Origin of the sequence: Pseudomonas sp. NPDC077186 (assembly GCF_044543505.1) — a bacterium.
Taxonomy (GTDB): Bacteria; Pseudomonadota; Gammaproteobacteria; order Pseudomonadales; family Pseudomonadaceae; genus Aquipseudomonas.
In genome coordinates this window covers 447,046-497,961 of the sequence record NZ_JBITWE010000005.1, presented here as the reverse complement: position 1 = coordinate 497,961, position 50,916 = coordinate 447,046, and the positions used below count along the sequence as shown (strand labels likewise).

Here is a 50,916-nt window from a genome sequence, read left to right as displayed (position 1 = left end):
CCACCCCATCTCGATAGCTACCCGACTTCTTCAAAAAAGTGCGACGAGGGCTGAGGGACGAGATGTTTTTGGGGTTTTTCTACAGCTTCGTTAGGGTTGAAACATAAATCGGAGTACAACCACACATGGAAGCCAAATGCAGATCAATCAGTGAAGTTCGCGAAAATATCGACCAGATAGATCGTAAAATCGTGGCTTTACTCGCAGAGCGTGGGACGTTTGTAACTCAAGCTGCTGCGTTTAAGAAAACAACAGACGAAGTAAAAGCACCAGCCCGGGTTGAGCAAGTAATTTCAAAGGTTAAATCGCTTGCTCAAGAACATGGCGCAGATCCGGTCGTAGTAGAAAAAGTCTATCGCGCCATGATCTCGGCGTTTATTGGAGCTGAGTTAAAAGAACATTCTCTGCTTAACGAAAATGGCGCAAAGCCCTAACATGCGGTTCAAGGCCGCTCGCTTCGCTCACTGGGACGGGCTGAAGCCCGCCCCTTAACCAAACGTTATGTACCTCAAGTAGTACAGCGGAGTCATCAATGAGAGAAGATAAACCATTCCCAGCTTTATCGATCACCAATCCAAATAAAGCTTGGGTATCCGAGCAAATTGATGCGCTAACCAAAGAGTGGATCGAGTGGAATGCTTTTTGCCAAAACATTGAAGATAGCCCTGACTTCAATCCAGAAACATGCTCTGAAGCAATCAAAGACGGCTACGAAAATATTAGGAAGCATGAGATTCTTAGAGAGAAAACGCTGGTGCTATTACGCAATCATTTTTCCGGTGCAGAGTTTGTATTAAATAACTGGAAACCACACCCGCACGAAGACAACTGCTCTCGCCTAAAAGACAAAGTACCGTACTGGATTCACCGTTTAGAAATTATAAAAGCATCCATGAATTATGTCTTGGTTCCAGAAAGCTACTGGAAAGAACAAGGTAAAGAGTTCTTAAAGGCTCTTTCAAAAAGCACAGCCGAAGGGGCAGTCGATGTTGCTGCGTCGTTTTTAAAAAACCCATTAGGCAAGTAATCAGTGTAGGCACATAACTAGTGGTTCAAGCCGCTCGCTTCGCTCACTCGGGACCGGCTAAAGCCGGCCCCTTAACCAAACGTTAGAGGCCTATATGAATAACCTCGTATCCCTCAAACGCTGCTTTAGAGAGCCAATACCGGAAATATTCGATGCAGCTCGTTATCTTGACGCAGCAGTATCAGCTCACTTAAATGGCCACAGCACTGTGGCCGCTGAGCTATTTTCACTAGCTAACGATCCAAAAGTATGGGCTTGGACAGATTCGATTTGGGGTAAAAACAGCCCCTACGTCGTAGTAAAAAAACAGCCAAATAAAGAAGCAATCGAAAAAACCGTATCCCGCATGCCAACCACGGCACAAAAAGCCGAATTACACAAAAGAGATGGATTCCACTGTAGGTTCTGCGGAATACCTGTAATTCGTGCAGAGATAAGAAAGATAATTCATAAAATATATCCAACCGCTGTTCAGTGGGGCAGTACAAATGCATCTCAGCATGCAGCATTCCAGTGCATGTGGGCTCAGTACGATCATGTCACTCCTCACTCCCACGGCGGAACAAACGACCTTGATAACCTTGTTATCACATGCGCGGCATGTAATTTCGGGAAAATGGAATACACACTTGAAGAGCTAAATTTAATAGACCCTAGAACCATCCCACCAAAAGAATCTTTATGGGATGGTCTAGAACGGGTAAACGGCCTCTAACAACTGGTATATGGACTCTCCCCACAAGTAGTGAGCAAAGCTTTGCTTTTGCACCTGTCGTCAGCGCGGTTGCATTCGTATATCCGGCCTGTTTTGGGCTTTTCCGCCCTGGCCATTCTGTAGTTCGCACAGCGGGGGCCAAGCGTTCAATCGATCCCTGGGATCATCATTGTTATCGGCCTTGCTCCGCTGCAGGACTCGCCTGTTCCGACAGTGTTGCTGCTCACCACAACCACAAGAAAACCATCACACCTTTCTGATTACCCCCGCCGTCAGGCGGGCTTTACGCTCTGCCAATTGCCATTGAAACGCCGCTCGTGGCACCACACCGCCCAGCAGATCCGCACCAGTTTGTTGGCTAGCGCCACAGCAGCCTTGTTGTGACCGATCCGCTCTGCCGTCTCCACGGCCCAGCGCTGCAGTTGGGTCAGTTTTTCCGGTGTGCGGGTTTGGCAGCGTTGCGCGGCGAGCAATGCCGCTCGTGAACCATGGATTAACAGAGTGCGCACATAGACATTGCCCTGTCGGCTGATATGGCTGAGCTTGCGGCGATTACCGCTACTGAACTCGCGTGGCGTCATGCCCAGCCAGGCGCTGAGATGGCGACCACTGGCAAAGCGTTCGGGCTTACCAACAGCGGCGGTCAGGGCACTGGCGGTCAGCAGCCCGATGCCACTGACCTCATCCAGCTTGCGCACGATGTCGTCATCGGCATGCCATCGCTTGAGCTGCTGCTCGCATTCGATCATGCACTGTTCGTACAGGTTGATCTCAGCCAGGACGATATGCAGCAGACGGCTCAGGGGCGCGAGTTCAGGCTGGTCAACCAGCTCACTGGCAGCCCGGATGAAGTCAGCGGTCGAGGCTGGCGCTTCGATACCCGCTTCACGCAGCATGCCGCGCAGCAGGTTGATACGCTGAGTTCGGCTCTTCTTCCAGGTTTCCCGCAGCCCGTGCAATTGCTGGAGCTGTTGCTGATCGTGGCTCTTCACTGGTACAGGATGAATGTCGGTGCAGCGCGACGCTTCCAGCATGGCGTCGCAGTCATTGCGGTCGGTCTTGTTGCGACGGCGGTATGGCCGCACGTAACGCGGATGCAGCAGCTTCACCTGATGACCGAGCGATTGCGCCAACCGCCCCCAATAGTGCGCTGTGCCACAGGCCTCCATCACCCACTCGACCGGCTCGGCCTGCTCCTGTATATATCGCCGGAACGCCTCTCGGTTCAGCCGCTTGCGCTGCACCACCTGGCCGAAACGGACACTCTCGGCAACTTGGTAAACGGACTTGGCCAGATCAACTGCGATTCGTTTCATTACGGCTCTCCCAATCTCAGTCACCACCGTTCTCGGTATAGAACGGTGGCGCGGGGAGAGTCCATTACAGCATTCAAACCATTCGCTTCGCTCATTGGGACGGGCTAAAGCCCGCCCCTTAACCAAACGTTATGCATTAAGGGCTACCAATGCGTGCACCTGTAGTACAAGAAGAAACCAGCGGTTGCGGAATTGCATCGGTTGCGAACATCCTCGGCAAAACTTATTCAGAAATGAAGGCCATCGCCAACGGCATGGATATTTATGCGTCGGATGAAGCCTTGTGGTCCGATACACAGTATGTTCGTCGCATGTTGGCGAACGCAGACCTTCAAACATCAAAGAGCGAAATTCCTTTTGTATCCTGGGAGGCATTGCCTGATCTGGCACTGCTGTCCATCAAGCACCATCAAGAAAATGGTGTTAATTTCTGGCACTGGGTCGTGTTCAAGCGCGTGGATGGCCAGCCTTTCGTGCTGGACTCAGCTAGCTACCTGCCCTCCAATATTCGTCAGGACTTCGAAGCCATGCAGCCCAAATGGTGTATCGAGGTGCTTAATGCATAACAACAGGTTCAAATCGCTCGCTCCGCTCGCTGGGACGGGCTAAAGCCCGCCCCTTAACCAAACGTTATACACACCAGCAAATGAGCGCCGAATGGAAACTCAGCAACTACTAGAAGCAGCGCAGACAATTCAAGTAATCCAATCGTTGCTTAATGACGAGCAAAATGAATGGCTGCCTGTAATAGCTGCCATTGGCGGTGCTTTTATCGGCGGCATATCTACCTTTTTTCCGTCTTATATTCTTGAGACGAGGAAACATCGACTAGAGCGGCAGGCAATAACTACTGCGCTCATATCTGAAATATCCGCTCTTTTAAAAATAATGGATCACCGCGATTATCTTGGCGGCCTCATAGAAGCAGTAAATTACTTAAAAGAAAATCCAGAACACAAATACACTCTGACGATCAAAGTTCCCGATCACTACTCTAGAGTTTATCAATCGCATATCGACCGCATTGGGCTTGTAAAGCCAGAGTTAGCATCAGAGATAATTGAGTTTCACCAACTAATCGACGCAGTCGTTCAAGACGTGATGCCGGGTAGCCCAGTCCAAGAAGAAGGCGGAGACATAGAAACATTTGAGGAGCTGGTAAAAATTCTTGAGTCCGCCATACGCATCGGCCACAAGATATCGAGTGGGCGCGTATAACAATGCATATATGGACTCTCCCCACAAGTAGTGAGCAAAGCTTTGCTTTTGCACCTGTCGGCAGCGCGGTTGCATTCGTATATCCGGCCTGTAGTGGGCGCGAGCGCCCTGGCCATTCTGTAGTTCGCGCAGCGGGGGCCAAGCGTTCAATCGATCCCTGGGATCATCATTGTTATCGGCCTCGTTCCGCGGCTGGTCTCGCCTGCTCACTGGACGGGCTTAAGCTCGCACTTTAGAAATAGCCGCCATGCCCGCGCAGGCGGGACTGCAGTTTTACCGCCGAACCGCGCTTGCGCTGGCCCGAAGGGGAATAATCCAGCACCTCCGTAGCACCTGGGCTCCCGCCTTCGCGGGAGTGACGGGAAAAGGCCTTTGCAGAACCTCCTTAGCTCAATCGCCGAGTTGGCCAGCCCCGGCTCGCTCGACCACCAACAACGAGGCCCAGTCGATGCCAGACAACACCGCCAAGCAGCCGCGCCGCGTCAATTGGGGCATGTTGCTCTTCGGCCTGCCGTTCAGCGCTTTCGCGCTGTATATCGGCTACGCCATCCTGTGGAGCGAGCAGAAGCAGAGCGATGCCGCCGCGCGCTTCGAGCCGGTGCTGGCGACCATCCTCGAGGCCAAGGTGGCGCAGACCAGTCAGCGCGCCAGCAATAGCGGCAGCCCCTCCCACAGCTACCAACCGCATATCCGCTATGAGTACCAGATCGACGGCCAGACCTACCGCTCGACCACTTTCAGCTACCTGGGGCCCGCCTCCGCCGATCGGGACGATATCCGGCGCATCGTCGAGCGCTATACGCCCGGCTCGCGCCAGACGGTCTACGTCAACCCGGACAATCCCGCCGAAGCGGTGCTGCAGCGGGGGCTGGAGTCCTCGCCCGGGCCGCTGTGGCTGCCGGCGCTGTTCCTGCTGGTGGGGCTGCTGTGCGTGATCGGCGGTTGGCGTGGCTGGCTGCAGGACCAGCGCGCATGAGGTATCTGCTGTGGCTCGACGGCGCTGCCGCCGCACTGGCCGGCGCCCTGCTGCTGACCTGCCGCCACTGGCTGAGCGAGCTGCAGGCGCTGCCCCTGGCGCTGCTGACCCTGATCGGCCTGGTCAATCTGCTCTACGCGGCCTATTCCCTGAGCCTGGCGCGCCGCCGGTGGCGGCCGAGAACGCTGATCGTGTTGCTGGTGCTGGGCAATCTGGCCTGGGCGGCGGCGTGCCTGGGGCTGGCAGCAAGCTTTGTCGGCTCGGCGAGCCCCTGGGGCCTGGCTTATCTGGTTGGCGAAGCGCTGTTCGTCGCACTGCTGGCCGGCCTCGAATGGCGCTGGCGCGAACGCCTGTCAGGAGCCGCTTGAGTGCTCGCCTGGCCCGCCGCGGATGACCCGGCCCAGGCGCCGCGCATGGCCTGCAGCGCGAGAGTTTTTTGCCCGCTAAGCGCCCTTGCGGCACACTAGCGCCCTTCCCGAGCAATCGCTCGTTTTGTCACGCAAGCAGAGTCCGTATGACCCGTTCCCCCTTCCGCCGCCTCGCCTTCGGGGCGCTGCGCCGCCTGCTGTACCTCTGGGTACGCTCGGAAACCATCAACCAGTCCGCCTTCACCCTCAAGCTCGACCGCAGCAAGCCGGTGTTCTACGTGCTGCAGCAGCCCTCGGTAAGCGACCTGGCGGTGGTCGACCGCGAGTGCAGCAAGGCCGGCCTGCCGCGCCCGGTGTTGCCGGTGGCGGTCGGGGAACACATCGAGCCGGCGGCCTTCTTCTACCTGACGCCGGAACCGGACTGGTTCGGCCGCCAGGACAAGCGCGGCATCTCGCCGACCCTGGATCGGGTGGTCGCCGCCCTCTCCCGCCAGGCGGTGGACGATGCGCAGATCGTGCCGGTCAGCGTGTTCTGGGGGCAGTCGCCGGACCGCGAGACCAGCGCCTGGAAGCTGCTGTTCGCCGACAGCTGGGCGGTGACCGGGCGCCTGCGCCGGCTGGTCAGCATCCTGATCCTGGGGCGCAAGACCCGCGTGCAGTTCTCCACGCCGATCCACCTGCGCGAACTGGTCGAGCAGGACAAGGGCCAGGAACGCACCCTGCGCATGGTGCATCGCATCCTGCGCGTGCATTTTCGCAACCAGAAGGCGGCGGTGATCGGCCCGGATGTCTCGCACCGGCGCAACCTGGTCAAGGGCCTGGTGCACGACCCGCTGGTGCGCCAGGCGATTGCCGAGGAAGCCGAACGCGAGAACATCAGCCTGGAACGCGCCGAGGCGCAGGCGCTGCGCTACGGCAACGAGATCGCCTCGGACTACACCTACACGGTGATCCGCTTCCTCGAGCTGGTGCTGTCCTGGTTCTGGAACAAGATCTACGACGGCATCAAGGTGCACAACGTCGAAGGCGTGCGCGACATCGCCCAGGGCCACGAAGTGATCTACGTACCCTGCCACCGCAGCCACATCGACTACCTGCTGCTGTCCTACCTGCTGTTCCGCAACGGCCTGACGCCACCGCACATCGCCGCCGGCATCAACCTCAATATGCCGGTGATCGGCGGCTTGTTGAGACGAGGGGGGGCCTTCTTTATGCGCCGCACCTTCAAGGGCAACCCGCTGTACACCGCGGTGTTCAACGAATACCTGCACACCCTGTTCAGCAAGGGCTTCCCGGTCGAGTACTTCGTCGAGGGCGGGCGCTCGCGTACCGGGCGCATGCTGCGGCCGAAGACCGGCATGCTGGCCATCACCCTGCGCAGCTTTTTGCGCAGCCACCGCCTGCCCATCGTCTTCGTACCGGTATACATCGGCTACGAGCGCGTGCTGGAGGGGCGCACCTACCTGGGCGAACTGCGCGGCGCGAGCAAGAAGAAGGAGTCGATCTTCGACCTGTTCAAGGTGCTCGGCGCGCTCAAGCAGCGCTTTGGCCAGGTGTCGGTGAACTTCGGCGAGCCGATCAAGCTGGCCGAGTTCCTCGACCAGCAGCAGCCCGGCTGGCGCAGCCAGGAGCTGGCGCCGCAGTTCCGCCCGAGCTGGCTGAACGAGGCGACCAATCGCCTCGGCGAGCGGGTGGCGCGCCATCTCAATGAGGCGGCCTCGATCAACCCGGTCAACCTGGTGGCGTTGGCGCTGCTGTCCACCAGCAAGCTGGCGCTGGACGACCGCGCCCTGGCGCGGGTGCTCGACCTCTACCTGGCGCTGCTGCGCGCGGTGCCCTACTCGCCGCACACCACCCTGCCGGAAGGCGACGGCGCGGCGCTGATCGAGCACGTCAAGGGCATGGACCTGCTGGCCGAGCAGAAGGACGCGCTGGGCAAGATTCTGTATCTGGACGAGCAGAACGCCGTCCTGATGACCTACTACCGCAACAACGTGCTGCACATCTTCGCCCTGCCGGCGCTGCTGGCGAGCTTCTTCCAGAGCAGCGCGCGGATCAGCCGCGAGCAGATCCTGCGCTTCACCGGCGCGCTCTATCCCTACCTGCAGGCCGAGCTGTTTATCCGCTGGGAACAGGACGAGCTGGAAGGCGTGGTGGATCAGTGGCTGGCGGCCTTCGTCGAGCAGGGCCTGCTGAAAGTCGAGGGCGACGTGTACCTGCGCCCGGCGCCCAGTTCGCGCCAGTTCGTGCTGCTGACCCTGCTGTCGCGCTCGGTGGCGCAGACCCTGCAGCGCTTCTACATGGCCATCGCCCTGCTGCTCAATGCCGGGCAGAACGCGATCAGCGCCGAGGAGCTGGAGGACCTGTGCACGGTCATGGCCCAGCGCCTGTCGATCCTGCATGGCCTCAACGCGCCGGAGTTCTTCGACAAGAGCCTGTTCCGCCACTTCATCCAGAGCCTGCTGGACCAGGGCGTGCTGCGCCAGGACGAGGCCGGCAAGCTCAGCCATCACCCGCTGCTCAGCGAGCTGGCCGAAGGCGCCGCCAAGCGCGTACTGCCGGCGGAGATTCGCCTGTCGATCCGCCAGGTGGCGCTGGATCGCAACGAGGATGAGCCGGCAGCGCCCTAGGACGCGCCGTCCAGATGATCGCGGCTAAAGCCCCTCCCACAGGAGGATTTCGCGTTTTACCTCCACCAGGGTGGTGGATCGGTGAAGCGTAATCCACCCTACGCGCCGACCGGCAATCGCGGCTAAAGCCCCTCCCACGGCGTCCACCCCACCTGTGCGAGGGGCTTTAGCCACGACAGGTTCGCAGGCCAAACAAAACCCGCCGTGCGCGAGACGCAGGGCGGGTTCTCTTTACCGCGTGAAAGGCCTTACAGGGTCACCGCCGCCGGCTTCGGCTCGGCGGCCACTTGCACGTCCGGCGCCACTTCGATGTGCTGCAGCTCGAGACGCTCGCTGCTCCACTGGCGAATGCGGTTGGTCAGTGCCAGGTCGTCGTTCAGCTTCTGACCGTAAGACGGGATGATCTCCTTCAGGCGCGCCTGCCACTCAGGGGTGGCGACCTGGTCGGCGAAGGCCTTCTCGATCAGGTGCAGCATGATCGGTGCAGCGGTGGAAGCACCCGGCGAGGCGCCCAGCAGTGCGCTGATGCTGCCGTCGGCCGAGGTCACCACTTCGGTGCCGAACTGCAGCACGCCGCCCTTCTCGGCATCCTTCTTGATGATCTGCACGCGCTGGCCGGCATTGATCAGCTCCCAATCGGCGTCCTGCGCCTCGGGGAAGTACTCGCGCAGCGAGGCCATGCGGTCTTCCTGGCTGAGCATCAGCTGGCCCATCAGGTAGGTGCTCAACGACCAGTTGTCCATGCCGGCGTTGATCATCGGCATGAAGTTGTCAGTGGTCATGCTGCCGAACATGTCGAGCAGCGAGCCGTTCTTCAGGTACTTGGTGGAGAAGGTGGCGAACGGGCCGAACAGCAGCACGTTCTCGCCGTCGATCACGCGAGTGTCCAGGTGCGGCACGGACATGGGCGGCGAGCCGACCGAAGCCTTGCCATAGACCTTGGCTAGGTGCTGGGCAACCACGTCCTGGTTACGCGTCATCAGGAACTGGCCACCGACCGGGAAGCCGGCGTAGCCCTTGGCTTCTTCGATGCCGGATTTCTGCAGCAGCTTGAGCGCGCCACCACCGGCGCCGATGAACACGAAGCGGGCATTGACGGTTTGCTCGGCGCCGTCCTTGGCCAGGTCGGCTACAGTCACGCGCCAGGTGCCGTCATCGTTGCGCTTGAGGTCACGAACTTCATGCTCCAGGTGCAAGCTGGCCTGGTCCTTGCCGATCAGCGAGTCGATCAGCTGACGGGTGATCTCGCCGAAATTGACGTCGGTGCCGATGGCCATGCGGGTGGCGGCGACCTTCTGCTGCGGGTCACGACCTTGCATGACCAGCGGTACCCACTGGGCGATCTGTGCATGGTCTTCGGTGAACTCCATGCCACGGAACAGATTGCTGTGCTGCAGGGCGGCGTGGCGCTTGCGCAGGTATTCGACGTTATCGTCACCCCAGACGAAGCTCATGTGCGGGGTGATGTTGATGAAGCTCTTGGGCTTGCTCAGCACCTCGCGCTCGACCTGGGTGGCCCAGAACTGCTTGGAGATCTCGAACGACTCGTTGATCGCGATCGCCTTGCTGATGTCGATGCCACCGTCGGCGGTTTCCGGGGTGTAGTTCAGCTCGCAGAAGGCCGAGTGGCCGGTGCCGGCATTGTTCCAGCCATTGGAGCTTTCGGCGGCCACCTGGTCGAGGCGCTCGTAGATTTCGATGCTCCAGTCCGGCTGCAGCTCGTGGAGGTAGGTGCCGAGGGTGGCGCTCATCACGCCAGCGCCGATCAGCAGCACGTCGACGGTTTTCTCGGGCTCGCGGGGCTTGGAGCAACCGATCACGCTGAGACAAAGCAGCGTCAGCAGGATTTTCTTCATGGGGCAGTCCAGTTCATCGCACGACGACAACAGCCGTGCAGGCAAGGTTTCGGGCAGCGGCCGTTTGGGCCGCACATGGGCGATAGCCGCAGATCGGCGGCGCGGCGGGAGGAAGGGTGTTTCCAGGCCTCTTGGCGGGCGTATTCCGCTCGCGCCGCGTGCAGGAGCAATATGCGTGCCGCTGAAAGGATTCAGCGCTAGGGAAGTTCTGAAAAAGCCATTTACCGTCACTCCCGCGAAGGCGGGAGCCCAGGTGCTATGGCGGTTCTGGATTCCCGCCCGCGCGGGAATGACGATTATTTCGGCGTTTCCTTAGGTCGGGCCTCGCCGCGCGCCGGGGGCACGACGCGGTGGCGAGTTCTCGCCAAAGGCAGCGGATCGGCGCGGGGCGGATGGCGGGATTCCGCCCCGGGCCACGCCTCAGCTGGACAGCAGCAGGGGCAGCAACAGCGCCGTGGCGATGCCCAGCAGGCTCATCGCCAGGGCGGCGAAGGCGCCGCACTCCTCGCCTTCCTGCAAGGCGTGCGCGGTGCCGATGGCATGGGCGTTGATGCCGTAGCTCAGGCCACGGGCCGCGGGATGATCGACACCCGCCCAGCGCAGCAGCAGCGGCCCCATGGCCGTACCGATCACGCCGGTGAGCATCACCATCACCGCCGCCAGCGAGGCCACGCCGCCGATCTGCTCGGCCACCGGCATGGCAATCGGCATGGTCACGAATTTCGGTGCCAGGCTCATCACCACGCTCCAGTCGGCGCCCAGCGCCCAGCCGATGGCCAGGGTCAGCGCTACCGACAGGACGCCGCCGGCCGTCAGGGTGATCAGCACCGGCCAGAACAACTGGCGGATGCGCTTGATGTTGTGCTGCAGCGGCACCGCCAGGGCTACGGTGGCCGGCCCCAGCAGCCAGGCAACGGGCTCGGCGCCAGCGCGGTAGGTGGCGTAATCCACGCCGCACAGCAGCAAGGTGGCGACGATCAGCGCCACCGATACCAGCACCGGCTGTAGCAACAGCCAGCCGCTGCGGCGATAGAGCCAGGCGGCGATCAGAAAAGCGGCCAGGGTCAGGGCGATGGCGAATAGCGGGTGATGAGTCAACAGGGTCATCCCTTGCGCTCCTGACGGCGGATCAGCGTCTGCAACAGCCAGCCGCAGAACGGCACGGTGACCAGCAGCGACAGCACCAGCGCCGTGGCGATCACCGGCAGTTCACCGAGCAGCAGGTCACTGCTGGTCATGATCCCCGAGGCCGGCACGGCCAGCAGCAGCGGCAGATACGGCAGCAAACCACCGGCGGCCTGCTGCAGCGGCTCGGGCACGGCGCCGCGCCACATCAGCCAGACCGAGAGCAGCAGCAGGCCAATGATCGAGGCCGGCAGCATCGGCAACAGCCAGTGATTGAGCGCCACGCCGAACAACTGCAGCAATACCAGCCAGAACAGGCCACGCACCATCATGATCTCGACTCCTCCTTATGGCGCCCCCGACGAAACAGCGGACGCGGCTCGATAACCGAGCGACCATACAACACACTGAGCCCTTGCAGGCCCTTGAGTGCATCTTCCAGCGATTTGTCGGCGCGCACGGCGAAGGCATCGAAGCCGCACTGGCGCATGTGCGCCAACTGGTCGCGCAGCACATCGCCCACCGCGCGCAACTCGCCGCGCCAGCCTAGTCGGGTACGTAGCAGGTAGGCCTGGCTGTAGCCACGGCCATCGCGAAAACTGGGGAAGTCGATGGCGATCAACGGCAGACTGGTGAGAAAAGGCTGCAGCGCCTCCGGCTCGTCATCCACCTGCAGCAGCAGGCCATCGGCGCTCATCGCCCTACCCTCCAGCACCTCCACAGACTGCCGCTCACGCCAGGCCGCCAGCGGCAGGATCAACGGCGCGTCAGCCTCCACATCGAGCTGCCAGGGATCGCCGTCGACGATGCAGGCCTGGCCCTCGACCAGGCGAATCAGGTTGTTCATGCCACCTCCTCGCGGCTGTAGACGTTCGCCTTGAATGGCTCCAGGCCGATGCGCTGGAAGGTGTCGAGAAAGCCTTCGTTCACCTGCCGCTGATCGACATAGGTGCGCACGATGCGCTCGATCACCTCGGGCACCTGCTCGGCGGCGAACGAGGGGCCGATCACCTTGCCCAGCGCCGCCTGCTGGCCCTGGCTACCACCGAGGGTGAGCTGGTACCACTCGCTACCGTTCTTGTCGACGCCGAGGATACCGATGTTGCCGATATGGTGATGGCCGCAGGCGTTCATGCAGCCGGAGATGTTCAGGCTCAGCTCGCCCAGATCATGCAGGTAGTCGAGATCGTCGAAACGCTGCTGGATGGCCTGGGCAATGGGGATCGACTTGGCGTTGGCCAGCGAGCAGAAATCACCACCGGGGCAGGCGATGATGTCGGTGAGCAACCCGGCGTTGGCCGTGCCCAGCCCGGCCGCCTGCGCCTCGCGCCAGAGCGCATGGAGATCGCTCTTGCGCACGTCGGGTAGCACCAGGTTCTGTTCGTGGGCGACGCGAATCTCGCCGAAGCCGTAGCGCTCGCTCCAGTCGGCCAGCGCCTCCATCTGCTCGGCGCTGACGTCGCCGGGCGGTGCACTGATGCCCGGCTTGGTCGACAGCACCACGCTCAGGTAGCCGGGCACCTGATGCGCCATGACGTTGCGCGAGACCCAGCGGGCGAAGGCCTCATCGCGCGCCAGGTGGGTGCCGAAGTCGAGGTCGAGGGCGTCCTGCGGCACGTAGGCCGGCTTGTGGAAGGAGGCGGCGACGCGCTGGTACTCGTCCTCGGTCAGTTGCGCCGGGCCGTCCTTGATCGGCTGCCACTCGCGCTCCACCTCAGCGGCGAAGGCCTCGATGCCGAGGGCCTTGACCAGGATCTTGATGCGCGCCTTGTACTTGTTGTCGCGCCGACCATGGCGGTTGTACACGCGCAGGATGGCCTCGACGTAGGACAGACAGTCCTGCCAATGCAGGCCCTCGCGCAGGGTCTGGGCGATGATCGGCGTGCGCCCCAGGCCGCCGCCGACCAGCACGCGCAGACGCAGTTCGTTGGCGGCGTCACGGTACAGCTGCAGGCCGATGTCATGCACCTGAATGGCTGCACGGTCCTGCTCGGCGGCGCACAGGGCGATCTTGAACTTGCGCGGCAGGAAGAGGAATTCCGGGTTGACCGTCGACCACTGACGCAGGATCTCGGCCAGCGGGCGTGGGTCGAGGTACTCGTCGGCGGCGACACCGGCGAAGGCCTCGGTGGTGATGTTGCGCACGCAGTTACCGGAGGTCTGGATGGCATGCATGTCATGCTCGGCCAGCCAGTCGAGAATGTCCGGCACGCGTTCGAGCTCGACCCAGTTGAACTGTATGTTCTGACGCGTGGTGAAGTGGCCGTAACCGCGGTCGTACGCGCGGGCGATATGCGCCAGGGCGCGCATCTGCTTGGCCGACAGGGTGCCGTAGGGGATCGCCACCCGCAGCATGTAGGCATGTTTCTGCAGGTACAGGCCGTTCTGCAGGCGCAGCGGCAGGAACTCCTCTTCGCTCAGTTCATCGGCCAGGCGCCGTTGTACCTGGTCGCGGAACTGGGCGACGCGCTCGCGCACCAGCGCGCGGTCATAATCGTCGTATTGGTACATGCCGGCAGGCCTCCTGATCACGGGGCGTCGACTATGCCTGCCGGGCGTGCACCGAAAACAGCGCCAGAAAAGCCTTAAAAAACCGGATCAGATGGATACGCCAGTGGCCGATGCAGGGCACTGATTGGCGTGGCGCGATGTCGCAGGGCATCCGTTACACAGCCAGACAGCAAAGCTCCAGACGCCAGAAATGGCAGGGCCTGGCGAGCTTTCTGGCATTTTTCCCTACGTCCAACGCGATCATCTGATCCGCTTTTTTATCGAAAACCTGAGTCTGTTTTGCAATCAGTTGCCCTCGGATCATGGCGCCAGCCTGAATAAACGCCTGATGAGGGCAACTAAATGACCGATCTGATCCCCGTGCGCAGCGTCGAGACCATCGACCCGAGCAAACCCATCCGCCTGACACCGGCCCAGGCCGGCGGCCCGATCCACACGCGCAGCTTCACCGGGCGTTTTCGCAACCTGCGCCTGCTCGGTGCCGGCCTGCTGTTCCTGCTGTTCTTCGGCACCGCCTGGATCGATTGGAACGGCCGCCAGGCCGTGCTCTGGGATCTGGATAACCGTCAGTTCCATATCTTCGGCGCGACCTTCTGGCCACAGGATTTCATCCTGCTCTCGGCGATCCTGATCATCGCCGCCTTCGGCCTGTTCTTCATCACCGTGCTGGCCGGCCGGGTGTGGTGCGGCTACGCCTGCCCACAGAGCGTGTGGACCTGGATCTTCATGCGTGTCGAGCAGATCACCGAGGGCGACCGTGGCCAGCGCATCAAGCTCGACGCCGCGCCCTGGTCGCTGCAGAAGCTGGCCCGCCGCAGCGCCAAGCACGGCCTGTGGCTGGTGGTGAGCCTGGTCACCGCACTGGCCTTCGTCGGCTACTTCACCCCGGTGCGTCAGTTGACGGTGGACCTGGCGACCTTCGAAGTCGGTGCCACCACGGCGTTCTGGGTGCTGTTCTTCACTGCCGCCACCTATATCAATGCCGGCTGGCTGCGCGAGAAGGTGTGCCGCGACATGTGCCCCTACTCGCGCTTCCAGAGCGTGATGTTCGACAGCGATACACTGGTCATCTCCTACGACGCCGCCCGTGGCGAAACCCGTGGCCCGCGCCGCAAGGACGCCGACTACAAGGCCGAAGGTCTGGGCGACTGCATCGACTGCACGATGTGCGTGCAGGTCTGCCCCACCGGCATCGACATTCGCGACGGTCTGCAACTGGAATGCATCGGCTGCGGCGCCTGCGTCGATGCCTGCGACAGCGTGATGGACAAGCTCGGCTATGCCCGCGGCCTGGTGCGCTACAGCTCCGAGAACGAGCTGGCTGGCGGCAAGACCCACTGGTTGCGCCCGCGCCTGATCGGCTACGCGGCGATGCTGGCGTTGATGATCGTCGCCTTCGCCTGGGCCCTGGCCGAACGCCCGCTGATCTCCCTGGACGTGACCCGTGACCGTGGCCTGTTCCGCGAGAACGCCCTGGGCCAGATCGAAAACATCTACAGCCTGAAGATCATCAACAAGACCCAGCAGCCGCGCAGCTATGCCATCAGTCTGGTCGAGCCCGGCGACTTCGAGCTGCATGGCCCAAGCACGCTGAACCTGGCGCCGGGGGAGATTCGCGACCTGCCGGTAAGCGTCGCGCTGACGGCGTCGCACAACGCTGCCGGGCCGCAGACCTTGCGTTTCGAAGTACGCGACAAGGCCGATTCGCAGAGCCATGTGAGCACCAAGAGCACCTTCCTCGCGCCGCTGCGCTAAAGCCTCGCCCCGAGGCGGGGCTCCTACAGGTGCTGTCACATCCCTGTAGGAGCCGCGCCCCGCGGCGAATGGGCCACCAGAGTCGTAGCCCGGATGCAATCCGGGGCGGTTCGAGGTCCTTCCCCGGATTGCGTCCGGGCTACGGGCTCCACGAGCCTTGTAGGAGCGGCTGGGCGGCATTCCGCTTTAGCCGCGATAAGCGCTGCGCCATATTGATCGCGGATAAATCCGCTCCTACGTCCGACGCAAGCACCACTCACGAGGCACTGCCATGTCTGCCGCTCACCCCGTAAAGTATTCGCCCGTACCCTTTGCGGCGGTGAACCAGGACAGGATGAAACGCTACGAAAAATTTGCCGACGAGATCGCCGAGCTGATCCGCACCGGCGTGCTCGGCCCCGGTGAGAAAGTGCCCTCGGTGCGCCATGCCAGCCGCACCTACGGCGTCAGCCCGTCCACCGTGTTCCAGGCCTACTACCTGCTGGAGGATCGCGGCCTGATCCAGGCCCGCGCCCGTTCCGGCTATTTCGTCCGCGAACACGCCAAACGCCCGCTGCACGAACCGGAACTGACCGCTCACGCGGCGCAAACCACCGACGTCGACGTCAGCGAACTGGTGTTCTCCGTGCTCGCCTCGCTGAAGGACCCGCACACCGTGCCCTTCGGCTCGGCGTTCCCCAGCCCCGACCTGTTCCCCCTGCCGCGTCTGGCCAAGAGCATGGCGCACGCGCTGCGCATGCTATCGCCGCACGAGATCATCGCCGACATGACCGCCGGCAACGCCGACCTGCGCCGGCAGATCGCCCTGCGCTACATGGTCAGCGGCGTGATGCTGCCGATGGAGGAACTGGTGATCAGCAACGGCGCCATGGAGGCGCTCAACCTCTGCCTGCAGTGCGTGACCCAGCCCGGCGACCTGGTGGCTATCGAATCCCCCACCTTCTACGCCTGCCTGCAGGTGCTGGAGCGGCTGCAGCTCAAGGCCGTGGAAATCCCCGTGCACCCACGCGAGGGCATCGACCTGGGCGCCCTGTCGGAGAGTCTGAAGCAACTGCCGATCAAGGCCTGCTGGTTCATGAGCAGCCTGCAGAACCCGCTCGGCGCGAGCATGAGCGAGGAGAAGAAGCAGGCGCTGTATGAGTTGCTGGTCGAACATCAGGTGCCGCTGATCGAGGACGACGTATACGCCGAGCTGTACTTCGGCAGCCACCCGCCCAAGCCGGTGAAGAGCTTCGACCGCGAGGGGCTGGTGATGCATTGCAGCTCCTTCTCCAAGAGCCTGGCGCCGGGTTATCGCATCGGCTGGGTGGCCGGCGGGCGCTATGCCGAGCAGATCGCCCGGCTCAAGCTGATGACCACCATCTCGCCGTCGGTGCCAGCCCAGGCAGCGCTGGCCGATTACCTGCAGCACGGCGGCTACGACCGCCACCTGCGCAAGCTGCGCCACGCCCTGGAAATGCAGCAAAGCGCGATGCTCGCCTCTGCCGCCCGGCACTTCCCTGCCAGCACGCGGGTCACGCGACCTTCGGGTGGCTACTTCCTCTGGTTCGAATTTCCCGAACGCCTGGATTCGCTGCAACTGCTGCGCCTGGCCTTGGCCCAGGGCATCAGCCTGGCGCCGGGGCCGATCTTCTCCGCCAGCCAGGGCTTTCGTCACTGCGCGCGGCTGAACTACGGCCACCCGTGGAACCCGCGCAGCGAGCAGGCCATGGAAGTGCTCGGGCGCTTGGTGGCGGGGTTGCTCTGACAAGCGACCATGTTCCGTAGCCCGGATGCAATCCGGAAGCACTCTGGGCAATCGCCCGGCACCTGACGGCGTGCACCTGAGCCGGGCTCAGAACCACTGATCGTTGCGCTTGCGCTTGACCCGCAGCATGGTCGGCAGGATCAGCCCGAGCAGCAGCCCGGCGCCGGCGATGCCGCCGCCGTAGACCATGTAGCGCATCAGCACCTGCTGCTGCTCCTCGCCCAGTTGCGCCTGGGCATCGCGCAACTCGGCGCGGGCCATGGTCAGCTCGCTGTCCAGGCCGCTGCGGGCCGCCTGCAGTTCGTCGATCAGCGTCTTGCGCGAGTCCAGGGTCTCCTGCATGCCCTGCACGCGGGCCTTCCAGGCGTCGTCGATGCCTTTCAGCTCGGCGGACAACTCGGCCACCTGCTGCTCCAGCTGTGGCAGGCGCTCGGCCTGGCCGGGCACGGCCTGCAGGTCGCGGCTGGGAATCCACACGGCATTGCCGTTGTCCGCGCGCACCTGGCTGTAATCGCCCTGGCTGCGCAGCAGCTCGACCTTCTGCCCGGAGCTCAGCGTGCCGACGATGCGGTAGCCATCGGTCGGCCCGCTGCGCACATAGGTGTTCAGGCTGTCGCTGACCCAGCGGGCATTGCTGCCGGCCTCCTCGGCCTGCGCCGCAGGGGCCAGCGCCAGCAGGCCGCCGAACAGGCAGGCGGCGAAGGGGCGAGTCGGAATAACGGGGAAATGACGGGATAAGGGCATGGGCGATCTTCACGTGGCGACGAAAACGAAGCCCGCCGAGCGGGCGCGGTGCGAGGTCGGCCACAGGCAGCGCCATGGGCTGCAACGGAGGTCCCGGGAACGCGCTGACGATGCCTTCAGCCAGCCGGCCGATGGCCACCCGCGCCGCCCCGGCGGGCCGACAGGAGAAAGACCGGGACAGGCGCCCTGAGTTCACTCGCACGCCGGAATGCGAGACGGGCGGCCTCAGTCGTCGCGAAACAGATCGTGCGCATCGAGCAGGCGCCAGGCGATCTCCGGGCGCTTCTCCAGGGCGCGGCGGATCGCCGCCGGGATCGCCTGACGGGTCTTGCGGCACAGGCCCGGCTGCTCGTCGAAGCGAAAGCCGATGCCGCGCATGCTGCGCACCTCGCCATGGCCGGGGGCGATATGCAGGCCAATGCCGAGCTGCTCGAACATGCGTTGCTGCATGCGCTGAAGATCCTCCAGGCTCTGCAGGTTCTCCAGGCGCTCGAGCAGGCGCTGCTCCTCCTGACGGGTGAGCAGCAGGATGCGCGTGTCGGCGCCCGGCGCCTCCAGCAGTTGTTCGCGCCGACAGTCGCAGGCGCCCGCCGGGCAGGGATGACGAAGCGGTGGCAGGGAAGTCATGGCTGGGATCATAGCCAGCCGCGAGTGGCGTTGCCCACTGCCGCGTCGTGCCGGGCGATGGCCGGGCCAGGCAAACGCTTGCCGCCGCCAGGACGCCGCACGACGCTTGTCTGCGCGGCGCACTCGGTTAAGCTGGCGGCATTTCCCCCGCACAAGGACGCCACCATGCTTCGCCTCGCCTCAATCGCCGCCGGCCTGCTGCTCTCGGCCAGCGCCTTCGCCCTGTCCCTCTCCGACCTGAGCCAGCAGGACGCCAGCGGCGGCCTCAAGGACGCGCTGATCCAGGGCGCCCAGGTGGCGGTCAAGCAGCTCGGCACGCCCGGCGGCTTCAGCGACAACCCGGACGTGCGCATCGAGCTGCCGGGCCACCTCGGCAAGGCCGCCAAGACCATGAAGATGATGGGCATGGGCGCCCAGGTCGAGCAGTTGGAGGCGAGCATGAACCAGGCCGCCGAAGCCGCCGTGCCGCAGGCCCAGGCGCTGCTGGTGGACGCCGTGAAGAAGATGACCCCGGCCGATGCCAAGGCGATTCTCGCCGGCCCCGAGGACTCCGCCACCCAGTACCTGAACCAGAGCAGCCGCGAGCAGATCCGCGCCAAGTTCCTGCCCATCGTCAAGCAGGCCACCGACCGGGTCGGCCTGGCCCAGCAGTACAACGCCTTCGCCGGCCAGGCCGCGGCCTTCGGCGTGGTCGACGCCAAGAGCAGCACGGTGGAAGGTTACGTCACCGAGCAGGCGCTCAACGGCCTGTTCGAGATGATCGCCGCGCAGGAAGCCAGCATTCGCCAGAACCCGGCCGGCGCCGCCACTAGCCTGGCGAAGAAGGTATTCGGCGCGCTCTGAATGCCCGCCAACCGCTAAGGAAACGCTGAAATAGCCGGGCGCAAGCGGGACAGCAGTTTCATCGCTGAACAGCGCTTGCGCTGGCCCGCAGGGGAATAATCCAGAACCTGCGCAGTACCTGGGCTCCCGCCTTCGCGGGAGTGACGATAAATGGCTTTTTCAGAACTTCCCTAAACGAAAGACTATGTACCCGTTAGGTGTTGCATGAATGGGTAGGTTGGTGCTGAGCGCAGCGAAGCCCAACAGGCATCGGCATGTCTGGTTGGGCTTCGTCGCTGCGCTCCTCAACCCAACCTACGGTTTATCGCCGTGCAACACGCAATTGGGACATAGCCAAACGAAACGCCCCGCAGCAATGGGGCGTTTTGCATTGCACCGACCAGCGCCGCGGCTTGCATCCGGGCTACGGGGTACCCAGCCCGGGTGCGCCAGGCGCTCGCCCCCCATCGACCGCACAAACGAAAGCCCCGCCGGGCTTGTGGCCGGGCGGGGCTTTCCGGTTGCCGTTGCCGATCAGGCGCAGGCGGCTTGCATCTGCCGATGCGTGTCGATGAGGTGCTGCACCACGCCGGGATCGGCCAGCGTGGAGATGTCGCCGAGGGAGTCGTATTCGGCGGTGGCGATCTTGCGCAGGATACGGCGCATGATCTTGCCCGAGCGGGTCTTGGGCAGGCCCGGCGCCCACTGGATCACGTCCGGGGTGGCGATCGGGCCGATTTCCTTGCGCACCCAGTTGCGCAGCTCCTGACGCAGCTGCTCGCTGGCCTCCTCGCCGGCGTTGAGGGTGACGTAGACGTAGATGCCCTGGCCCTTGATGTCGTGCGGTACGCCGACCACCGCGGCCTCGGCGACCTTCGGGTGGGCAACCATGGCGCTTTCCACCTCGGCGGTGCCCATGCGGTGCCCCGAGACGTTGAGCACGTCGTCGACGCGGCCGGTGATCCACCAGTAGCCGTCCTCGTCGCGGCGCGCGCCGTCGCCGGTGAAGTACATGCCCTTGAAGGTCTTGAAGTAGGTGTCGACGAAGCGATCATGGTCGCCGAACAGGGTGCGCGCCTGGCCCGGCCAGGAGTCGATGATCACCAGGTTGCCCTCGGTGGCGCCTTCCAGGATGTTGCCCAGATTGTCCACCAGCGCCGGCTGCACGCCGAAGAACGGCCGCGCGGCGGAGCCCGGCTTCATCGCGTGGGCGCCCGGCAGCGGGGTCATCAGGCAGGCACCGGTTTCGGTCTGCCACCAGGTATCGACGATCGGGCAGCGGCTCTGGCCGACGTTCTCGTAGTACCAGTGCCAGGCCTCGGGGTTGATCGGCTCGCCGACCGAACCGAGCAGGCGCAGGCTGGAGCCGTCGGCGCCGGCCACGGCGGCCTTGCCCTCGGCCATCATGGCGCGGATCGCGGTCGGCGCGGTGTAGAGGATATTGACCTTGTGCTTGTCGACGATCTTGGCCACGCGGGTGACGTCCGGGTAGTTCGGCACGCCTTCGAACATGACGGTGGTGGCGCCGTTGGCCAGCGGCCCGTAGACCAGATAGCTGTGGCCGGTGACCCAGCCGATGTCGGCGGTGCACCAGAACACCTCGCCGGGGCGGTAGTCGAATACCCGCTCGTGGGTCAGCGAGGCGTACACCAGGTAGCCGCCGGTGGTGTGCATCACGCCCTTGGGCTTGCCGGTGCTCCCCGAGGTATAGAGGATGAACAGCGGCTCCTCGGCGCCCATTTCCTTCGGCGCGCAGACGCTGCCGGCGACCTTCATCAGGTCCTCGTACCAGATGTCGCGGTGCTGGTTCCACTTGATCGCCGAGCCGGTGCGCTTGGCCACGATGACCTTCTGCACGCTGTGGGTTTCCGGGTTGGTCAGCGCGTCGTCGACGTTGGCTTTCAGCGGCACCTTCTTGCCGCCGCGCACGCCCTCGTCGGCGGTGATCACCACCTTCGACTGGCAGTCGATGATGCGCCCTGCCAGCGCCTCCGGCGAGAAGCCGCCGAACACCACCGAGTGGATCGCGCCGATGCGGGTGCAGGCGAGCATGGCCACCACGGCTTCGGGGATCATCGGCATGTAGATGGTCACCACGTCGCCGCGGTGCACGTCCTGGCCGCGCAGGGCGTTGGCGAACTTGCACACCTGCTCGTGCAGCTGGCGGTAGGTGATTTCCTGGTGCTCGGCCGGGTCGTCGCCTTCCCAGATGATCGCCACCTGATCGCCCCGCTCTGCCAGATGACGGTCCAGGCAGTTGTAGGAGACGTTGAGGGTGCCGTCGGCGAACCACTTGATGTCGACGTGGTGATCGTCGAAGGAGGTCTGCTTGACCTTGGTGTAGGGCTTGATCCAGTCGAGGCGTTTGCCCTGCTCGCGCCAGAAGCCGTCGGGGTTGACCACCGACTGCTGGTACATGGCCTTGTAGGTGGCCTCGTCGGTCAGGGTCCGGGCGGCCGCTTCCGGGCTCACGGGATAAAGAGACGCAGCACTCATGGATATACCTCGATGGCGAGTTGTTTTTTTATGCTGCCTTTTGTATCCCCCGACCCTTCGTGTGGCCATTCGACCATGGTCTTACCGCTCTAAGACCATGGTCTTGCGGCAGTTTTCAGGTGTCAGGGGCGGTTCGACGCCTCGGCAGCCTGGATCAGCTCGGCGCCGATCTCGCCCTCGAACTTCTTCCACACCGGGCGCATGGCCTCGCGCCACTGCGCGCGCTGCGCCGGGGTCAGCTCGATGATCTCGGTGGTGCCGGCCTTGGCGATATCCTCTTTGGCCGTGCGGTTGAGCTCGTCAGCCTGCTTGTTCACCTCGACGGAAACCTCGGCCATGATGGTTTCCAGCTCACTGCGCACGTCATCCGGCAGACCCTTCCAGAACTTGGTGTTGGTGATCACCATGTAGTCGATCAGGCCATGATCGGACTCGGTCATGTACTTCTGCACCTCGTGCACCTTCTGGCTCTGGTAGTTCGACCAGGTGTTCTCGGTGCCGTTGACCACGCCGGTCTGCAGGCCCTGGTAGACCTCGGCGAAGCTCATCTTGCGCGGGTTTGCACGGACTGCCTTGAACTGCTCCTCGAGCACTGCCGAGGCCTGCACGCGGAACTTCAGACCGCGGGCATCCTTCGGCTCATGCAGCGGCTTGTTGGCGGACATGATCTTCAGACCGTTATGCCAATAGGCCAGGCCGGTGATGTTCTTGTCCTCCATGGAGGTCAGCAGCGCACGGCCGGCCGGGCCGCCCTGGAAGCGATCAACCGCCTCCATGTCGTCGAACAGAAACGGCAGGTCGAAGATCTGCACCGGCTTGGCGTACTGCTCGAACTTGGCCAGCGACGGCGCCAGCATCTGCACGTCGCCGAGCAGCAGCGCCTCCATTTCCTTGCCGTCGCCGAACAGCGAGGAATTGGGGTAGACCTCCACCTTGACCCGGCCCGGCAGGCGCTCTTCGGCCAGCTGTTTGAACAGCAGCGCGCCCTGGCCCTTGGGCGTGTTGTCCGCCACCACATGGGCGAACTTGATGAGGATGGGTTCCTCGGCAGCCTGAACCAGCCCGGCACAGGAGAGGATGGCGGCGCAGGCGAGCGCCTTGGCGGTGAGTTTGAACATGACGTTACCTCGTTGTTGTTGTAGGTCGGTACGTGGGACGAAGGGGCCGGCGACGCGGTGCCGCCGGCCGGTGTTCAGGCCGGGCTCTCGCCGGCGCGTTGCAGCAGTCGTTGGGCGCGGCCCAGCACCGGGGCGTCGACCATCTGGCCGTCGACCACGAACACGCCTTCGCCGCTGCTGGCCGCCGTCATCACGCGGCGGGCCCAGGCCAACTCCTGATCCGTCGGGCGCAAGGCGTGGTGGACGATCTCGACCTGGGTCGGGTGGATGCACAGCAAGCCGTCGAAGCCCATGTCGCGCGCGTCACGCGCGGTACGGGCCAGACCGTCGCGGTCCTCGATGGCGGGGAACACGCTGTCCAGCGGCGCGGCCAGGCCTGCCGTGCGCGAATGCAGCAGCAAGGCATAACGGGCCTGGTCGAGGATGCGTTCGGCGCCAGCGCTGCCGCTGGCGAGCCCGAGATCCAAGCCCAGGTCGAGGGCGCCGAAGGACAGTCGCTCGACGCCCTCGCCGCGGGCGATTTCCGCCAGCGCCAGCAGCCCCGCCGCACTCTCGATGATCGGCCACACCGGCTTGCCGCAGGCCGCCACACGCGCCACCTGGGCGGCACTTTCCACCTTGGGCAGCAGCACGCCGACGACACCGGCATGACGGCCGCAGAGTTCGATATCGGCGCCGTGCCCGGCATGCTCGGGGGCGTTGATCCGCACCAGCAGCCGGGCGTCCCGATTGGCCGTGAGAAAGGCATCGAGATTCGCCCGTGCCTCGACCTTCAGGCTCTCCTGAACGGCGTCTTCCAGGTCGACGATGACCGCGTCGGCACCCACGGCCAGCGCCTTAGGGATGCGCTCCGGGCGGCTCGCCGGCACGAACAGGGCGCTGCGGATAACGGAATGGCTCATACGGCCCCCCGCTGATGCAGGCGCTGGATATCACCGGCGCCGTAGCCCAGCTCGGCGAGCAGCGCATCGGTGTGCTGGCCCAGCGCCGGGACGGCATCCATGCGCGGTTCGAAGGCGCTGTTGCGCCCCGGCGGCAGCAAGGCAGGCAGGCTGCCGCTGGGGCTGTCGACCTGGCGCCAGCGCTGGCGCGCCTTAAGCTGCGGATGGGCCCAGACGCCAGCCATGTCGTTGACCTGGGCATTGGCAATCTGCGCCTGCTCCAGGCGCTCGATCACCTGCGCCGCGCTCAGGCGGGAGAAGGCCTCGACGATGATGGCGCGCAGCTCGGCGCGGTTAGCCGAACGCTTGAAGTTGGCGGAAAAGCGCTCGTCACTGGCCAGTTCCGGCTGCTCCAGCACCTTGGCGCAGAACGCCTGCCACTCGCGCTCGTTCTGCAGGCCGAGCATCACCGTGCCGCCGTCGCCGGCCGGGAACGGGCCGTAGGGGTAGATGGTCGAGTGCGCGGCGCCGGCGCGCGGCGGCGGCGTGGCGCCGTCGTAGGCGTAGTACAGCGGGTAGCCCATCCACTCCACCAGGCTTTCCAGCATCGACACATCGACGCGGCTGCCGACGCCGGTCTTGCCGCGCAGCATCAATGCCGAGAGCACACCGGTATAGGCGTACATGCCGGCGGCGATATCGGCGATGGAGCAGCCGGCCTTGGCCATCTCCTCCTCGCCCGGCCCGCCGGTGACGGAGAGAAAGCCGCCCTCGCTCTGGATCAGCAGGTCGTAGGCCTTCTTCTGCTCGTACGGGCCGCCCTCGCCGTAGCCGGAGATGTCGCAGACGATCAGCTGGGGAAAGCGCTCGTGCAGCGCCTCGAACGCCAGGCCCATGCGCGCCGCGGCGCCGGGGGCGAGGTTCTGCACCAGCACGTCGGCGCCGGCCAGCAGGCTGTCCAGCACCTGCATGGCGTCGGCCTGCTTGAGGTCGAGGGTCAGGCTCTCCTTGGAGCGGTTGGTCCAGACGAAATGCGAGGCCAGGCCGCTGACCCGCTCGTCGTAGCCGCGGGCGAAGTCGCCGCTGCCGGGGCGCTCGACCTTGATCACCCGCGCGCCGAGGTCGGCAAGCTGACGGGTGCAGAACGGCGCAGCGATGGCATGTTCCAGGCTGACCACGGTGATGCCATCCAGTGGCCGAATTTGTTGTGCATTGTTCATGTCCATGTCCTCGGTCAGGCCAGGTGGCTCAGGTCATCGGTCTCGCGCAGGCGCCAGACCCGCTCGATCAGCACACCCGCCTCATCGCTGCTGCGCTTGCCGGCGAAGGCCAATAGACGACGGAACTTGTCTTCCAGCTCGGCGCGACTGAGGGTGTTGCCGGGATCGCCCTTGGGCTCGTCGATGGCGCCATGCAGGGTGCGACCGTCGACCGTGACGACCTCAACGCGGCCCAACCAGCGAGCCGGATAGGCACCATCGACCTCGGGGTCGAGGCGCATGCTGACCTTGTCGCGGAAGGCGGCGACATCGGCATCGGTCAACGACAGGTTGGCGAATTCGGTGAGCTGCGCCTTGCCATGCACGGCGATCAGGCCGAGCACCGTGCCCATGGAAAACTTGGCCTGGTGCACGGTCTGCGGCACCTTCACCCGCCCGAGCACATCGATGGCGCCTTGATGCACACGGGCGATGACGCGCTCGATCTGCTCGTGGCGCAGACCTTCGCGCTGCATCAGGCCAAGCAGTGCATCCGCCGCCGGATGGGTGTGCCGGCAGGAGGCGTGAAACTTGAACGAGGTTTCCACCAGCGCCCAGCGCCGACCGAGACGGTCCGAGAGCTTGCTTGGATTGGCGTCACTGGACATGCCCGCAGCCATGCCCTGCTCGCCTTCGAGAATGTTCTGCGCGCCGGTCAGGCCCTGCTCGGTGAAGTACGCGGCGAGCAGACCATCGGCCGCCGCCTTGGCGGTGTGCAGCTGTTTGGAGTCGGCGGCATCGCGCAGGAACTCCCACAAGCCTGCAGCCTGGGTACCGGCATTACCGAGCAGGTGGATGAACTGCTGCTGGTCGAAGTCCAGCAGCTTGCCCACGGCCACCGCAGAGGCCAGGGTGCCCACCGTCGCCGTGGTGTGAAAGATGCGGTAGTGCGAGCGACCAAGGAATTCGCCGATGCGAATGCCCGCCTCGTAGCCGGCGACCGAGGCCAGTAACAGCTCGCGCCCGGACTTGCCGAGATCCTGCGCCGCCGCCAGGGCGGCCGAGAACACCACGGTGGCCGGGTGCAGCACCGAGCTGTTGTGCAGGTCGTCCTGCTCCACCAGATGAGACGACGCACCGTTGACCAGGGCGGCGAAGTACGCCGAGGTGCCGCGGCCGTTGACCAGGATGCGCGCCGGGCCGTCGGCCGGGCCCATCCGCTGCGCATAGGCCTCGAACAGCGGGATCGGCCGCGCGCCCTCGCTAGCCAGAGCCGAGCCGAGCCAGTCGAGGAACAGGTCTTCGGTGCGGTCCAGCACGTGGCCGGGGATCTGCTCGTAGGACAGTTCGGCGAGGAACGCAGCCAGCTGTTGAGTATGTTTGCTCATGGTCGCGGCCTCAGAACGAACGGGGCAGCTCGAGCAGGTGCTCGGCTACATAAGAGAGGATCAGGTTGGTGGAGATCGGCGCGACCTGGTACAGGCGGGTTTCGCGGAACTTGCGCTCGACGTCGTATTCGTTGGCGAAACCGAAGCCGCCGTGGGTCTGCAGGCAGGCGTTGGCCGCCTCCCAGCTGGCCTTGGCGGCCAGGTACTTGGCCATGTTGGCCGCCGCTCCGGCATTGCGCCCGGCGTCGTATTCCTCGCAGGCGCGCCAGCGCATCAGGTCGGCAGCCTCGATCTCGATATGCGCCTCGGCGATGGGGAATTGCACGCCCTGGTTCTGGCCGATGGGCCGGCCGAACACCACGCGATCGCGGGCGTACTGCGCGGACTTCTCGATAAACCAGCGGCCATCGCCGATGCACTCGGCGGCGATCAGCGTGCGCTCGGCATTGAGGCCGTCGAGGATGTAGCGGAAACCCTTGCCTTCTTCACCAATCAGGCTGCTGGCGGGGATTTCCAGGTTGTCGAAGAACAACTCGTTGGTCTCGTGATTGACCATGTTGGCAATCGGTTGCACGGTCAGGCCGTTGCCGATGGCTTCGCGCAGATCGACCAGGAAGATCGACATGCCCTCGGACTTGCGCTGCACCTCGGCCAGCGGCGTGGTGCGCGCCAACAGGATCATCAGATCGGAATGCTGGACGCGCGAGATCCACACCTTCTGCCCGTTGATCACGTACTTGTCGCCCTGACGCACGGCGGTGGTCTTGATCTTGGTGGTGTCGGTGCCGGTGGTCGGCTCGGTGACGCCCATCGACTGCAGGCGCAGCTCGCCGCTGGCCAGCTTCGGCAGGTAGTGGCGCTTCTGCTCCTCGCTACCGTTACGCAGCAGGGTGAACATGTTGTACATCTGCCCGTGGATGGTGCCGGAGTTGCCGCCGCAGTGGTTGACCTCCTCGAGGATCACCGAGGCCTCGGCCAGACCCAGGCCCGAGCCGCCGTACTCTTCCGGGATCATCGCCGACAGCCAGCCGGCCTCGGTCATGGCCGTGACGAAGGCTTCCGGGAAGCCCTTCTCCTCATCGATCTTGCGCCAGTATTCGGCGGGAAACTCCGCACAGAGGGCGCGCACGCCTTCGCGGATAGCGTTGAGTTCTTCGTTGTTGTTGTGGTTCATCGGTCTTCCTCGAAATCGTGTGGGCGTGACACCGCCCGGTAACGATGTAGGGCGTACTCGCGAAGCAGTACGCCGTTTCTATTTGATTCATCACAATCGGCGGACTGTTCGCTTAGGCTACGAGCGGCCGGCGTCCCGGTTCGCCCTACGAAATCAGCGTCCCGGTTCGCCCTACGAAATCAGTCGAATTGCACTTCGGCGCGCTGCGCCAGGCCGGCCTCGTTACCTGCCCACAGCTCGGCGTGGCCCTCGCCACTGATACGCCCGCCCACCTCGAAGGGGTTCGGTGCGATCAACGGGCGCAGGCCGCGATAGGCGAAATGACGCAGGCGCGCCTGCGGGTTGGCGCGGCAGAAGGCGCGCAGGTTCAGGGTGGCGATCAGCGGGCCGTGCACCACCAGGCCGCTGTAGCCTTCGGTTTCGGTGACGTAGGGCCAGTCGTAATGGATGCGGTGGCCATTGAAGGTCACGGCGCTGTAGCGAAACAGCAGCGTGCTGGACGGCGTGACCGCCTCGCGCCAGTCACCAGCGACCAGCGGCTCGCCGCTGCTGGCCTTGGGCGGGCTGGGCTCGCGGTAGACGATGTCCTGCTCTTCGCGGATGGCCAGTTGGCCGTCCTGCAGGTAGTCGTGCTGCACGGTGACGAACAGCAGCGCGCCGGTGCGGCCGTGCTTTTCCTCGATGTGCTTGATGGTCGATATACGGCTGGCTTCGCCACCCACCCGCAACGGCTGGATGAACTCGATACGGCCGCCGGCCCACATGCGGTTGCGGTTGTCGGCCGGCGGCAGGAAGCCACCACGCGCCGGATGGCCGTCCTCGCCCAGGCCACTCTCGGCAATAGGTTCCTGAAAGAACGCCCAGTGCCACAGCGGCGGCAGCGCCTCGCCATGGGCCGGCGTGGCTTCGCCGAAGGTGGCGGCGATGCGCTTGACCAGGTTGCGGCTGAGTTGGTCGTGGACTTCTTCACTACGACCGATCCAGGCGGAAAAAGCAGAATCACTCATGGGGCAGGTTCCAGCTCGGTTCTTGTGTGAGCTGGAGCATGCGATGCCGCATGCGTTCAGAGAATCCGCATTTATTTAAACCAGCGTTCGGATATGCTTAACGCCAATCCTGTAGGAGCCCGCTTGCGGGCGATGCTTTACAGATCGCCAGTGATCGCCCGCAAGCGGGCTCCTACGAATGACCTCAGGAAATGGCCACCATGCATTTCGATCTGCCCGACCTGCGCCTGTTCATCCACATCGCCGAGTCGCCCAGCCTGACCCAGGGCGCGCGCAAGGCGTTTCTCTCGCCGGCCGCCGCCAGCGCGCGGATCAAGTCACTGGAAAGCCAGCTCGGCAGCCGCCTGCTCTATCGCGACAGCCGTGGCGTCGAGCTGACCCCGGCCGGCCAGCGCCTACTGCAGCACGCGCGGCTGATCATGCGCCAGGTGGATTATCTGAAGAGCGAATTCACCGAATACGGCACCGACGCAGCAGGGCATATCCGCATCTTCGCCAACACCACGGCAGTGACCGAATTTCTCCCCGAGGTGCTGGCCGGTTTTCTCGCCGAACGCCCCGGCGTCACCGTCGATCTGCAGGAGCGCCTCAGCCGCGACATCGTACGTGGTGTGCTGGACGGCGCGGCGGATCTCGGCATCATCGCCGGCCCGGTGCAGGCGCCCGGCCTGCAGGTGCTGCACTTCAGCACCGACCGCCTGGTGCTGGCGGTGCCGCTGGGCCATGCCCTGGCGCGGCGGCCATCGGTGAGCTTCAACGACACCCTCGCCTACCAGCACATCGGCCTGCACGAGGGCAGCACGCTGCTGAGTTTTTTGCGTGAACAGGTGGAGAAACTCGGCGGCAACCTGGCCCTGCGTATCCAGGTATCGAGCTTCGAGGCGATCTGCCGAATGATCGAAGGCGGCGTCGGCATCGGCATCATTCCCGAGTCGGCAGCACGGCGGCACAGCCGCACCATGCAACTGGCGATTCTGCAACTGGACGAAGCCTGGGCGGTGCGCGAGCGCAGCATGCTGGTGCGCGAGCTGGATGCCCTGCCGGGCAGCGTGCGGGCGCTGATCGATCGGCTGAACCAAGGCGTGTAGCGCCGGGCGAATTCACAGGTAAAAAAAAAAGGGCGACCAAATTGGTCGCCCGCCCATTCAAGGCATTCCTCGAAAGGAATGCGGAAACGCTTGCACCCAAATCACGCAGGATGATCGGGACGAGCGCAGTGTCGCCGCAGCAGGCAGTGGCGACTATTGCACCAAGGTCGTAGGGCAGCAGCGGCCTTGGGGGCGGCCATAATGTCCGTCGAATTGCGAGGAAAAGCCCCATGAAGCCAGAGCACCTCGCCCTGCTGCAGCAAGCGCCGCCGAGTCGCCACGCCGACGACACCTGGGCCAGGCTGTGCTGCGAGCAGGCGCTGCTGGCGCTGGAGGAAGGCAGCTACGCGGTCGGCGCGCTGCTGGTCGATGACGCCGGCGAGTTGCTGTGCAGCGGCCGCAATCAGGTGTTCGCCGAACATTACGCCAGCGCCGCGCATGCCGAGATGCAGGTGCTCGATCAGCTCGAAGCCGAGCACCCGCAGCTCGACCGCAGCGGCCTGACGCTCTATGTCAGCCTGGAGCCCTGCCTGATGTGCCATGGCCGCATCCTGCTGGCCGGCATCCGCCGCGTGCGCTACCTGGCGCGCGACCGCGACGGCGGCTTCGCCGTCCACTCGCCGCGCCTGCCGCGTGCCTGGGCCAATCTGGCATCGCGTGTATCCGTGACGCAGGCCGAAGCCGATCCATACTGGATCGGGCTGGCCGCACGGGCGGTCGATCAGCTGCAGGATAGACGGGCGTTGCGCGATCGCGTGGTCACGGCCTGGCGCGGCGGCCAGATAAATTAGACGCGTATCGCTGTCGCGATCCCGTAGGGTGCGCCGTGCGCACCGAAAATTGCGGGTGTTAGCCGGGGCCAGCGAAGCATCGGTGCGCGCGGCGCACCCTACGCGCGTTTGTCCGCCGGACGCACCCTACTCCTTGCCCAACCCATGCTGGCGCAGCTTGTTGGCGATGGTGGTGTGCGACACGCCGAGGCGTTTGCCCAGTTGGCGGCTGCTCGGGTGGTCGTGGTACAGCCGCTCCAGCACCGCCTTCTCGAAGCGGCCGAGGATGTCGTCGAGGCAGCCTTCCACCGAGAACTCACCCAAGGGCTGTGGCGCGCCGTAGTCCGGCAGGCGGATATGCTCGGCCTTGACCGTGCCGCCGTCGCACAACGAGACCGCCTGGAACAGCACGTTCTCCAGCTGACGCACGTTGCCCGGCCAGTGGTAGTGGGCCAGTTTGTCCAGCACCGCGGGTGCCAGCTTGGGCAGCGCGCTGCCGATCTGCCGGCTGGCCTGGTCGAGAAAGTGCTCGACCAAAGGCGTCAGGCCGTCGAGGCATTCGCGCAGCGGCGGGATATGCAGGCTGAGCACGTTGAGGCGGTGATAGAGGTCCTGGCGGAACTCGCCGCGGGCGCACAGCTCGGACAGGTCGACCTGGGTGGCGCAGATCACCCGCACGTCGAGGTAGACCTCCTCGTCGCTGCCGACGCGGCGGAAGCAGCCGTCCTGCAAGAAGCGCAGCAGCTTGGCCTGCAGGCGCGGGCTCATCTCGCCGACGCCGTCGAGAAACAGCGTGCCGCCGGCGGTCAGCTCGAGCAGGCCGAGCTTGCCTTCCGGGCGCGCCCCCTCGAAGGCGCCGGGGCCGTAGCCGAACAGCTCGGTCTCGGCCATGGACTCCGGCAGCCCGGCACAGTTGAGCGCCATAAAGGGCGACTGCCCACGCGGGCTGGCCAGGTGACAGGCGCGCGCCAGCAGCTCCTTGCCGGTGCCGGTCTCGCCCTCGATCAGCAGCGGCGCATCCAGCGGCGCCATGCGCCGCGCCTCCTTGACCACCGCCGCCATCACCCTGGAGCTCTGGAAGATCGAGTCGAAGCCGCGCAGCTCCTGCTTGCGCACGTGGTAGATGCGCTCCCCCACCCGATCCGCCCGGTGCAGGGTGAGCACCGCGCCGGCCAGCGCCTCGCTGTCGTCGTGCTCGTTCTGCAGCGGGGCGATATCGGCGAGGAACACGTCGCCCTTGATCTTCACCCGCAGGCCGTTGATCCGCGCCTTGTTGGCACGCACCAGCTCGGGCAGGTCGAAGTCCTCGGCGTAGCGCGACAGCGCCATGCCCGGCACCTCGTCGACGCGCACGCCGAGCAGCTGCGCGGCGCTGCGGTTGGCGGCGACTATGCTGCCGGCCATGTCGATCGACAGCACCGGGAAATCCAGCGCGCCGAGCAGCGCATTGAGCTCCAGATGACGCCGCTCGCTGGGCATCAGGCCGACGCGCTTGACGCCGAACACCCCGGGGATGGCCTCGAACTTCGGCCGCAGCGACTGGAACTGCAGGTTGATCAGGTTCGGGCAGTGCAGGTAGATGGCGTTGCCCTGCTCGCCGCCGACTTCGCCGCGGGCGACGTTGATGCCGTAGTCGACCAGCAGGTTGAGGATGTCGCGCAGGATGCCGACGCGGTTCTGGCAGTGGACTTTGATACGCATGGCGAGGCTCGGATCAGGCTGGTTATGGGCCGCCGCCGGGGAAAATCGACGCGGGCGGCGTAATTTTCGTCAAGAATATGTGACAGCCTAGCGCAGCGACAAGGCGATAGCCGGCGATTTCGCCGATGCCGTAATCCATTCTTTACGGACTAGCCCGTTCCACTGCCGCTCGTCCCCCTGCCCGCCCCTGCCCCCGTCCGCGCACTCGGGTTACTTCTTTGTCCAAGACAAGAACAACAGCCCCCGCAGGAGGCATCGATGAAAGGCACGCAGTACCTGGCCCGGGAACCGGACGACAGCGGTTTTATCCACTACCCCGAAGCCGAGCACCAGGTGTGGAACACCCTGATCACCCGCCAGCTGAGGGTGATCGAGAATCGCGCCTGCCAGGAATACCTGGACGGCATCGAGCAGCTCGGCCTGCCGCTGGAGCGCATCCCCCAGCTCGGCGAGATCAACCGCGTACTCGAGGCCGCCACCGGCTGGCGCGTGGCGCGGGTGCCGGCGCTGATCCCGTTCCAGACCTTCTTCGAGCTGCTGGCCAGCAAGCAATTCCCGGTGGCCACCTTTATCCGTACCCCCGAGGAGCTGGACTACCTGCAGGAGCCGGACATCTTCCACGAGATCTTCGGCCACTGCCCGATGCTGACCAACCCCTGGTTCGCCGAGTTCACCCACACCTACGGCAAGCTCGGCCTCATGGCGAGCAAGGAAGAGCGCGTCTACCTGGCGCGGCTGTACTGGCTGACCATCGAGTTCGGCCTGGTCGACACCCCGGCCGGCCGGCGCATCTACGGCGGCGGCATCCTCTCCTCGCCGAAGGAGACGCTCTACGCCCTGTCCGACGCGCCCGAGCACCAGGCCTTCGACGCGCTGGAGGCGATGCGCACGCCGTATCGCATCGACATCCTGCAGCCGCTGTATTTCGTGTTGCCCGAGCTCAAGCGCCTGTTCGAGCTGGCCCACCAGGACATCATGGCGCTGGTGCAGCAGGCCATGCGCATGGGCCTGCACGCGCCGAAGTTTCCGCCAAAAGCCGCGTAGGGTGGACATGCCCCCAGGCTTGTCCACCATCGTTACAGGCGGTGGACAAGCTGCGCATGTCCACCCTACGAACAATCCAAACTCAGGGGCGAGTAGCCCGGATGAAATCCGGGATCGCCCGCAGGCATGACCCCGGATTTCATCCGGGCTACAAAAAATCAGGAGAAAACCCATGAGCCTTGCCCAAGCCCAATGCGAAGCCTGCCGCGCCGATGCGCCGAAGGTGTCCGACGAAGAACTGGCCGAACTGATCCGCGAAATTCCGGACTGGAACATCGAGGTGCGCGGCGACCATATGGAGCTGGAGCGCGTGTACCTGTTCAAGAACTTCCGCCACGCCCTGGCCTTCACCAACGCGGTCGGCGCCATCGCCGAGGAAGTCGGCCACCACCCGGCCCTGCTCACCGAATGGGGCAAGGTCACCGTCACCTGGTGGAGCCACGAGATGCGCGGCCTGCACCGCAACGATTTCATCATGGCCGCGCGCACCGACCTGCTGGCCGCCAGTGCCGAGGGCCGCAAGTGAGCCATTTCGCCAGCGTCGCCCGGGTGCCCGGCGACCCCATCCTCAGCCTGATGGAGGCCTACCGCCAAGATCGCCACCCGGCCAAGCTGGACCTGGGCGTCGGCGTGTACAAGGACGCCCAGGGCCTGACGCCGATTCCCCGTGCGGTGAAGCTGGCCGAGCAGCGCCTGCTCGACAGCGAGACCACCAAGACCTACGTCGGCGGCCATGGCGATGCGGCCTTCGGCGAGCGCCTCAGCCGGCTGGTGCTGGGCGCGGATTCGCCGCTGCTGGCCGGCCAGCGCGCCGGCGCCACCCAGACCCCAGGCGGCACCGGCGCCCTGCGCCTGGCCGGCGACTTCATCCGCCACTGCCTGCCGGGGCGCGGCATTTGGCTGAGCGACCCGACCTGGCCGATCCACGAGACGCTGTTCGCCGCCTGCGGCCTGAAGGTCGGCCACTACCCCTACGTCGGCGCCGACAACCGCCTCGACGTGGAGGCGATGATCGCGGCGCTGGCCCAGCTGCCCAAGGGCGACGTGGTGCTGCTGCACGCCTGTTGCCACAACCCCACCGGCTTCGACCTCGGCCCGCGCGACTTCAAGCGCGTGCTGGAAGTGGTCAAGGCGCGCGAACTGCTGCCGCTGATCGACTTCGCCTACCAGGGCTTCGGCGACGGCCTGGAGCAGGACGCCTGGGCCGTGCGCCTGTTCGCCGCCGAGCTGCCGGAGCTGCTGATCACCAGCTCCTCCTCGAAGAACTTCGGCCTGTACCGCGAACGCACCGGTGCGCTGCTCGTCTGCGCGGCGAGCGCCGACAAGCTGGTCGATATCCGCAGCCAACTGGCCTACCTCGCCCGCAACCTGTGGTCGACGCCGCCGGCCCACGGCGCCGCGGTGGTCGCCGAGATTCTCGGCGACGCCGAACTCAGGAAGCTGTGGCAGGACGAACTGGAGAGCATGCGCCTGCGCGTCGCCAGCCTGCGCCGCGGCCTGGTCGAGGCCCTGGCGCCGCACGGCCTGAGCGAGCGCTTCGCGCATATCGCCGAGCAGCGCGGCATGTTCTCCTACACCGGCCTGACGCCCGTGCAGGTGCAGCGCCTGCGCGACGAGTTCAGCGTGTACATGGTCGGCAGCGGCCGCGCCAACGTCGCAGGGCTGGATGCCAACCGTCTGCAGCAGCTGGCCAGCGCCATCGCGCGGGTCTGCGCTTAGAGCCGTTCAGTCCGCCTTGCGCCGCGCCTCGACCAGGCGCGCGGCCAAGGCGTCCAGTTCGGGCACCGCCGCTTCGGGCAGCTGGCGTAGCACCGCCTGGGTCAGCTTCAGCTGGCGGATAAAGCGCCGGCAGCGCACGCACATGGCCAGGTGCGCGCGCACCGCCAGGCGCTGGCGCAGGTTCAGCTGGCCGTCGAGAAAATCGCTGGACTGGGCCACCAGTTCCTTGCAGTTCAGCATTGCCCGGTCTCCTCGAAATGCTCCAGGGTGGCGAAGACTTTCAGGCGTGCGCGATGCAGCAGCACGCGGACATTGGAGAGCGAGATGTCGAGAAGATTACAGATCGCCTCCAGCTCCAGGCCCTGACGCTCGCGCAGCACCAGCACGCTGGCCTGCAGTTCGGACAGGCTGGCCAGGGTCTTGTCCAGGCACTCGCGCAGCTCGCGCTCGGTCAGCAGGGCCTCGGGGCTGTCCTGGTGCCAGGCCTGCGGCGCCAGCAGCCAGTGGCCGTCTGCGGAGAAACGCTCCTCGCCGACGCTGCCGTGCGGGCCCGGCAGGTCGTCGAGCAGCACCTCGCGGCGATTGTGCTTGAGGCGGGTCTTGGCGGTATTGGCGGTGATGGTCAGCAGCCAGGTCTTCAGGCTGGCCCGGCCCTGGAAGCCCTCCAGGCTGCGCACCACGGCGAGCCAGGCGTCCTGCACCACCTCGTCGGCATGGCGACTGCCGACTATGGCGTAGGCCACCGCGCGCATCGCCCCCTGGTAGGTGGCGACCAGCTCGCGGTAGGCCCGCTGTTCGCCGGCCAGTAGGCGCTGCAGCAGATCGGCGTCCGTCATGGCTCTCCCGTAGGGTGCGCTAGGCGCACCGCAGCCGCGTTGGCAGGATCAGCGCTTGCGCAGGATCAGCGCTTGCGCAGGATCACGCTGCCGATGGAATAACCGGCACCGAACGAGCTGAGCACGCCGAGACTGCCGGCCGGCAGGTCGTCCTGATGCTTGTGCAGCGCGATCACCGAACCGGCCGAGCTGGTGTTGGCGTAGGTGTCGAGGATCACCGGCGCCTCGTGCGGCTCGGCGTCGCGGCCGAGCAGCTTGCGCGCGATCAACAGGTTCATGTTGAGGTTGGCCTGGTGCAGCCAGAAGCGCTTGACATCGCCGACGTTGAGCTGGTTTTCCGCTAGGTGCGCGGCGATCAGCTCGGCGACCATCGGGCAGACGTCCTTGAACACCTTGCGGCCTTCCTGGACGAACAGCTTGTCGCGGGCGCCCACGCCCTCTTCCGCGGCGCGGTTGAGGAAGCCGAAGTTGTTGCGGATGTTGTTGGAGAACTGGGTCAGCAGCTTGGTACCGACCACGTCGAACTGGTGCTGGGAGGTGGCCTGGTCGGCGCGCTCGATGATCACCGCGGTGGCGGCGTCGCCGAAAATGAAGTGGCTGTCGCGGTCGCGGAAGTTCAGGTGGCCGGTGCAGATTTCCGGGTTGACCATCAGGATGGCGCGCGCCTGGCCGGTCTGCACCGCGTTGGTGGCGGCCTGGATGCCGAAGGTGGCCGAGGAGCAGGCCACGTTCATGTCGTAGCCCCAGCCGTCGATGCCCAGCGCGGCCTGCACTTCGATGGCCACCGCCGGGTAGGCGCGCTGCAGGTTGGAGCAGGCGACTATCACCCCGTCGATATCGGCGACGCTCTTGCCGGCGCGCTGCAGAGCCTGCCTGGCCGCGGCCACGGACATCTCGCAGAGGATGCCCCAGTCCTCGTTGGAACGCTCGGGGATGCGCGGCACCATGCGTTGCGGGTCGAGGATGCCGGCCTTGTCGATGACGAAGCGGCTCTTGATCCCGGAGGCCTTCTCGATGAAGGCGCTGCTCGATTCGGTCAGCGCCTCGACCTCGCCGCGGGCGATGGCCTCGGCGTTGTCGGCATTGAATTGCTGCACGTAGGCATTGAAGGATGCCACCAGTTCGTCGTTGGAAATGCTGTTGGCCGGGGTGTACAGGCCGGTACCACTGATCACGACGTTATGCACGGTCATTCCTCTTTTTCTTCGCCGCGCCGGGCGGCCTGCAGGCAGTAGGCCCACTTCTGGAGCATGGGCTGAACGGAGTTGCGGGCGAGGCGGCGACGGCGGCCCCGGCCCAATGCGCCGAGTTTGCCACAGGCCAATGGCGTTCGTCCGCAGCCCGGACGACTGTCCATACGGCCATGACGTGACCGAAATCGGCAAAAGCGTCTAGAGTGAGGTTTTCCTCCTGTTTCCTATGGAAATTGCATGAACCTGTCGCTACTCAGCCGCTACGCTTTTTTCGCCTTCTGTGTGCTGTTCACCCTGGCCAGCCTGCCCTTTCTCCAGCACGAGTGGCTGTGGCCCTTCACCCTGCTCGCCGCCGTGCTCAGCCTGATCGGCCTCGGCGACCTGCTGCAGACGCGCCAGGCGGTGCGGCGCAACTACCCGATCCTGGGCAATATCCGCTACCTGGTCGAAGGTATCCGCCCGGAGATCCGCCAGTACCTGCTCGAAGGCGACAGCGAGCAGCTGCCGTTCTCCCGTGCGCAGCGCTCGCTGGTCTACGCGCGGGCCAAGAACGAGGGTGCCGACAAGCCCTTCGGCACCCTGAGCGACGTGTACCGGAACGGCTTCGAGTTCATCAGCCACTCCATGCGCCCGGCGCCGCTCGCCGATCCCTGCGGCTTTCGCGTGCAGATCGGCGGCCCGCAGTGCCGCCAGCCCTACAGCGCCTCGCTGTTCAACATCTCGGCGATGAGCTTCGGCTCGCTCAGCGCCAACGCCATCCGCGCGCTGAACCAGGGCGCCAAACTCGGCAACTTCTACCACGACACCGGCGAGGGCAGCATCAGCCCCTATCACCGCGAACACGGCGGCGACCTGGTGTGGGAGCTGGGCAGTGGCTACTTCGGCTGCCGCGCCTCCGACGGCCGCTTCGACCCCGAGCGCTTCGCCACCCAGGCGCAGAGCGACCAGGTGAAGATGATCGAGATCAAGCTCAGCCAGGGCGCCAAGCCCGGCCACGGCGGCATCCTGCCCAAGCACAAGGTCACCGCGGAAATCGCCAGCACCCGCGGCGTGCCCATGGGCCAGGACTGCATCTCGCCGTCGCGCCACAGCGCCTTCTCCACCCCCATCGAACTGCTGCAGTTCATCGCCCGGCTGCGCGAGCTGTCCGGCGGCAAGCCGGTGGGCTTCAAGCTGTGCCTGGGCCACCCCTGGGAGTTCATGGCCATCGCCAAGGCCATGCTGGAGACCGGCATCCTGCCCGACTTCATCGTGGTCGACGGCAAGGAAGGCGGCACCGGCGCGGCGCCGCTGGAGTTCACCGACCACCTCGGCGTGCCGCTGCGCGAGGGCCTGCTGTTCGCCCACAACACCCTGGTCGGCTGCCAGCTGCGCGACAAGATCAAGCTCGGTGCCAGCGGCAAGATCGTCAGCGCCTTCGACATCGCCCGGGTGCTGGCCATCGGCGCCGACTGGGCCAACTCGGCGCGCGGTTTCATGTTCGCCATCGGCTGCATCCAGAGTCAGAGCTGCCACACCAACAAGTGCCCGACCGGGGTGGCCACCCAGGACCCGCTGCGCCAGCGCGCCCTGGTGGTCGAGGACAAGGCCCAGCGGGTGCACAACTTCCACCGCAACACGCTCAAGGCGCTGGCCGAGATGCTCGCCGCCGCCGGCCTCGAGCACCCGGCGCAAATCGACGCCAAGCACCTGGTGCAGCGCATGTCGGCCACCGAGATCAAGCTGTTCGCCCAGCAGCACGTGTTCCTCGCCCCCGGCGAGCTGCTCGGCGGGCAGATCGGCGGCGAGTTCTACGAGCGCATGTGGCGGATGGCGCGGGCCGACAGCTTCGAGCCGGCGCCGGCCTGAGGCTCAGGCCGGCTGCAGGCGATAACCGGCCACGACGGAGCCCGGCTGAGGCGCCGCGCCGACCGGCGCCGCGCCGCTGACATGGAATTCGCTGCACAGCTGGCCCAGGTTGCCGGCCAGCTGCTCCAGGCGCTGGCTGTCGTGCGCCACCTCCTGGGCATCGCGCGCGGTGTCGTCGGCGATGCTGCGCACCTGCTGGATCAGCCGCCCCACCTCGCTGGTCGCCGCCAGTTGCTCGCGGGTCGACACGCCGATGGACTGGATCGCTTCGATCGAGCGGTGCACGTTGCCCAGCAGGTCGACGGTCTGCTCGGTGTAGCCGACGCAGCGCGCCACCCCGGCGTGGCTGGCCTGCATCGCCGCCACTGCCCGTGCGCTGCCCTGCTGCAGGCTGGCGATCAGCTCGCGAATCTCGCCGGTGGCCTGCTGGGTGCGCCGCGCCAGCTGGCGCACCTCGTCGGCGACCACGGCGAAACCGCGGCCCTGTTCGCCGGCGCGCGCCGCCTCGATGGCGGCGTTGAGCGCCAGCAGGTTGGTCTGCTCGGCCACCGCGCCGATCACCTCGAGCACCCGGCCGATCTGCTGGCTGCTGTCGGCCAGGGCCTGCACCACCTCGGCGGCGCCCTGCAGGTCGCGCTCCAGTTCGAGAATGCCGGTCTGCGTGGCGCCGATCGCCTGCGCCCCGGCGCTGGCATCGCGGTCGGCCTGCTGCGCGGTGTGCGCGGCCTGCTCGGCATCCGCCGAGACCTGCACCACGGCCTGGGTCAGCTGTTCGATGGCGCCGCCCATCTGCGCGGTGGCCCCCAGCAGGGCCTCGGCGCACTGGTTCAGCTCGGCGGTGGAGCGGCTCAGGTGACGGCTGGTGTCGTGCAACTCGCCGCCGGCGGCGACCACCCGGCTGACCAGTCGATCGAGCAAACCGAGAAAGCGGTTGAAGCGCTGCGCCAGGCGATTGCCGGCGCCGCTGCGGTAGGCCAGGTCGACCGGCTCGCCCTCGCGCAGCAGGTGCGCCGAGGTGCGCTGCAGGTCCTCGCTGGCCGCCGCTTCGCGCGCAGCGTGCACGGCCAGTACCAGCAGCACCAGGGTTTCCGCCACCACGTAGGCGGCGTGGATGAAGATCACCGGCCAGCCGCCGTCGCCGCGCACCACCCAGACCTCGGCGCCGCCCTGCTGCAGGGCGAAGAACGCCACGTGATGCACGGCGATGACCGCGGCCGCGCAGAGAATCGGCAACCAGTCGCGGTAATAGAGCAGAAAGGCCAGCAGCACGAAGACGCTGAAGTGCATCTCCAGCATGCCGTGGCTCTGCTGGATATGCAGCGCGGCCAGCACCATGAAGGCCACGCCCATCAGGCAGCGGTAGGCGCGGCTGCCGCCGATCAGCCGGTACAGCAGGCTCAGGCACAGGGCCGTGCCGCCGCCGATCACCAGCGCGGCGGCCCAGGTGTCGTGCCAGAAGGCCAGGCCGAAGGCATACAGGGTGATGAGCCAGAGCACGCCGAGCATCAGGCGGTCGGCTTGCAGATGGAATTGGCTGAACATGAAAAGCCTCCCTGGCAGGCACGCGAATGGGGCGATCTGTTCTTATTGGCGATTGAAATCTAGCACGCTTGTGCAATAAAGCGACGAAAGACACGAGCAAAGTGCCACTACAGCAAACCTTCACGCCCTGCCGCCCTCCCTTTACCCGCAGCGCGCGCTGGGCCAGACTCGCAGCACCTTCCCGCCGCCCCGGATCGCCTCATGGCCCTGCATACCTGGTTGCTGTTTCTCGTCGCCGTGATCGGCCTGTCGCTGACGCCCGGCCCCAACGGCCTGCTGGCGCTGACCCACGGCGCGCTCTACGGTCACCGCAAGGCCAGCTGGACGGTGTTCGGCGGCGTGCTCGGCTTCGCCCTGCTGATGGCCCTGTCGATGTTCGGCCTGGCCGCCCTGCTCAAGGCCTCGGCCGATGCCCTGCTGGTGCTCAAGTGGATCGGCGGCGCCTACCTGATCTGGCTCGGCATCCAGCTCTGGCGGGCGCCGGCGCTGCACCTGACGGTCGCCGGCCAGGGCGCGCAGAAACCCGCCGCCGCGCTGTTTCGCCAGGGCCTGCTGGCGGCGCTGTCCAACCCCAAGGTGATCCTGTTCTTCGGCGCCTTCCTGCCGCAGTTCCTCGACCCGGCGCGCAGCCTGTGGCAGCAGTTCGCGGTGATGGCGCTGACCTTCGCCCTGGTCGAAGGCCTGGTGGAATACCTGCTGGCGCGCATGGCGCAGCGCATCCGTCCCTGGCTGGAGCGCAGCGGCCGCGGCTTCAATCGCGGCTGCGGCGGCCTGTTCGCGCTGATGGGCGCCGCCCTGCCGCTGAGTCGCTAAGCGTCGCTAGCGGACGGCGCGCAGCTCAGCCCGCGCAGCCAGGCGCAGGCCAGCAGCTCGCCAAGGCGCGGCGCCTCGCCGGCATCCAGGCGCAGCAACCAACGCTCGCCGCCCGGCGCCAACGCCGTCACCCGCGTCGCCCAGCCGCTCGGCAGCAGGGCCTGCAGTTGTGCCTCGACGAGCGGCCGGGTGTGCAATTGGCAGTAAGGCATCACCCACCTCTGCCTCAAGGCTGCATGGCGAAACCGACGCCGAAGCGGTTCCAGGCGTTGATGGTGGCGATGCACAGGGTCAGCTCGGCCAGTTGCTGCGCGTCGAACTGCGCCGCCACCTGGCGGTAGACAGCCTCCGGGGCGCCGCGCTGGGCCAGCAGGGTGAGGTGATCGGTCCACAGCAGCGCAGCGCGTTCGCGCTCGCTGAACAGCGGCGAATCCTCCCAGGCACCGACGGCCAGCAGGCGCCGCGCCGTTTCGCCGGCCTTGAGCGCATCGCTGCCGTGCATGTCGAGGCACAGGGCGCAGCCGTTGAGCTGCGAGGCGCGCAGCTTGACCAGTTCGCGCAGGGACGGCTCCAGCAGGCTGTCGGCCTGGGCCTGTTCCAGCCCGAGCATGGCCTTGAATACCTGGGGGGCGGCCTGGTGATAGTCGAGACGATGGCTGTGCATGGCGATTCTCCGCTCGAGCCCGGCGATGTACCGGGATTGCTCGGCACTGTATTACTCGCAGAACCACGGATAAATTATCCAACCAAGTATACTTTGTGCGGAGTTACGGACAATCATGGCCTTTGATCGACTAGAAGCGATGCGCGCCTTCTGCCGTATCGTCGAACTGGGCAGCTTCACCCGCGCCGCCGACGCCCTGGGTCTGGCCAAGACCACGGTATCCGGCCAGCTGCAGGCGCTGGAAAGCCAGCTCGGCATCAAGCTGCTGCACCGCACCACCCGCCGCGTGTCGCCGACCACCGACGGCAGCGCCTACTACGAACGCGCCCGCGCCGTGCTCGACGACCTCGACGAGCTGGAGGCCTCGGTGGCGCAGAACCGCAGCCTGGCGCGCGGCCGGGTGCGGGTGGAGATGCCTTCGCCGGTCAGCCGTTTCCTGCTGATCCCAGCGCTACCGGATTTCGTCGCCCAGTACCCGCAGATCCGTCTGGACCTGGGCAGCAGCGAGCGCATCGTCGACCTGGTCCAGGAGGGCGTGGACTGCGCCATTCGCGGCGGCCTGGTGCACGACCCGGATCTGGTCTGCCGGCCCATCGGCCGCATGCGTTTCAGCCTGTGCGCGGCGCCCGCCTACCTTGCCGCCAGCGCGCCGCTGCGCCACCCCGACGACCTGCCCCGGCACCGCTACCTGGCTTTCGTCTACCCCGCCAGCGGGCGGCAGAAGGTCAACGCCCTGCACCGCGGCGAGCAGCGCATCGTCATCGAACAGGAGCCGGCCATGCGCTTCAACAGCGGCGAGGCCTATCTGGCCGCGGCCGAAGCCGGCCTGGGCATCGCCGTGCTGCCCCTGGCCGCTGCCCGCCGGGCGCTGGACGAGGGACGCCTGGTGCAACCGCTGGCCGACTGGCAGGCGGACGCCATGCCGCTGAGCCTGGTCTATCCCTACTCGCGTCACCTCTCGGCGCGGGTGCGGGCCTTTATCGACTGGGCCGCCCAGCGCATGGCCGGCGACCCGCTGTGGCGCCTGGAGGACTGACGCCGGTCGCACCTCGCCCTTACTTGCCCGATTTCAGCCGACTGAAGGCGCGGGTCAGGGCGCGATTGAACTCGCGACCGTTGTCGTTCTTGCTGTACAGCGTGGCGCGCAGCTCGGCCGGCGGGTAGGTGCCGGGGTCGGCGAGCAGCGCCGGGTCGACGAAGGCGTCGGCCGCCGGCACCGCGTTGGCGTAGTAGATGCTGTTGCTGATGGCGCCGATCACCTCGGGGCTCATCAGGTGGTCCATCAGCGCCAGGCCGGCCTCGGGGTGCGGCGCATCCGCCGGGATGACCATGGCGTCGAACCAGATCAGCGTGCCCTCGCGGGGGATGCGGTAGCTCAGTCGGTAGTCCTTGCCGGCCTGCTCGGCCTGCGCCGCGGCGATGGCGACGTTGCCGTTCCAGGCCATCGCCAGGCAGGTCTCGCCGTTGGCCAGGTCGCTGATATTGCGGTCGTTGTCGAAGTAGCGGATATGCGGCCTGACCTTGGCCAGGTGGGCCTCGGCGGCCTTGAGGTCGTCGAGGTTCTGCCGGTTGATATCCAGCCCCAGGTAGCGGAAGGCGGCGGCGAACACCTCGTTGGGGTCGTTGAGCAGGCTCACCCCGCAGTCGGCGAATTTCTCCACCACGGCCGGGTCCATCAGCATCGCCCAGCTGCCGGTCGGTGCGTCGCGCATGCGCGCGGCGATGGCCTCCTGCTGGTAGCCGAAGCCGGTGGTGCCCCAGACGTACAGCCCGGCATGGCGGTTGCCCGGATCGAAGCTGGCCATATGCGCGGTGAACTCCGCATCCAGCCCGGCGAAGTGCGGCAGGCGCGCCTTGTCCAGCTCCTGCAGCGCGCCGCTGGCGATGGCCCGGCTCAGGTGCTGGCCGGCGGTCAACACCAGGTCGTAGCCGCTGCCGCCGGTGAGCAGCTTGGTTTCCACCGTTTCCAGCGAATCGAAGTGATCGACCACCACGCGGATGCCGGTCTTGGCCTCGAAGGACGCCAGGGTGTCCGGCGCCAGGTACTCGTTCCAGATATACAGATTGACCTGCTTGGCGGGCTCGGCCGCCTGCGCCTGCGCGCAGACGACGAGAGCCAGAGCCGACAAGGCGGCATGCAGTTTCATGACGGCCTCCTAGCGCTTGGGCGCGGCGTATTGCGGCATGGTGATGCAGGCGACGTTGCCGCCGCCGAGCAGGATCTCCCGCGAGTTGTCGATGCCGAGGATGCGATGGCGCGGGAACAGCTCGGCCAGGGTGGCCTGGGCGATGCGGTCGTTGGGATCATTGAACAGCGGCAGGACGATGGCCGAGTTGCCGGCGTAGTAGTTGATATAGGAGGCGCAGATCTGCGTGCCGGCCTGACGGGTGTGGGTGGCGTCGTCCTGGTCCAGGCCCTCGGCCTCGGCCGCCGTCCACTCCAGCACCCGCGGTTGCGGCAGCTTGTGCACCTCCAGCGCGCGCCCCTGGGCGTCGCGGGTGCTGCGCAGGATGTCATGGGCCTCCTGGTAGATCTCCCACTGCGGGTCGCTGCGGTCGTCGGTCCACTGCATCACCACCGCGCCGGGGCGGACGAAGCAGGCCAGGTCGTCGATATGGCCGTCGGTTTCGTCGAACTTGCAGCCGCGCGGCAGCCAGATCACCTGCTCGGCGCCGAGGTAGTCCTGCAGGCGGCGGGTCATCTCGTCCTTGCCCAGGTGGGCGTTGCGGTTGCGGTTGAGCAGACACTGCTCGGTGGTCAGCAGGGTGCGCTGGCCATCGCTCTGGATGCCGCCCATCTCGGCGATAAAGGGCGCGCGGTAGCGCTCGAAGCCCTCGATCTCGAGGATCTTCTGCGCGATCTGGTCGTCCTTGTCCCAGGGGTAGTAGAGGCCGCCGTCGAGACCGCCGTAGGCGTTGAACTCGAAGTCCACGCCGCGCACCTCGCCGCTGTCGTCATTGACCAGGAAGGCCGGGCCGCTGTCGCGGAACCAGGTGTCGTTGCAGCTTATCTCCACCACCCGCACCTGCGCCGGCAGCTGGCGGCGGGCGTTGGCGTACTGCGCCGCCGAGGCGCACACGGTGACCGGCTCGCTGCTGGCGATGGCCGAAACGATCTCGACCCAGACCTTCTGCGCCGGCTTGCCGCCGTTGCGCCACACGTCCGGGCGCTCCGGCCAGCCGAGCCAGCAGCGGGCCTTGGGTTCGAATTCGCCGGGCAGGCGGAAGCCGTCGGCCTTGGGCAGCGAGGTCAGGGTACGGGCCATTGCTAGGTACTCGTCGGTGGCTGGAGATGAGCCGACAGTACCCGCGGCAGAGCGGCCGCGACCAATGACGATTATCGCGGAACCCTTGAATTCAGTTCACAGGTCGACCAGCTGATCGGTGAACCATTCGATGAACTGCGCCACCGCCGGCTTGTCCAGGCGCAGCCGCTCGCAGACCAGCGCGTACTGCCCCAGCGACGCCACCTGGGCGGCGAACGGGCGCACCAGGCGACCGCTAGCCAGGTCCTCGGCACTGGTCAGGTTATCGCCGATGGCCACGCCCTGGCCGCGCGCGGCGGCCTCCATGGTCAGCCCGGCATGGCCCAGGTAGAGATGGCGCGCCGGCTGGATGTCGCCGGCGTGGGTGGTCAGCCAGGCGGTCCAGGTCTTGCCGTCCTGGTCGTCGTGCAGCAGGCAGTGGCGGGCCAGGTCGCGCGGGTGCTTGAGCGGCAGCTGGTTGAACAGGCCGGGGCTGCACACCGGGAAGAACTGCAGGGTCGGCAGCGGCCGCACGAAATAGGCGCTGGCGTCCTCGGGGCCGGTGCCGTAGGTGATCGCCAGGTCGATCTCGGCGCCCGGCAGCGGCGCTTCCAGCGGTTGCTCGTGCAGGTGCAGGGTGATCTGCGGGTGGCGCTCGGCGAAGTCGGCCAGGCGCCCGATCAGCCACTTCTGCGCCAGCTCCACGGTCACCGCGATGCGCAACTGGGCCTGCGAGCCGGGGTCGCGCAGCTCGTCGCAGGCCTCACCGATCAGCTCGAAGGCCTGCTGCAGGCTGTGCAATAGACGTCGTGCCTACGGCGTGGGGCGCACCTGACGGCCTTCGCGCTCAAACAGCGCGGTGCCCAGTTGCTCCTCCAGCTGGCGAATCTGGTGGCTGACCGCGCTATCGGTGACGCACAGCTCGGCGGCCGCGCGACCGAAGTGGGCGTGGCGCGCGGCGGCTTCGAAGGTGCGCAGGGCGGTGAGCGAAGGCAGGCGGCGCATGACGATCCCGGTTGCGGCAAAGAAAGGCATCCTCCCCCAGCCACCGGCGGCCGGCAAGCTGCGCCGTGTGCACCGACTGTCCGCCTAGGTTCCGCCCAGGCTGCGCAGCACTTGCTCGACCCGCTGTTCCAGCGAGCCCGTCAGGCGAGTGAAGGCCCAGCCACGCCGCTCCAGCTCCTGCTCGTACCAGCGGTTCTGTCGGCGGCGAAAGGTCTCGTCCTGGCGTGTGCCGTCCTGCACGAAGGGGAAATCGTCGGCGCACAGAAACAGGTGCTGGTAGCGACGCTCGGCCAACTGCTCCAGCTCGGCTTCGGCACGACCAAACAGTTCGCGACAGTAGAACAGCGTGGTCAGCGGCGTGGTGTCGCAGACCAGGTAACGCTGGCACTGGCCGGCCAGCGCCTGCTCGCGCGCGACCTGGGTACGGCCGATGCGCAGCAGGTCGTCGTAGCCGAGCACGCCGCCCTGCTCTTCCCACAACTCGCGGCCGTACTCGGCGGCGTGGCGCGTGCCCAACGCCTCGGCCAACGCCAGGCTCAGGCTGCTCTTGCCGGTGGACTCGCCGCCGAGCAGACCGATGCGCTCGACGAAGTCGCCGTAGACCGGCGCCGCCAGGTACCGACGCAAGCCATGGATATCGGCGCGCAGGCGTGAGCCAGAAACGGGAACGTGCGTACGCGCCCGATCCACCTCGACATGGCGTACCGGCCGGCCGAAGCATTGCGCCAGGTGCGCGGCGAAGCCGTCACCATAGGCCTCGCTGGTGAATACCGCGTCCACCGGCTGGCCCAGCACGGCCAGGCAGAAATCGGCGACGAACTGGCGCTGCACGGCATCCGGCTCGTCGCCCTGGGGCAGATCCGCCAGCGCCATCCCCTGGGCGCGTTGTCCGGCGACCCACTCGGGCGTCGCCACCCAGCTGCGCAGCTCGGGAAAGCGCAGCCGCAACCAGCGCGCCCGGCGCTCGGGCTCGCAATCGGCAAGCTCCGGGCGCGCCCAACTGAGCAGAACCAGTTGCTCGCACTGTGCCTGGGCCTGGCGAATCAACCATTCATGCCCCAGGTGCAACGGCGCGAACTTGCCGACCACCAGCCCACGGGCGAATCGCTTGCTCATCTCAGGCCGTCTGCACTGCCAGTTCCCGGCGCCAGCGATACAGGCCGTACCAGGCGTTGCACCAGAACAGCGCGTAGATGAAGGCGGTCAGGTACAGCTCGCGCGAGGCGAACAGCGGCACCGCCAGGGTGTTCACCAGCAGCCAGCCATACCAGCTCTCCAGCTTGCGGCGCATCAGCAGCAGCTGCGCCAGCACGCTGAGGGTCAGCACCAGCGAATCGATGAAAGGCGCGTAGGCATCGGTGAAATGGTGCAGCAGCGCCCCGTAGGCGAGCGCCACGACCACCGCGAGCGACAGCGCCAGGCACAGTCCCGTCCAGGCCGAGCGGCTGATCGGCAGCGCCGCGCCCTTGCGCCCGTAGAGCCAGCTCCACCATCCCAGCAGGCTGGTGGCGATGAAGAAGGCCTGCAGGGTGACATCCGCATACAGCTGCACACTGAAGAACAGCCAGCCGAACAGCGCGCAGCCGATCAGCCCGACCGCCCAGGTATGCACCGAATTGCGCGCCGCCAGCAGCACCGAAGCCAGGTAGAAGAGGTTGGCGAAGATCTCCAGCGACGACGGCATGCACGCATCCTTATGGACATGGAATCAGCGGCGCAGCCTATCAGGCCACGGTCATATCTGTATCGGCCCTGACGCGCCATGACGGTAGGGTGCGCCGTGCGCACCAGGGGCGGTACAGCCGGCATTCCGGTGCGCACAGCGCACCCTACGAGGTATCGCCGCCAGATACGCGGCCTTATCCGATCGGCATCGGCACGAGGCTCATTCCCACGCCTCCCGCTCCCCTTTCCAGGCGTGCAGCTCGCGCTTCTGCGCGCCCGACCACAACCAGCCGCTGCGCGCGCCCACCAGGGTGCTGACCGCATGCTGGCGGCCGAAGCGGTTGTGGCGGGCGAGCATCAGGGCGATATCGCGCACTACGGCCAGCGCGCTGCTGTTGGACTGGAACAATGGCGTCAGCAAGCGGCTGGCCTGGCGGTAGTAACGCAGGTGGTCGCGGCGGGCGTCGCCGTAGCGGGCGAAGATGGCGTTCCAGTCGAGAGAGTGCTGCTCCCGCCCGCAGGTCTCACCCAGGGCATCGGCCAGCGCGGCAGCGTCGACCAGCGCCATGTTGGCGCCCTGCCCCAGTTGCGGACTCATGGCGTGGGCGCAATCGCCGATGGCCAGGACACGGCCGTCGTGCCAGCGCTGCATGCGCACGTCCGCATAGGCGGCCAGGGTCAGTTGCGCGGGGTCGTGCAGCTGTTGCAGATAGACCTCGGCGGCCTCGCCGGCCAGGTTGCGCACACGGGTCTTCCAGGCCTCCAGACCGCTCGCTTGCCACGCCTCGTGCTCGCTGAGCGGCAGGCTCCAGAACAGACTGGTCAACGAGGTGTCACGGGCCTGGTGGGTGCAGCCGGTCGGCATCAGGCCGAACATTTCCCGGCAACCGCGATACCACTGGCGCAGCTCGCCAGACTCGGCAGTAGGGGAAGTCGGCAACATGCTCCACAGCGCGCCCCAGGGATAGGGCCGCGCCCACTGGCGCACCTGCATCTGTGCGCGAAGGGTCGAGCGGGTGCCATCGGCCAGGATCAGCGCGGCGAAATCGCCCAGGGGACTCTCGTCGCCATGCGCGTCCTCCCGCAGCAGCCGTACATGACCGGGCGCCTGCTCGAAGCGGCTGACCGCGATGCCGGTTTCCAGCTGCACGCCGGCACGTTGCGCCGCATGCAGCAGAGCCGTCATCAGCACGCCACGGTGGATGCCGAGACCGAAGCTGCCCGGCTGCCAGTCGTGATAACGCGTATCGAGGATCGCCCGCCCCTGGCAACTGGTGCCATACAGCCGGCTGACCGGCGCGCCCAGCGCGGTGCACTCGGCCAGCAGTCCCAGGCGCTGCAACACCGCCAGGCCGGACGGCTGCAGCAGGATGCCGGCGCCCACCGGCTGCAGCCGTTCGACACGTTCCAGCAGGCGTACCGCATGGCCCTGACGGGCGAGAAGAATCGCGGCGGCCAGACCGGCGGTGCCCGCTCCCACTATGGCTATCGGCAATCCATTCAAATTCATGCTCCCTGGTTTGATGCAGGGAATACTAACCGGTGCGCGTCACTCTCGGCATGAACGCCCGCACAGCGGCAAAGCGATCAGGGCTTGTCCGCGCGGATATCGAAGCCACCCTTATTCTGGCTGACGATGCGCAGGTGCTGGGTTTCCCCGCTTTGCACCGGCACCGCCACTTCGCGCAGCAGGCGGCCCATGCCGCACAGGGTGTCATCCATGCGGTCCGGCGTGATGCCGACCACGCGTGTGCCTGGCGGCACCTGGAAGGTCGCGACCTCACCGACGCCGATGCGCGCGGCGACCTGGCGGTCCACTTCGATGGCCACGTAGCAGCCGCCACCCATCAGCCCGAAATCGCGGTTGACCACGATCTGCGCGCCGTTTGCCTGCGCCTGCTGAAACGCCAGCAGGCGATCTTCCGGCACCGGCTTGACGTGCTCGGGGTCACCTCGAAACGACGAACAACCGGCCAGCAACAACAGAGGTAGAGCGACGAGGAGCGAACGCATGAGCCCTCCATGGGCAGATGAATGCCGCCTGAGTATTGGGGCTGGCGGGCCGGCGGGCAAGGTATCGATCGCGCCGATGCCCCGTAGGGTGTCGCGGGGGCGCCCAGGTCGTGCGCACCTCGACTGTAGCGTCGGCGCCTCGGTGCGCACGGCGCACCCTACGAAGCCTCACGGCCAGGCACGAAGCCTTACGACAGCCAGGCGTGCGACTCATGGCGTGGCTTCAGCCCTGTAGGCGCTTGACCAGACGCGCCTGCAGCGCTTCCAGCTCGGCCGGGTCGGCCTTGCTGGCCGCGTGAATGCCCAGCCCCTCGCCCTCGAAGCGCGGGATCACGTGCATATGAATATGGAACACCGTCTGCCCGGCCGGCGCGCCGTTGAACTGCGCCACCTGTACCCCGGCCGGCTCCAGCTCCTCGACCAGGGCGCGGGTGAGCTTCTGCACCACCGCCATCACCTTGGCCAGGCTGGCCTCGTCGATCTCGAGGATGTTGCGCGCGGCGGCGCGCTTGGGAATCACCAGGCTGTGGCCGTAGGACTGCGGGAACAGGTCGAGGAAGGCCAGCACCTCGTCGTCTTCGTACAGCTTGTAGCAGGGCGCTTCGCCGCGAATGATCTGGGCGAAGATGTTCTGGGGATCGTAGGTACCGTGCAGACTCATGCCGATGGGCTCCGTGCCGGGTGGAGGAAAGCTCGCACCATACCGTCTCGCCCGCGCCCAGGAAACCGGCGCTTCACCGCCGTAAGGCTCGCGTCTCCATGTCCCGCCTCGCCGGCGCTCAGGCAACCGGCGGTTGGCCGGCGCAACGCTGGCGCCCATAGCCAGCCCAAGCATCGGCAACCGGCCGGCATCGCCCGGGTCGATGGGCATTAGCAGCAGGATCGATTTCCCTCGCCCGCCCCCGGCGTGTTCTGATCGCCCGCATCCCGTCGCCGTCCCATCCGCCATGGAGTTCACATGACCGACCTCGCCCAGTTCCCCATCACCCGCAAATGGCCCGCCCAGCACCCCGAGCGCCTGCAGCTCTACTCGCTGCCCACGCCCAACGGGGTCAAGGTGTCGATCATGC

Annotated in this window: 49 protein-coding genes and 1 pseudogene (1 of these 50 only partly in view); 20 read left to right on the top strand and 30 right to left on the bottom strand. The window is 65.8% G+C overall.

Annotation, left to right across the window (positions count from 1 at the left end; all coding sequences use genetic code 11):
- Positions 1-125: 125 nt before the first annotated feature.
- The 3 genes from ACIGKL_RS20585 to ACIGKL_RS20575 all read left to right on the top strand — a co-directional run bounded on the left by ACIGKL_RS20585 (position 126) and on the right by ACIGKL_RS20575 (position 1,742).
- A complete protein-coding gene (locus tag ACIGKL_RS20585; RefSeq protein ID WP_397488304.1) occupies positions 126-434 on the top strand; it encodes a chorismate mutase in 309 nt (102 codons plus the stop codon).
- Between the two features lie 98 nt (positions 435-532).
- Positions 533-1,027 carry a hypothetical protein gene (locus ACIGKL_RS20580; protein ID WP_397488303.1) on the top strand — a complete coding sequence of 165 codons (495 nt, stop codon included), beginning with the start codon at positions 533-535 and terminating at the stop codon, positions 1,025-1,027.
- Positions 1,028-1,121: 94 nt separating this feature from the next.
- Positions 1,122-1,742, top strand: a complete 621-nt coding sequence (locus ACIGKL_RS20575) for an HNH endonuclease (RefSeq protein ID WP_397488302.1) — start codon at positions 1,122-1,124, stop codon at positions 1,740-1,742.
- Between the two features lie 272 nt (positions 1,743-2,014).
- Here ACIGKL_RS20575 and ACIGKL_RS20570 read toward each other — a convergent pair whose 3' ends face one another.
- On the bottom strand, positions 2,015-3,058 hold the full coding sequence (locus ACIGKL_RS20570; RefSeq protein WP_397488301.1) for an IS110 family transposase: 1,044 nt from the start codon (positions 3,056-3,058) through the stop codon (positions 2,015-2,017).
- Between the two features lie 149 nt (positions 3,059-3,207).
- Here ACIGKL_RS20570 and ACIGKL_RS20565 point away from each other — a divergent pair, with 149 nt between their 5' ends.
- From ACIGKL_RS20565 to plsB, 5 genes are all read left to right on the top strand, one after another.
- A complete protein-coding gene (locus tag ACIGKL_RS20565; protein WP_397488300.1) occupies positions 3,208-3,624 on the top strand; it encodes a hypothetical protein in 417 nt (138 codons plus the stop codon).
- Positions 3,625-3,715: 91 nt separating this feature from the next.
- Positions 3,716-4,276 carry a hypothetical protein gene (locus ACIGKL_RS20560; RefSeq protein WP_397488299.1) on the top strand — a complete coding sequence of 187 codons (561 nt, stop codon included), beginning with the start codon at positions 3,716-3,718 and terminating at the stop codon, positions 4,274-4,276.
- Between the two features lie 448 nt (positions 4,277-4,724).
- A complete protein-coding gene (locus ACIGKL_RS20555) occupies positions 4,725-5,252 on the top strand; it encodes a DUF3592 domain-containing protein (RefSeq protein ID WP_397488298.1) in 528 nt (175 codons plus the stop codon).
- On the top strand, positions 5,249-5,620 hold the full coding sequence (locus ACIGKL_RS20550; protein ID WP_397488297.1) for a hypothetical protein: 372 nt from the start codon (positions 5,249-5,251) through the stop codon (positions 5,618-5,620). The genes ACIGKL_RS20555 and ACIGKL_RS20550 overlap by 4 nt, the downstream gene beginning before the upstream one ends.
- Before the next feature lie 146 nt (positions 5,621-5,766).
- A complete protein-coding gene (gene plsB / locus ACIGKL_RS20545) occupies positions 5,767-8,250 on the top strand; it encodes a glycerol-3-phosphate 1-O-acyltransferase PlsB (protein WP_397488296.1) in 2,484 nt (827 codons plus the stop codon).
- A gap of 248 nt (positions 8,251-8,498) precedes the next feature.
- On the opposite strand, the gene ACIGKL_RS20540 is transcribed toward plsB, so the two are convergent.
- The 5 genes from ACIGKL_RS20540 to ACIGKL_RS20520 form a co-directional block, all read right to left on the bottom strand.
- Positions 8,499-10,106, bottom strand: a complete 1,608-nt coding sequence (locus tag ACIGKL_RS20540) for a malate:quinone oxidoreductase (protein WP_397488295.1) — start codon at positions 10,104-10,106, stop codon at positions 8,499-8,501.
- A 420-nt stretch (positions 10,107-10,526) separates the two neighbouring features.
- The gene (locus tag ACIGKL_RS20535) at positions 10,527-11,213 is read right to left on the bottom strand and encodes an LrgB family protein (RefSeq protein WP_397488294.1); all 687 of its coding nucleotides are present in this window, start codon (positions 11,211-11,213) and stop codon (positions 10,527-10,529) included.
- Positions 11,210-11,563: a CidA/LrgA family protein gene (locus ACIGKL_RS20530; RefSeq protein ID WP_017674822.1), complete on the bottom strand. Its 354-nt coding sequence runs from the start codon at positions 11,561-11,563 to the stop codon at positions 11,210-11,212. The genes ACIGKL_RS20535 and ACIGKL_RS20530 overlap by 4 nt, the downstream gene beginning before the upstream one ends.
- Entirely contained in the window at positions 11,560-12,078 is a 519-nt protein-coding gene (locus ACIGKL_RS20525; RefSeq protein ID WP_397488293.1) for a DUF934 domain-containing protein, read from the bottom strand. The genes ACIGKL_RS20530 and ACIGKL_RS20525 overlap by 4 nt, the downstream gene beginning before the upstream one ends.
- Positions 12,075-13,742 carry a nitrite/sulfite reductase gene (locus tag ACIGKL_RS20520; protein ID WP_397488292.1) on the bottom strand — a complete coding sequence of 556 codons (1,668 nt, stop codon included), beginning with the start codon at positions 13,740-13,742 and terminating at the stop codon, positions 12,075-12,077. Before ACIGKL_RS20520 ends, ACIGKL_RS20525 begins: the two co-directional genes overlap by 4 nt.
- 342 nt (positions 13,743-14,084) lie before the next feature.
- Between ACIGKL_RS20520 and ccoG the strand changes: the two genes are divergently transcribed.
- Entirely contained in the window at positions 14,085-15,497 is a 1,413-nt protein-coding gene (gene ccoG / locus ACIGKL_RS20515; RefSeq protein WP_397488291.1) for a cytochrome c oxidase accessory protein CcoG, read from the top strand.
- 334 nt (positions 15,498-15,831) lie between these two features.
- A complete protein-coding gene (gene mapR, locus ACIGKL_RS20510; RefSeq protein ID WP_397488290.1) occupies positions 15,832-17,244 on the top strand; it encodes a GntR family transcriptional regulator MpaR in 1,413 nt (470 codons plus the stop codon).
- Positions 17,245-17,331: 87 nt separating this feature from the next.
- On the opposite strand, the gene ACIGKL_RS20505 is transcribed toward mapR, so the two are convergent.
- Both ACIGKL_RS20505 and ACIGKL_RS20500 read right to left on the bottom strand, forming a co-directional pair.
- On the bottom strand, positions 17,332-17,988 hold the full coding sequence (locus tag ACIGKL_RS20505) for a TIGR04211 family SH3 domain-containing protein (RefSeq protein ID WP_397488289.1): 657 nt from the start codon (positions 17,986-17,988) through the stop codon (positions 17,332-17,334).
- A 225-nt stretch (positions 17,989-18,213) separates the two neighbouring features.
- Positions 18,214-18,615 (bottom strand): hypothetical protein, encoded by a 402-nt coding sequence (locus ACIGKL_RS20500; protein ID WP_397488288.1) that lies wholly within the window; start codon positions 18,613-18,615, stop codon positions 18,214-18,216.
- Positions 18,616-18,780: 165 nt separating this feature from the next.
- On the opposite strand from ACIGKL_RS20500, the gene ACIGKL_RS20495 reads away from it, so the two are divergent.
- Positions 18,781-19,458: a DUF4197 domain-containing protein gene (locus tag ACIGKL_RS20495; RefSeq protein ID WP_397488287.1), complete on the top strand. Its 678-nt coding sequence runs from the start codon at positions 18,781-18,783 to the stop codon at positions 19,456-19,458.
- 513 nt (positions 19,459-19,971) lie between these two features.
- Here ACIGKL_RS20495 and acs read toward each other — a convergent pair.
- The 7 genes from acs to ACIGKL_RS20460 form a co-directional block, all read right to left on the bottom strand.
- Positions 19,972-21,933, bottom strand: coding sequence for an acetate--CoA ligase (gene acs / locus ACIGKL_RS20490; protein WP_397488286.1), 1,962 nt, complete (start codon positions 21,931-21,933; stop codon positions 19,972-19,974).
- Positions 21,934-22,055: 122 nt separating this feature from the next.
- Positions 22,056-23,051 (bottom strand): TRAP transporter substrate-binding protein, encoded by a 996-nt coding sequence (locus tag ACIGKL_RS20485; RefSeq protein WP_397488285.1) that lies wholly within the window; start codon positions 23,049-23,051, stop codon positions 22,056-22,058.
- A 74-nt stretch (positions 23,052-23,125) separates the two neighbouring features.
- Positions 23,126-23,953 (bottom strand): HpcH/HpaI aldolase/citrate lyase family protein, encoded by an 828-nt coding sequence (locus ACIGKL_RS20480; protein WP_397488284.1) that lies wholly within the window; start codon positions 23,951-23,953, stop codon positions 23,126-23,128.
- The gene (locus tag ACIGKL_RS20475) at positions 23,950-25,152 is read right to left on the bottom strand and encodes a CaiB/BaiF CoA transferase family protein (protein WP_397488283.1); all 1,203 of its coding nucleotides are present in this window, start codon (positions 25,150-25,152) and stop codon (positions 23,950-23,952) included. Before ACIGKL_RS20475 ends, ACIGKL_RS20480 begins: the two co-directional genes overlap by 4 nt.
- 14 nt (positions 25,153-25,166) lie before the next feature.
- Complete coding sequence (locus ACIGKL_RS20470) at positions 25,167-26,519, bottom strand: MmgE/PrpD family protein (RefSeq protein ID WP_397488282.1); 1,353 nt, start codon at positions 26,517-26,519, stop codon at positions 25,167-25,169.
- A 10-nt stretch (positions 26,520-26,529) separates the two neighbouring features.
- Entirely contained in the window at positions 26,530-27,693 is a 1,164-nt protein-coding gene (locus ACIGKL_RS20465) for an acyl-CoA dehydrogenase family protein (RefSeq protein WP_104727584.1), read from the bottom strand.
- Between the two features lie 179 nt (positions 27,694-27,872).
- Positions 27,873-28,700 (bottom strand): MaoC family dehydratase N-terminal domain-containing protein, encoded by an 828-nt coding sequence (locus ACIGKL_RS20460; RefSeq protein ID WP_397488281.1) that lies wholly within the window; start codon positions 28,698-28,700, stop codon positions 27,873-27,875.
- Positions 28,701-28,900: 200 nt separating this feature from the next.
- On the opposite strand from ACIGKL_RS20460, the gene ACIGKL_RS20455 reads away from it, so the two are divergent.
- Together ACIGKL_RS20455 and ACIGKL_RS20450 are read left to right on the top strand one after the other, a co-directional pair.
- The gene (locus ACIGKL_RS20455; RefSeq protein WP_397488280.1) at positions 28,901-29,788 is read left to right on the top strand and encodes a LysR substrate-binding domain-containing protein; all 888 of its coding nucleotides are present in this window, start codon (positions 28,901-28,903) and stop codon (positions 29,786-29,788) included.
- 230 nt (positions 29,789-30,018) lie between these two features.
- Complete coding sequence (locus ACIGKL_RS20450; protein ID WP_397488279.1) at positions 30,019-30,579, top strand: nucleoside deaminase; 561 nt, start codon at positions 30,019-30,021, stop codon at positions 30,577-30,579.
- A gap of 126 nt (positions 30,580-30,705) precedes the next feature.
- On the opposite strand, the gene ACIGKL_RS20445 is transcribed toward ACIGKL_RS20450, so the two are convergent.
- Positions 30,706-32,259: a sigma-54-dependent transcriptional regulator gene (locus tag ACIGKL_RS20445; RefSeq protein WP_397488278.1), complete on the bottom strand. Its 1,554-nt coding sequence runs from the start codon at positions 32,257-32,259 to the stop codon at positions 30,706-30,708.
- 258 nt (positions 32,260-32,517) lie between these two features.
- On the opposite strand from ACIGKL_RS20445, the gene phhA reads away from it, so the two are divergent.
- From phhA to ACIGKL_RS20430, 3 genes are all read left to right on the top strand, one after another.
- Positions 32,518-33,303: a phenylalanine 4-monooxygenase gene (phhA, locus tag ACIGKL_RS20440; RefSeq protein ID WP_397488277.1), complete on the top strand. Its 786-nt coding sequence runs from the start codon at positions 32,518-32,520 to the stop codon at positions 33,301-33,303.
- Between the two features lie 172 nt (positions 33,304-33,475).
- Positions 33,476-33,829, top strand: a complete 354-nt coding sequence (locus tag ACIGKL_RS20435) for a 4a-hydroxytetrahydrobiopterin dehydratase (RefSeq protein WP_397488276.1) — start codon at positions 33,476-33,478, stop codon at positions 33,827-33,829.
- Positions 33,826-35,022 carry an amino acid aminotransferase gene (locus ACIGKL_RS20430; protein ID WP_397488275.1) on the top strand — a complete coding sequence of 399 codons (1,197 nt, stop codon included), beginning with the start codon at positions 33,826-33,828 and terminating at the stop codon, positions 35,020-35,022. Before ACIGKL_RS20435 ends, ACIGKL_RS20430 begins: the two co-directional genes overlap by 4 nt.
- Before the next feature lie 6 nt (positions 35,023-35,028).
- Here the strand turns inward: ACIGKL_RS20430 and ACIGKL_RS20425 are convergent, their stop codons facing one another.
- From ACIGKL_RS20425 to ACIGKL_RS20415, 3 genes are all read right to left on the bottom strand, one after another.
- Positions 35,029-35,262, bottom strand: coding sequence for an anti-sigma factor family protein (locus ACIGKL_RS20425; RefSeq protein WP_397488274.1), 234 nt, complete (start codon positions 35,260-35,262; stop codon positions 35,029-35,031).
- Positions 35,256-35,858, bottom strand: a complete 603-nt coding sequence (locus ACIGKL_RS20420) for an RNA polymerase sigma factor (protein ID WP_397488273.1) — start codon at positions 35,856-35,858, stop codon at positions 35,256-35,258. The genes ACIGKL_RS20425 and ACIGKL_RS20420 overlap by 7 nt, the downstream gene beginning before the upstream one ends.
- Before the next feature lie 65 nt (positions 35,859-35,923).
- Positions 35,924-37,045: a beta-ketoacyl-ACP synthase III gene (locus tag ACIGKL_RS20415; RefSeq protein WP_397488272.1), complete on the bottom strand. Its 1,122-nt coding sequence runs from the start codon at positions 37,043-37,045 to the stop codon at positions 35,924-35,926.
- 243 nt (positions 37,046-37,288) lie between these two features.
- Here ACIGKL_RS20415 and ACIGKL_RS20410 point away from each other — a divergent pair, with 243 nt between their 5' ends.
- The gene (locus ACIGKL_RS20410; protein ID WP_397488271.1) at positions 37,289-38,899 is read left to right on the top strand and encodes an FMN-binding glutamate synthase family protein; all 1,611 of its coding nucleotides are present in this window, start codon (positions 37,289-37,291) and stop codon (positions 38,897-38,899) included.
- A 3-nt stretch (positions 38,900-38,902) separates the two neighbouring features.
- Here the strand turns inward: ACIGKL_RS20410 and ACIGKL_RS20405 are convergent, their stop codons facing one another.
- A complete protein-coding gene (locus ACIGKL_RS20405; RefSeq protein ID WP_397488270.1) occupies positions 38,903-40,441 on the bottom strand; it encodes a methyl-accepting chemotaxis protein in 1,539 nt (512 codons plus the stop codon).
- Between the two features lie 201 nt (positions 40,442-40,642).
- Between ACIGKL_RS20405 and ACIGKL_RS20400 the strand changes: the two genes are divergently transcribed.
- Positions 40,643-41,254, top strand: a complete 612-nt coding sequence (locus ACIGKL_RS20400) for a LysE family translocator (RefSeq protein WP_021442106.1) — start codon at positions 40,643-40,645, stop codon at positions 41,252-41,254.
- Here ACIGKL_RS20400 and ACIGKL_RS20395 read toward each other — a convergent pair.
- The gene (locus tag ACIGKL_RS20395) at positions 41,251-41,466 is read right to left on the bottom strand and encodes a hypothetical protein (protein WP_397488269.1); all 216 of its coding nucleotides are present in this window, start codon (positions 41,464-41,466) and stop codon (positions 41,251-41,253) included. The genes ACIGKL_RS20400 and ACIGKL_RS20395 overlap by 4 nt on opposite strands.
- Before the next feature lie 14 nt (positions 41,467-41,480).
- Entirely contained in the window at positions 41,481-41,918 is a 438-nt protein-coding gene (locus ACIGKL_RS20390) for a carboxymuconolactone decarboxylase family protein (protein WP_397488268.1), read from the bottom strand.
- Between the two features lie 115 nt (positions 41,919-42,033).
- Here ACIGKL_RS20390 and ACIGKL_RS20385 point away from each other — a divergent pair, with 115 nt between their 5' ends.
- Positions 42,034-42,954, top strand: a complete 921-nt coding sequence (locus ACIGKL_RS20385; protein WP_397488267.1) for a LysR substrate-binding domain-containing protein — start codon at positions 42,034-42,036, stop codon at positions 42,952-42,954.
- A 19-nt stretch (positions 42,955-42,973) separates the two neighbouring features.
- Here the strand turns inward: ACIGKL_RS20385 and ACIGKL_RS20380 are convergent, their stop codons facing one another.
- The 8 genes and pseudogenes from ACIGKL_RS20380 to ACIGKL_RS20345 all read right to left on the bottom strand — a co-directional run bounded on the left by ACIGKL_RS20380 (position 42,974) and on the right by ACIGKL_RS20345 (position 50,507).
- Positions 42,974-44,065: an extracellular solute-binding protein gene (locus ACIGKL_RS20380; protein ID WP_397488266.1), complete on the bottom strand. Its 1,092-nt coding sequence runs from the start codon at positions 44,063-44,065 to the stop codon at positions 42,974-42,976.
- 9 nt (positions 44,066-44,074) lie between these two features.
- Positions 44,075-45,184 (bottom strand): agmatine deiminase, encoded by a 1,110-nt coding sequence (gene aguA / locus ACIGKL_RS20375; RefSeq protein ID WP_397488265.1) that lies wholly within the window; start codon positions 45,182-45,184, stop codon positions 44,075-44,077.
- A gap of 96 nt (positions 45,185-45,280) precedes the next feature.
- A pseudogene (locus tag ACIGKL_RS20370) lies at positions 45,281-46,168 on the bottom strand (LysR substrate-binding domain-containing protein).
- Between the two features lie 84 nt (positions 46,169-46,252).
- The gene (locus ACIGKL_RS20365) at positions 46,253-47,284 is read right to left on the bottom strand and encodes an AAA family ATPase (RefSeq protein ID WP_397488264.1); all 1,032 of its coding nucleotides are present in this window, start codon (positions 47,282-47,284) and stop codon (positions 46,253-46,255) included.
- A 1-nt stretch (position 47,285) separates the two neighbouring features.
- Positions 47,286-47,852 carry a nicotinamide riboside transporter PnuC gene (gene pnuC / locus ACIGKL_RS20360; RefSeq protein WP_397488263.1) on the bottom strand — a complete coding sequence of 189 codons (567 nt, stop codon included), beginning with the start codon at positions 47,850-47,852 and terminating at the stop codon, positions 47,286-47,288.
- Between the two features lie 201 nt (positions 47,853-48,053).
- Complete coding sequence (locus tag ACIGKL_RS20355) at positions 48,054-49,343, bottom strand: FAD-dependent oxidoreductase (RefSeq protein ID WP_397488262.1); 1,290 nt, start codon at positions 49,341-49,343, stop codon at positions 48,054-48,056.
- A gap of 77 nt (positions 49,344-49,420) precedes the next feature.
- Positions 49,421-49,846 carry a 3-isopropylmalate dehydratase gene (locus ACIGKL_RS20350; RefSeq protein ID WP_397488261.1) on the bottom strand — a complete coding sequence of 142 codons (426 nt, stop codon included), beginning with the start codon at positions 49,844-49,846 and terminating at the stop codon, positions 49,421-49,423.
- Between the two features lie 223 nt (positions 49,847-50,069).
- Positions 50,070-50,507, bottom strand: coding sequence for an HIT family protein (locus ACIGKL_RS20345; RefSeq protein WP_397488260.1), 438 nt, complete (start codon positions 50,505-50,507; stop codon positions 50,070-50,072).
- 297 nt (positions 50,508-50,804) lie between these two features.
- On the opposite strand from ACIGKL_RS20345, the gene ACIGKL_RS20340 reads away from it, so the two are divergent.
- Positions 50,805-50,916, top strand: partial view of a glutathione S-transferase N-terminal domain-containing protein gene (locus ACIGKL_RS20340; RefSeq protein WP_397488259.1) — the beginning only. Its footprint extends 593 nt past the window's final position; 112 of the gene's 705 nt are visible here — the first part of the coding sequence; it begins with the start codon at positions 50,805-50,807; its stop codon lies off the right edge, out of view.

Excerpts from the sequence above, each read along its gene's own strand:
- ACIGKL_RS20585 (WP_397488304.1), top strand. The coding sequence starts at position 126 with ATGGAAGCCAAATGCAGATCAATCAGTGAAGTTCGCGAAAATATCGAC.
- ACIGKL_RS20580 (WP_397488303.1), top strand. The coding sequence starts at position 533 with ATGAGAGAAGATAAACCATTCCCAGCTTTATCGATCACCAATCCAAAT.
- ACIGKL_RS20575 (WP_397488302.1), top strand. The coding sequence starts at position 1,122 with ATGAATAACCTCGTATCCCTCAAACGCTGCTTTAGAGAGCCAATACCG.
- ACIGKL_RS20570 (WP_397488301.1), bottom strand. The coding sequence starts at position 3,058 with ATGAAACGAATCGCAGTTGATCTGGCCAAGTCCGTTTACCAAGTTGCC.
- ACIGKL_RS20565 (WP_397488300.1), top strand. The coding sequence starts at position 3,208 with ATGCGTGCACCTGTAGTACAAGAAGAAACCAGCGGTTGCGGAATTGCA.
- ACIGKL_RS20560 (WP_397488299.1), top strand. The coding sequence starts at position 3,716 with ATGGAAACTCAGCAACTACTAGAAGCAGCGCAGACAATTCAAGTAATC.
- ACIGKL_RS20555 (WP_397488298.1), top strand. The coding sequence starts at position 4,725 with ATGCCAGACAACACCGCCAAGCAGCCGCGCCGCGTCAATTGGGGCATG.
- ACIGKL_RS20550 (WP_397488297.1), top strand. The coding sequence starts at position 5,249 with ATGAGGTATCTGCTGTGGCTCGACGGCGCTGCCGCCGCACTGGCCGGC.
- plsB (WP_397488296.1), top strand. The coding sequence starts at position 5,767 with ATGACCCGTTCCCCCTTCCGCCGCCTCGCCTTCGGGGCGCTGCGCCGC.
- ACIGKL_RS20540 (WP_397488295.1), bottom strand. The coding sequence starts at position 10,106 with ATGAAGAAAATCCTGCTGACGCTGCTTTGTCTCAGCGTGATCGGTTGC.
- ACIGKL_RS20535 (WP_397488294.1), bottom strand. The coding sequence starts at position 11,213 with ATGACCCTGTTGACTCATCACCCGCTATTCGCCATCGCCCTGACCCTG.
- ACIGKL_RS20530 (WP_017674822.1), bottom strand. The coding sequence starts at position 11,563 with ATGATGGTGCGTGGCCTGTTCTGGCTGGTATTGCTGCAGTTGTTCGGC.
- ACIGKL_RS20525 (WP_397488293.1), bottom strand. The coding sequence starts at position 12,078 with ATGAACAACCTGATTCGCCTGGTCGAGGGCCAGGCCTGCATCGTCGAC.
- ACIGKL_RS20520 (WP_397488292.1), bottom strand. The coding sequence starts at position 13,742 with ATGTACCAATACGACGATTATGACCGCGCGCTGGTGCGCGAGCGCGTC.
- ccoG (WP_397488291.1), top strand. The coding sequence starts at position 14,085 with ATGACCGATCTGATCCCCGTGCGCAGCGTCGAGACCATCGACCCGAGC.
- mapR (WP_397488290.1), top strand. The coding sequence starts at position 15,832 with ATGAAACGCTACGAAAAATTTGCCGACGAGATCGCCGAGCTGATCCGC.
- ACIGKL_RS20505 (WP_397488289.1), bottom strand. The coding sequence starts at position 17,988 with ATGCCCTTATCCCGTCATTTCCCCGTTATTCCGACTCGCCCCTTCGCC.
- ACIGKL_RS20500 (WP_397488288.1), bottom strand. The coding sequence starts at position 18,615 with ATGACTTCCCTGCCACCGCTTCGTCATCCCTGCCCGGCGGGCGCCTGC.
- ACIGKL_RS20495 (WP_397488287.1), top strand. The coding sequence starts at position 18,781 with ATGCTTCGCCTCGCCTCAATCGCCGCCGGCCTGCTGCTCTCGGCCAGC.
- acs (WP_397488286.1), bottom strand. The coding sequence starts at position 21,933 with ATGAGTGCTGCGTCTCTTTATCCCGTGAGCCCGGAAGCGGCCGCCCGG.
- ACIGKL_RS20485 (WP_397488285.1), bottom strand. The coding sequence starts at position 23,051 with ATGTTCAAACTCACCGCCAAGGCGCTCGCCTGCGCCGCCATCCTCTCC.
- ACIGKL_RS20480 (WP_397488284.1), bottom strand. The coding sequence starts at position 23,953 with ATGAGCCATTCCGTTATCCGCAGCGCCCTGTTCGTGCCGGCGAGCCGC.
- ACIGKL_RS20475 (WP_397488283.1), bottom strand. The coding sequence starts at position 25,152 with ATGAACAATGCACAACAAATTCGGCCACTGGATGGCATCACCGTGGTC.
- ACIGKL_RS20470 (WP_397488282.1), bottom strand. The coding sequence starts at position 26,519 with ATGAGCAAACATACTCAACAGCTGGCTGCGTTCCTCGCCGAACTGTCC.
- ACIGKL_RS20465 (WP_104727584.1), bottom strand. The coding sequence starts at position 27,693 with ATGAACCACAACAACAACGAAGAACTCAACGCTATCCGCGAAGGCGTG.
- ACIGKL_RS20460 (WP_397488281.1), bottom strand. The coding sequence starts at position 28,700 with ATGAGTGATTCTGCTTTTTCCGCCTGGATCGGTCGTAGTGAAGAAGTC.
- ACIGKL_RS20455 (WP_397488280.1), top strand. The coding sequence starts at position 28,901 with ATGCATTTCGATCTGCCCGACCTGCGCCTGTTCATCCACATCGCCGAG.
- ACIGKL_RS20450 (WP_397488279.1), top strand. The coding sequence starts at position 30,019 with ATGAAGCCAGAGCACCTCGCCCTGCTGCAGCAAGCGCCGCCGAGTCGC.
- ACIGKL_RS20445 (WP_397488278.1), bottom strand. The coding sequence starts at position 32,259 with ATGCGTATCAAAGTCCACTGCCAGAACCGCGTCGGCATCCTGCGCGAC.
- phhA (WP_397488277.1), top strand. The coding sequence starts at position 32,518 with ATGAAAGGCACGCAGTACCTGGCCCGGGAACCGGACGACAGCGGTTTT.
- ACIGKL_RS20435 (WP_397488276.1), top strand. The coding sequence starts at position 33,476 with ATGAGCCTTGCCCAAGCCCAATGCGAAGCCTGCCGCGCCGATGCGCCG.
- ACIGKL_RS20425 (WP_397488274.1), bottom strand. The coding sequence starts at position 35,262 with ATGCTGAACTGCAAGGAACTGGTGGCCCAGTCCAGCGATTTTCTCGAC.
- ACIGKL_RS20420 (WP_397488273.1), bottom strand. The coding sequence starts at position 35,858 with ATGACGGACGCCGATCTGCTGCAGCGCCTACTGGCCGGCGAACAGCGG.
- ACIGKL_RS20410 (WP_397488271.1), top strand. The coding sequence starts at position 37,289 with ATGAACCTGTCGCTACTCAGCCGCTACGCTTTTTTCGCCTTCTGTGTG.
- ACIGKL_RS20405 (WP_397488270.1), bottom strand. The coding sequence starts at position 40,441 with ATGTTCAGCCAATTCCATCTGCAAGCCGACCGCCTGATGCTCGGCGTG.
- ACIGKL_RS20400 (WP_021442106.1), top strand. The coding sequence starts at position 40,643 with ATGGCCCTGCATACCTGGTTGCTGTTTCTCGTCGCCGTGATCGGCCTG.
- ACIGKL_RS20395 (WP_397488269.1), bottom strand. The coding sequence starts at position 41,466 with ATGCCTTACTGCCAATTGCACACCCGGCCGCTCGTCGAGGCACAACTG.
- ACIGKL_RS20390 (WP_397488268.1), bottom strand. The coding sequence starts at position 41,918 with ATGCACAGCCATCGTCTCGACTATCACCAGGCCGCCCCCCAGGTATTC.
- ACIGKL_RS20385 (WP_397488267.1), top strand. The coding sequence starts at position 42,034 with ATGGCCTTTGATCGACTAGAAGCGATGCGCGCCTTCTGCCGTATCGTC.
- ACIGKL_RS20380 (WP_397488266.1), bottom strand. The coding sequence starts at position 44,065 with ATGAAACTGCATGCCGCCTTGTCGGCTCTGGCTCTCGTCGTCTGCGCG.
- aguA (WP_397488265.1), bottom strand. The coding sequence starts at position 45,184 with ATGGCCCGTACCCTGACCTCGCTGCCCAAGGCCGACGGCTTCCGCCTG.
- ACIGKL_RS20365 (WP_397488264.1), bottom strand. The coding sequence starts at position 47,284 with ATGAGCAAGCGATTCGCCCGTGGGCTGGTGGTCGGCAAGTTCGCGCCG.
- pnuC (WP_397488263.1), bottom strand. The coding sequence starts at position 47,852 with ATGCCGTCGTCGCTGGAGATCTTCGCCAACCTCTTCTACCTGGCTTCG.
- ACIGKL_RS20355 (WP_397488262.1), bottom strand. The coding sequence starts at position 49,343 with ATGAATTTGAATGGATTGCCGATAGCCATAGTGGGAGCGGGCACCGCC.
- ACIGKL_RS20350 (WP_397488261.1), bottom strand. The coding sequence starts at position 49,846 with ATGCGTTCGCTCCTCGTCGCTCTACCTCTGTTGTTGCTGGCCGGTTGT.
- ACIGKL_RS20345 (WP_397488260.1), bottom strand. The coding sequence starts at position 50,507 with ATGAGTCTGCACGGTACCTACGATCCCCAGAACATCTTCGCCCAGATC.